Source organism: Blastocatellia bacterium, from assembly GCA_035275065.1.
GTDB lineage: Bacteria > Acidobacteriota > Blastocatellia > UBA7656 > UBA7656 > DATENM01.
This window is the reverse complement of sequence record DATENM010000102.1, coordinates 57,672-115,342: the sequence shown is the minus strand read 5'-3', so window position 1 is coordinate 115,342 and position 57,671 is coordinate 57,672. Positions and strand designations below refer to the sequence as shown.

42 protein-coding genes and 1 tRNA gene (2 of these 43 cut by a window edge) are annotated in these 57,671 nt (G+C 61.4%); 11 read left to right on the top strand and 32 right to left on the bottom strand.

Translation table 11 applies throughout. From position 1 onward, the window contains the following. The 5 genes from VJ464_22935 to VJ464_22915 all read right to left on the bottom strand — a co-directional run. Positions 1–301, bottom strand: the beginning of a protein-coding gene (locus tag VJ464_22935) for a diacylglycerol kinase family protein (protein ID HKQ08000.1). 635 nt of this gene lie to the left of the window's left edge; the window shows 301 of its 936 coding nt (coding positions 1–301); its start codon is at positions 299–301; its stop codon lies beyond the left edge, outside the window. A 75-nt stretch (positions 302–376) separates the two neighbouring features. After that, a complete protein-coding gene (locus tag VJ464_22930) occupies positions 377–1,717 on the bottom strand; it encodes a hemolysin family protein (protein HKQ07999.1) in 1,341 nt (446 codons plus the stop codon). A 70-nt stretch (positions 1,718–1,787) separates the two neighbouring features. Continuing rightward, positions 1,788–2,870, bottom strand: coding sequence for a family 20 glycosylhydrolase (locus VJ464_22925; protein HKQ07998.1), 1,083 nt, complete (start codon positions 2,868–2,870; stop codon positions 1,788–1,790). A gap of 21 nt (positions 2,871–2,891) precedes the next feature. Continuing rightward, positions 2,892–4,394 (bottom strand): glycerol kinase GlpK, encoded by a 1,503-nt coding sequence (gene glpK, locus VJ464_22920; GenBank protein HKQ07997.1) that lies wholly within the window; start codon positions 4,392–4,394, stop codon positions 2,892–2,894. A gap of 196 nt (positions 4,395–4,590) precedes the next feature. Further along, positions 4,591–7,056, bottom strand: coding sequence for an RtcB family protein (locus tag VJ464_22915; protein HKQ07996.1), 2,466 nt, complete (start codon positions 7,054–7,056; stop codon positions 4,591–4,593). Between the two features lie 201 nt (positions 7,057–7,257). On the opposite strand from VJ464_22915, the gene VJ464_22910 reads away from it, so the two are divergent. Next, positions 7,258–7,569 (top strand): PilZ domain-containing protein, encoded by a 312-nt coding sequence (locus VJ464_22910; GenBank protein HKQ07995.1) that lies wholly within the window; start codon positions 7,258–7,260, stop codon positions 7,567–7,569. Between the two features lie 57 nt (positions 7,570–7,626). Here the strand turns inward: VJ464_22910 and VJ464_22905 are convergent, their stop codons facing one another. The 12 genes from VJ464_22905 to purL form a co-directional block, all read right to left on the bottom strand. Next, positions 7,627–9,120, bottom strand: coding sequence for a gamma-glutamyltransferase (locus VJ464_22905; GenBank protein HKQ07994.1), 1,494 nt, complete (start codon positions 9,118–9,120; stop codon positions 7,627–7,629). 101 nt (positions 9,121–9,221) lie between these two features. Further along, on the bottom strand, positions 9,222–9,698 hold the full coding sequence (locus VJ464_22900) for a CheR family methyltransferase (GenBank protein ID HKQ07993.1): 477 nt from the start codon (positions 9,696–9,698) through the stop codon (positions 9,222–9,224). Continuing rightward, on the bottom strand, positions 9,695–10,258 hold the full coding sequence (locus VJ464_22895) for a chemotaxis protein CheW (protein HKQ07992.1): 564 nt from the start codon (positions 10,256–10,258) through the stop codon (positions 9,695–9,697). The genes VJ464_22900 and VJ464_22895 overlap by 4 nt, the downstream gene beginning before the upstream one ends. A 17-nt stretch (positions 10,259–10,275) precedes the next feature. After that, positions 10,276–10,761: a hypothetical protein gene (locus VJ464_22890; protein ID HKQ07991.1), complete on the bottom strand. Its 486-nt coding sequence runs from the start codon at positions 10,759–10,761 to the stop codon at positions 10,276–10,278. Next, positions 10,758–11,015, bottom strand: coding sequence for a hypothetical protein (locus VJ464_22885; GenBank protein ID HKQ07990.1), 258 nt, complete (start codon positions 11,013–11,015; stop codon positions 10,758–10,760). The genes VJ464_22890 and VJ464_22885 overlap by 4 nt, the downstream gene beginning before the upstream one ends. Positions 11,016–11,022: 7 nt before the next feature. Beyond that, positions 11,023–11,391, bottom strand: a complete 369-nt coding sequence (locus tag VJ464_22880; GenBank protein HKQ07989.1) for a response regulator — start codon at positions 11,389–11,391, stop codon at positions 11,023–11,025. A gap of 11 nt (positions 11,392–11,402) precedes the next feature. Then, entirely contained in the window at positions 11,403–12,206 is an 804-nt protein-coding gene (locus tag VJ464_22875; protein ID HKQ07988.1) for an EAL domain-containing protein, read from the bottom strand. Between the two features lie 32 nt (positions 12,207–12,238). Beyond that, complete coding sequence (locus VJ464_22870; protein HKQ07987.1) at positions 12,239–12,619, bottom strand: response regulator; 381 nt, start codon at positions 12,617–12,619, stop codon at positions 12,239–12,241. 366 nt (positions 12,620–12,985) lie between these two features. Beyond that, entirely contained in the window at positions 12,986–14,335 is a 1,350-nt protein-coding gene (locus tag VJ464_22865; GenBank protein HKQ07986.1) for a sigma-54 dependent transcriptional regulator, read from the bottom strand. A gap of 36 nt (positions 14,336–14,371) precedes the next feature. Next, positions 14,372–16,453: a PAS domain S-box protein gene (locus tag VJ464_22860; GenBank protein ID HKQ07985.1), complete on the bottom strand. Its 2,082-nt coding sequence runs from the start codon at positions 16,451–16,453 to the stop codon at positions 14,372–14,374. A gap of 215 nt (positions 16,454–16,668) precedes the next feature. Beyond that, positions 16,669–16,742, bottom strand: a tRNA-Pro gene (locus VJ464_22855). Between the two features lie 65 nt (positions 16,743–16,807). Then, positions 16,808–19,102, bottom strand: coding sequence for a phosphoribosylformylglycinamidine synthase subunit PurL (gene purL, locus VJ464_22850; protein HKQ07984.1), 2,295 nt, complete (start codon positions 19,100–19,102; stop codon positions 16,808–16,810). A 218-nt stretch (positions 19,103–19,320) separates the two neighbouring features. Here purL and VJ464_22845 point away from each other — a divergent pair, with 218 nt between their 5' ends. Next, positions 19,321–20,010 carry a hypothetical protein gene (locus tag VJ464_22845; protein ID HKQ07983.1) on the top strand — a complete coding sequence of 230 codons (690 nt, stop codon included), beginning with the start codon at positions 19,321–19,323 and terminating at the stop codon, positions 20,008–20,010. 10 nt (positions 20,011–20,020) lie between these two features. Here the strand turns inward: VJ464_22845 and purQ are convergent, their stop codons facing one another. The 8 genes from purQ to VJ464_22805 all read right to left on the bottom strand — a co-directional run bounded on the left by purQ (position 20,021) and on the right by VJ464_22805 (position 29,022). Next, positions 20,021–20,728 carry a phosphoribosylformylglycinamidine synthase subunit PurQ gene (purQ, locus tag VJ464_22840; protein ID HKQ07982.1) on the bottom strand — a complete coding sequence of 236 codons (708 nt, stop codon included), beginning with the start codon at positions 20,726–20,728 and terminating at the stop codon, positions 20,021–20,023. Positions 20,729–20,800: 72 nt separating this feature from the next. Further along, a complete protein-coding gene (gene purS, locus VJ464_22835; protein ID HKQ07981.1) occupies positions 20,801–21,058 on the bottom strand; it encodes a phosphoribosylformylglycinamidine synthase subunit PurS in 258 nt (85 codons plus the stop codon). A gap of 69 nt (positions 21,059–21,127) precedes the next feature. Continuing rightward, positions 21,128–22,456 carry an adenylosuccinate lyase gene (gene purB, locus VJ464_22830; protein ID HKQ07980.1) on the bottom strand — a complete coding sequence of 443 codons (1,329 nt, stop codon included), beginning with the start codon at positions 22,454–22,456 and terminating at the stop codon, positions 21,128–21,130. 154 nt (positions 22,457–22,610) lie between these two features. Beyond that, positions 22,611–23,405: an MBL fold metallo-hydrolase gene (locus VJ464_22825; protein HKQ07979.1), complete on the bottom strand. Its 795-nt coding sequence runs from the start codon at positions 23,403–23,405 to the stop codon at positions 22,611–22,613. A 189-nt stretch (positions 23,406–23,594) separates the two neighbouring features. Beyond that, positions 23,595–24,854: a pitrilysin family protein gene (locus tag VJ464_22820; protein HKQ07978.1), complete on the bottom strand. Its 1,260-nt coding sequence runs from the start codon at positions 24,852–24,854 to the stop codon at positions 23,595–23,597. Positions 24,855–25,021: 167 nt separating this feature from the next. Beyond that, positions 25,022–26,863: a serine/threonine-protein kinase gene (locus tag VJ464_22815; protein HKQ07977.1), complete on the bottom strand. Its 1,842-nt coding sequence runs from the start codon at positions 26,861–26,863 to the stop codon at positions 25,022–25,024. A 231-nt stretch (positions 26,864–27,094) separates the two neighbouring features. Next, entirely contained in the window at positions 27,095–28,471 is a 1,377-nt protein-coding gene (locus VJ464_22810; GenBank protein ID HKQ07976.1) for a sigma-54 dependent transcriptional regulator, read from the bottom strand. Beyond that, on the bottom strand, positions 28,468–29,022 hold the full coding sequence (locus tag VJ464_22805) for a hypothetical protein (protein HKQ07975.1): 555 nt from the start codon (positions 29,020–29,022) through the stop codon (positions 28,468–28,470). Before VJ464_22805 ends, VJ464_22810 begins: the two co-directional genes overlap by 4 nt. A 507-nt stretch (positions 29,023–29,529) precedes the next feature. Here VJ464_22805 and VJ464_22800 point away from each other — a divergent pair. Further along, positions 29,530–29,907, top strand: coding sequence for a response regulator (locus tag VJ464_22800; GenBank protein ID HKQ07974.1), 378 nt, complete (start codon positions 29,530–29,532; stop codon positions 29,905–29,907). A gap of 64 nt (positions 29,908–29,971) precedes the next feature. On the opposite strand, the gene VJ464_22795 is transcribed toward VJ464_22800, so the two are convergent. From VJ464_22795 to epsC, 3 genes are all read right to left on the bottom strand, one after another. Further along, complete coding sequence (locus VJ464_22795; GenBank protein ID HKQ07973.1) at positions 29,972–31,180, bottom strand: DHHA1 domain-containing protein; 1,209 nt, start codon at positions 31,178–31,180, stop codon at positions 29,972–29,974. Between the two features lie 7 nt (positions 31,181–31,187). Then, positions 31,188–33,143, bottom strand: coding sequence for a DNA methyltransferase (locus tag VJ464_22790; GenBank protein HKQ07972.1), 1,956 nt, complete (start codon positions 33,141–33,143; stop codon positions 31,188–31,190). A 93-nt stretch (positions 33,144–33,236) separates the two neighbouring features. Beyond that, positions 33,237–34,184, bottom strand: coding sequence for a serine O-acetyltransferase EpsC (gene epsC / locus VJ464_22785; GenBank protein ID HKQ07971.1), 948 nt, complete (start codon positions 34,182–34,184; stop codon positions 33,237–33,239). 128 nt (positions 34,185–34,312) lie between these two features. Between epsC and folP the strand changes: the two genes are divergently transcribed. Further along, the gene (gene folP / locus VJ464_22780) at positions 34,313–35,161 is read left to right on the top strand and encodes a dihydropteroate synthase (protein HKQ07970.1); all 849 of its coding nucleotides are present in this window, start codon (positions 34,313–34,315) and stop codon (positions 35,159–35,161) included. Positions 35,162–35,267: 106 nt separating this feature from the next. Here the strand turns inward: folP and VJ464_22775 are convergent, their stop codons facing one another. The 4 genes from VJ464_22775 to VJ464_22760 form a co-directional block, all read right to left on the bottom strand. Beyond that, on the bottom strand, positions 35,268–39,626 hold the full coding sequence (locus tag VJ464_22775) for a S8 family serine peptidase (GenBank protein ID HKQ07969.1): 4,359 nt from the start codon (positions 39,624–39,626) through the stop codon (positions 35,268–35,270). Positions 39,627–39,991: 365 nt separating this feature from the next. Beyond that, on the bottom strand, positions 39,992–42,802 hold the full coding sequence (locus VJ464_22770) for an HYR domain-containing protein (protein ID HKQ07968.1): 2,811 nt from the start codon (positions 42,800–42,802) through the stop codon (positions 39,992–39,994). A 353-nt stretch (positions 42,803–43,155) separates the two neighbouring features. Next, complete coding sequence (locus VJ464_22765) at positions 43,156–45,555, bottom strand: O-antigen ligase family protein (GenBank protein HKQ07967.1); 2,400 nt, start codon at positions 45,553–45,555, stop codon at positions 43,156–43,158. Positions 45,556–45,758: 203 nt separating this feature from the next. Continuing rightward, the gene (locus VJ464_22760) at positions 45,759–47,999 is read right to left on the bottom strand and encodes an HYR domain-containing protein (protein ID HKQ07966.1); all 2,241 of its coding nucleotides are present in this window, start codon (positions 47,997–47,999) and stop codon (positions 45,759–45,761) included. A gap of 308 nt (positions 48,000–48,307) precedes the next feature. Here VJ464_22760 and VJ464_22755 point away from each other — a divergent pair, with 308 nt between their 5' ends. The 7 genes from VJ464_22755 to VJ464_22725 form a co-directional block, all read left to right on the top strand. Continuing rightward, positions 48,308–50,596 (top strand): glutamine amidotransferase, encoded by a 2,289-nt coding sequence (locus tag VJ464_22755; protein ID HKQ07965.1) that lies wholly within the window; start codon positions 48,308–48,310, stop codon positions 50,594–50,596. An 18-nt stretch (positions 50,597–50,614) separates the two neighbouring features. Further along, a complete protein-coding gene (locus tag VJ464_22750) occupies positions 50,615–51,865 on the top strand; it encodes a hypothetical protein (protein ID HKQ07964.1) in 1,251 nt (416 codons plus the stop codon). A 26-nt stretch (positions 51,866–51,891) separates the two neighbouring features. Then, complete coding sequence (locus tag VJ464_22745; protein ID HKQ07963.1) at positions 51,892–54,552, top strand: tetratricopeptide repeat protein; 2,661 nt, start codon at positions 51,892–51,894, stop codon at positions 54,550–54,552. 6 nt (positions 54,553–54,558) lie between these two features. Further along, positions 54,559–55,338 (top strand): DUF4159 domain-containing protein, encoded by a 780-nt coding sequence (locus VJ464_22740; GenBank protein HKQ07962.1) that lies wholly within the window; start codon positions 54,559–54,561, stop codon positions 55,336–55,338. Between the two features lie 95 nt (positions 55,339–55,433). After that, positions 55,434–56,456 (top strand): AAA family ATPase, encoded by a 1,023-nt coding sequence (locus VJ464_22735; protein HKQ07961.1) that lies wholly within the window; start codon positions 55,434–55,436, stop codon positions 56,454–56,456. 9 nt (positions 56,457–56,465) lie between these two features. Next, complete coding sequence (locus VJ464_22730) at positions 56,466–57,377, top strand: DUF58 domain-containing protein (GenBank protein HKQ07960.1); 912 nt, start codon at positions 56,466–56,468, stop codon at positions 57,375–57,377. Positions 57,378–57,419: 42 nt separating this feature from the next. Next, positions 57,420–57,671: the 5' portion of a VWA domain-containing protein gene (locus tag VJ464_22725; protein HKQ07959.1), read on the top strand. 1,776 nt of this gene lie beyond the right edge of the window; only the first 252 of its 2,028 coding nucleotides appear in the window; its start codon is at positions 57,420–57,422; the stop codon falls past the right edge of the window.

Below are 57,671 nucleotides of genomic sequence, written 5' to 3'. Positions count from 1 at the left end.
CGGCGCCGGTGCCTCCCGGCAGGATGCCAATCGCGGCTTCGCTGTTGATCGGTCGCCCTTCGCCGTCAAGAAAGCCGTTCACCACTTCGCTCAACGTGCCGTCGCCGCCGACGGCAACGACTCGTGTGGTGCCGCTGGATAATGCGGCGCGTGTCACTTCGGCGGCTTCGCCGGCGCGCGTTGTCACTTGCTCGCGAATCGTCAAGCCTGCCGCCAGCAACGCGGGCCGCGCCTCGCGCCATGCGCGGAGCGCCGCGCCGCCGCCCGACACAGGGTTAATGATGAACAGGGTTTCCGTCAAAGGGCCAGGTGGAGAGTCAGAGCAGATTTCGATAGCACTTGCTATGTGGCGCAAGCTGTTAGCTTGCGCAATAACTCAGGTTGCCAGCGTCGGCGCCGGCACGTCTTCTTCGCGCTTTTCGATCTTCGCTTCGACGATGCGGTTGCGCTCGGTGCTTACAACCGTCAGCCGCAGGCCGTTGTATTCGATCTGATCGCCGGTCTGAAGCAAGCGACCGGCGCGCGCCATCATGAATCCGGCGACCGTGTGATAGCTGTCGGATTCAGGCAGCCCGAGCTGCATATGCCGGTTGGCATCGCGAATCGATAGCGCGCCGCTGACCTTAAATGTATCCGGGTTTTCCTGTTTGATTTGCTGCGCTACGACTTCATCATGCTCGTCGCGAATGTCGCCGACGATCTCTTCAAGCAGGTCTTCGAGTGTCACTAATCCTTCAACGCCGCCGTGCTCGTCAACCACCATCGCCATGTGCGCGCTCGAACGGCGCAGGCTGCGCAGCGCGTCGTGCAGCCGCACGGTGGTCGGCAGAAAGACCGCCGGGCGGATGATCTCGTCAAAGTTGCCGCCGTGTCGCACCAGCCGGCTCAGGTCTTTGTGCAGCACAATGCCTAAGACATGATCGAGCGAGCCGCGATACACAGGCATGCGCGAGTAGCCGATCTGCTCGAAGTAATCGAGCATCTGCGCCGGCGTCAGCTCGGCGTCGAGCGCCTCGATCTGTGTGCGCGGGTTCATCACGCTCTCGACGGTCGTCTCGGTAAAGTCAAAAACGTTGTTGATCAACTGCCGCTCGTCTTCCAGCACATGGCCGCTCTTCTGAGAGACCGCGATCAGGCCGCGCAGCTCTTCTTCACTGTAGATGCCCGAATGCTCGGCCGTGGCGCGCAGCCCGAGCCAGCGCAGCACGATGATCCCCGAATGGTTCAGCACCCAGATGGGCGCTTTGAACATTTTATAAAAGATACGTATCGGCGCGGCGACGGCGAGGGCAACCGGCTCGGCCTTCTCCAGCGAGATGGCCTTTGGCACCAGCTCACCGAGAACGACGTGCAGGTAAGTGATGGCGATGTAGGCGATGACGATTGACGCGGTGTGCGCCGCGACGGCCGAGTACGAACCGAAGGCGCGCTGAAAGAGGGGGCCGAGAATCTCAGCCATGGTCTCTTCGCCGACCCAGCCGAGCGCCAGGCTTGCGAGCGTCACCCCGAGTTGTGTGGCGGAGATGTAGGCGGTCAGCTTATCAAGGATGCGGATCACCCGCTGCGCGCGCTTGTTGCCCTGGCCGGCCAGCGATGCGATGCGTGAGCGGCGAACGCTGACGAGCGCATACTCGGCGGCGACAAAGAAACCGTTGGTCAGCACCAGCAAGAGCACCAGCGCCAGCCTGATCAGCACCGATGAGAGCGACGACTCCATACTTAGGGAGCATTATAGCAGGCCGCGCCGTCCCCCGAAAACGTCACGCGTCGCCCATCGCCACGGCGGCTCACCTGCGCGGTGCCTTGCCGATAGCGGCGGTCGCAGCAGGGCGCAGACGTTTCAAGCCTTCGATCAAGGGCGGGTAATCGGGCAATTGATCTTTCTTCACGCCCCAGGTCGTGAACAGGTGGCCCAGCATCTTCGGGCTCGTCTGCTTCTCGTCGTAATCGATCAAGGCTTGCGTCGCATCTACCTTGTTCCAACTGGCCGGCAGCACGCGAAAGCCTTTCTCAAGAAAGAAGGCGACCGACGGGTAGGCGTCGCGCAGCTCATAATGCCAGGGGCAGATGATGATGTCTTTGGGAATCAGATCAACCGCGGCGGCGGTGCCGTTCTTTGAGGCTTCCCATTCGCCGAAGTCGTACTTCTGCCCATCAATCAAACGGTCGCCCCACATCAGCATCTCGACGTGACGCCGCTTCACCAGATGCGCGTAGAGATCGTTGACCGCTCGGGCGAAGAGCTGCGCAGGGTCTTTGCCTTTCGTGGACGGCGATTGCTCGGAGCCGAGCAGAAAGACTTCGTCCATGCCGACGTGCAGGGCGTCGGCGTGAAACGCCTCGATGATCTCGTCCATCAAGGCGAAGACAATGCGATTGACTTCAGGATTCAGCGGGTCCCACTCGCGGCAATAGATGCCTTCGTTGTTCGGAAATGCGCCGGGCGTCAAGTCGAGCTTCGGGTAGACGGTCAGCAACGGCAGGGTATCGGCTTTCCACGACTGGTGGCCGAGCGATTGAAACTCAGGGATCAAGCGAATGCCCTGGCGGCGGCAGAGGTCGGCCAGCCGACGCGCCCCAGCCCTGGTGATCGGCGTCGTGCCGCGGCGCAACTCCGGGTGTGATTTGAAGTCGAAATTATAATCAACCTCAAAGACGATGACATTGACGCCCATAGCCTTCAGCTTCGGAATGTTCTGGGCAAACACCTCAAGGTCGGCGTCGCTCGCATAATCGAGCACATGAACAGCGCGCCATTTATCCGGGCGCTTCGGCTCGCGGCCCGGCTTTGTGCCTGCCGTGATTGATGCGGCCAGCGTCAAGACAAGGATGAGAAGGATGAGCAAGAATAACCATCGCGAATGTTTCATTGAAACAACACCCTCCCAAAATTATGAGTGGTTCGCCCAGTTGCTTGCCCGCTCGATGGCGCGCGCCCAATCGCCAAGCAAGCGTTGCCGCTCGTCGGCTTGCATCTGCGGCGCGAAAGAGCGCTCGCATTGCCAGCCTTCGGCGATAGCGGCGGTGTCTTCCCAGAACCCTGTAGCCAGCCCGGCCAGGTAAGCCGCCCCTGCCGCCGTCGTCTCGGTATTCGCAGGCCGCACAACCGGGATGCCCAAAACATCGGCCTGAAATTGCATCAGAAAATCGTTGCGCGCCGCGCCGCCGTCAACTCGCAGCTCGCTCAGCTCGATTCCCGAATCGCTGCGCATGGCGTTCAGCACATCGGCGGTCTGATAAGCGATAGCTTCCAGCGCCGCCCGCGCGATATGTTCGCGGGTCGTGCCGCGCGTCAATCCAACCATCGTGCCGCGCGCGTAGGCGTCCCACTGCGGCGCTCCCAGTCCGACGAACGCCGGCACGAAGTAGACGCCGCCATTGTCGTTCACCTTCAAAGCCATGTCCTGTGTGTCGCCTGCCGAGGTGATGATCTTCAGACCGTCGCGCAGCCATTGGATGGCCGCGCCGGCGATGAAGACGCTGCCTTCGAGCGCGTATTCAAGCGGCTCGTCGCCGAGCTGCCATGCGACGGTCGTGAGCAGGTTGTTCCGCGAGCGCACCAGCTCGTTGCCGGTGTTTAAGAGCATAAAACAGCCGGTGCCGTAAGTGTTCTTCGCCAGACCCGGCGCGATACAGGCTTGCCCGAACAGCGCCGCCTGCTGGTCGCCGGCGTTGCCGGCAATGGGGATCGCTCGGCCAAAGAGCGCCGGGTCCGTTTCGCCAAGCATCTCCGACGATGGCGTGACGTGCGGCAACAACGAGCGTGGCACATTCAGCGTGTCGAGCAAGGCATCGTCCCACTCGCCGCTCTCGATGTTATAGAGCAGCGTGCGGCTGGCGTTTGAAGGGTCTGTGGTGTGAATGCGCCCGCCGGTGAGCTTCCAGATCAGCCACGAATCAACCGTGCCGAATGCCAGCCGGCCTTGCTCGGCCAGCCGCCGCGCGCCCTCAACGTTATCGAGGAGCCATTGCACCTTGGTGCCGGAGAAGTACGCATCAAGCACAAGACCTGTGCGCTCTTGAAAGAGCGGCGCGAGTCCCTCTGCGCGCATGCGGTCACAGATAGGCGCCGTGCGGCGGCATTGCCAGACGATGGCATTATGGATCGGCTCGCCGGTTTCGCGATCCCAGATGATCGTGGTTTCGCGCTGGTTGGTGATGCCGATGGCGGCGATCTGTTCGGCTTTGACCTTCGATTCCAGCAGCACGCGCTCGGCGGCGTTGAGCTGCGAATGCCAGATATCATTCGGGCGATGCTCGACCCAGCCGGGCTGCGGGTAGAGCTGCTCGAACTCTTGCTGGGCGATAGCCTCGGGGCGGCCCTCGCGATTAAATAGAATGGCGCGCGAGCTGGTAGTCCCTTGATCGAGGGCGAGAACGTAATCCTGACTCATTGATGTCTCCTGGGGCGGTTTTGCCTGCGTGAGGGGCTTATCATACCATCGGCTTCGTCTGAGGCGAAGCCGGTGGTAGAGCCTGGGAGCGCCGGCGTCTCGCCCGCATGGCCTCGTAGGCGTGAGAAGGGCAGGCAAGATGCCCGCGCCCCCAGGCGACTGCCAATTGAAAGCCGCTTCTGACGCTTGCCGCTTTTCAAAAATGCTTGCTCGACGGCTTGCCTTTGCGCTTCCTGCCGCGCCGTCCCTCTTCGCCTTTGAGCGAGGCGAGCGGCCACAGACGATACTCAATCGTTGCGAGCCCCGCGCCGACGACGGCTTCGATCACTTCTTCGGCGGGCTTGTAGCAGGGCGCGGCCTCGTCAATCGGCACGTGGCCATTGGCGTTGACGATGATGCCGGCCTCGCGGTACTCGCGGTCAATCTCGCGCTGGTTCAGGCGGCGTGTGGCTTCGCCGCGCGACATTCGGCGGCCCGCGCCGTGATTGACCGAATAGCCGCTCTTGACCGCCCCCTCTTGCGGGCGCAGCACATAGCTCCAATCCTTGTTCGAGCCGGGGATCAGCACGGGATGACCGGTCGTCTCCCAGATCGTCCCGGCGAGCGCCGGGTGAGCGGCGGGGAAGGCGCGCGTCGCGCCCTTGCGATGCACCCAGACATCGCCGAATTCCGGGTGCGGCTCGCGCTGCACCAGGTTGTGGCTGATCTCGTAGATCAATTCCAGCTCGCCGCCAAAGACATCGCTGAAGGCCCGCGCGATCTGCTCAAAGATGATCAGCCGGTTGAGGATGGCATAGTTGCCGCCTGCCGCGACGGCGTTCAGATAATCGCGATAGTGCGCCGAATCGGGCGTGAAATAGCCGAGATCGATGTCGGTGATGACCCGTGGCTTTTCTTCGCGCGCCATCTCGAAGTAGTTGGTCGCCAGCCCGTGCCCCCAACCCCGCGAGCCTGTGTGCGCCTGAACGAACAGCGTACCGGTCTCTTCGGCGCGTTGCAGCTCGATGAAGTGATTGCCGCCACCCAGCGAGCCGAGTTGCTGCATGCCGCGCTCGGGTCGGCCCTTGCCGCCGAGCGGCGGCTGCCAGTCGTCATCTACCGGCAGGCGGTGGCGCTCGGCGCGGCTGCGGTCAAAGGTCGCGCCGTACTTCTCAACGTAGTACTCGGCGCCGCCGCGCACGAGGTTATTGAACTCGCGCTGGTCGAGATGCTTCAGCCTGACGCTCTTGCCGCCGGCGCCGAACTCGACGCGCTCCATCACGGCGCGATTGAAAGCCAGCCGGCGTTCCGGCGTCGCCGCGTCAACCGGCACATCCGATTTGGCGCTGACCATTCCGCAATTATGCACGAAGACGCCTGCATCAAGAGCAAAGTTGCCATAATCAGGAACGGTTAAGCAGTACACGTCGGCGACGGAATTCAAGGGCTCGACTGAAACGACCTTGTGGTTGTAACCATGTTTGCTGCGACGGTGGTTATGAATGCCAAACCCGCCTCCGCTTACTTCTTCGCCGCAGGCTTCGCAAGCATGCGTGCGATGCGCCACCTCGGATGACTTTGCTCTGCCCGCCGCACTCTTGTTGTAGGCGATAAGGTATGGTTTGCCACGCTCGCCGTTGCGGTTTTCAATCGCAGCCTGCTTTTCGGCCCCCGGATTCTGCTGACGCCACCGCGCGAGATTTGCCGAGCCGCGGGCAGCAAAATAAGCGTAGCCTTCAGCCGTTTGCGCCTTCGCCGAAATTGCCGCTTTTCTTCTCGCTTCAAATTCTGGCGACTGGAAACCAGGATTCCGTTCGGCTATCGATTTGTGGTAACTCATGTGGTCACGATCACCCATGAATTCGAGGTTTTCTAAGCGGTTATCTTCGGGGGTGAAATTCCGATGATGGATGATCGTCTTCTGTCCAGCAAAAGCCGGAATTTTTCCTAACAACCCGGCACGCGCCATAATCCAATGTACCTTCTGATTCAAGCCGGTCGCCGGGTGTCGAACCATGACGTAGCCGTCCTTGTCCGTCCGCTTGTCGAAGGGCATTAACGACATCTGCGGCCTAAGGCATTGCGCCTGAAGATAGGTTCCGTCCCGAAGCATGAAATCATGATCCGGCGTGCAGACGATTTCTCTGCCATTATCGAGCGTGACCTTCACTAGCGGCGCGTTGGTTCGCGTCTTCCTCGCCTTCGCTTTCGCCACGACGACTCGGTGATCGGATGAAAGTGCGTATATGAGAATTTCGCAGCCTGATTCGGCAAGCTCAGCAATCGGATAGCTATTGCCGTCCACAGTCGGCACCAGGGTATCCGCTGTGAAGCAGCCGATATCGTAGCCCACCGGCCCCATCGCGACCGCGCCGCTCGCGGCGTCTGTCAGCAGCACACAGCCGACCGGCACGCCGTAGCCGTAATGCGTGTCGGGCGTGATGATGACACACTTGACGCCGGGGAAACGCGTCGCGTTGACGATCTGGCGATAGATGATCTCTTCGGTCTCGCGAAGCAGTTTCGGCGTCAAAAACAGCCGCACCGGCACATCGCCGGTGTCTTCGGTGTGAAGCGTGTAATATCCTTCGCCATGCCAGCGGGCGAGGTGCTTCCAGTTGTCGGCGTTCTTCAGCCGCTTCGCTTCCTTCAAAGCATGGGCATCTTCATGTTTATTTCCCACAGTGATTTCGTGACTCCTGACGCGGCGCGCTAGAGCATGCTATCGCGCAAGGTGGGTTAGGCTTATGATATTCGTCGCACGATTCATCTTCGCTCGACTGCGGCGCTCAAGGCAAGACGGCCAGTAGAACAACCGGCGTCCAGGGTTGCGCGAAGACAAAGTCGCGTAGATCATAGTCGAAGGCAGAAATGGTGAAATGACATGGGTGAAGATAAACGACATTCGAAGCGGCGCATGATCATCGTCGAAGTGCGGTACGAAGGCGGCGGCTTGCGCGGGCAGACGCGCATCTCGGACATGAGCGAGACCGGCGTTTACGTGGATGTGATGAGCCCGCTGCCGGAAGGCGTACCTCTACAACTCGAATTCCGCCTGCCCGGCGGCCATGAGATTCGAGCCGAGGGAATCGTGGTTCGCAGCGAGCCGCGCATCGGCATGGCCATACGCTTTACACAGATCGCGCCCGAAGACCAGCAACAGATCGCCGAGATCATCACGCGCCAAGAGAGATGAAGGCGGCTGTCGGCCAATGAGCAGACCTTCTGCTGAGCAGACCTTCTGCATCGGAAGCTAGAGTCCGAGCGCAACGCCTTCGCGTCGAGGGTCAGCAACGCCGATGATCGTCCCATCGTCAATGATCTCGACCGCATGAATGCCACCAAAGAACAGGTCCTGCGAGCGCCGTTCATCTACGGGGTCGTCGAGTTCCTGCCGGGCCCGCGCCCGAACATCAGCGGCAATGTCGCCTTCGAAAAAGTAACGATTCTCCTCCCAGTGAATGCGACCCGCGGCAACCGCCGCTTCCAGGTCCAGCCCCTCAAACACCACCTTGCCGATCACCTGCGCCATGGCCGGGAATATCCGCAAGCTGCCCGGCGTCCCCAGCGCCAATCGCGGCCTGCCATTTCGGAAGACGATGGTCGGCGCCATGTTGGCCACCGAGCGCTTATTCGGCCCCACGGAGTTCGGATGACCGGCCTTGCGCTCCATGTCTGAGATGTCGTCGTTGAGCACAATGCCGAAGCCTTCGACCACGACGCCGCTGCCGAAGAAGTGGCCGATGGTCTGGCTCATCGTCACAATCGTGCCTTCGCCGTCAACGACTACGAAGTGTGTGGTGCCGCCTCCCGGCGGCGGAGCCTCTGCGCCTGCACCCGGATTCGACCGGGCGATCCCGACAAGGTCCGGGTCGCCGATCAGCGGGTGCAGCTCTCGAAACGTCGAACGGATCGTCGGCGCCAACCGCACAGGGTCACGGTCATAGCTCAGCAATGTGCGGATGATGCCGGCACCGCCCCGCGAAGGCGCCGCCGTCGTGGCGATCTGGTGTCCGGCGACTTCAGCGATCAAAGGCTGCCGCAGCTTCGCTTCATAAGCGCGCAGGTCGCCTTCTCCCCAGACAGGCCCCGTGGCGTTGACGGCGCGCTGCATCGCGCTGCCAATTTCACCGCCGTAGCACGACTCAAAACCTTGCTCGGCGACGATGCCAAGCGCCCGCGCCAGATCGCTCTGAACAAGGCGCTCGCCAGCCTTATAGCGCGCGCCGTCACGGTAAAAGATTCGCGCGCACTCAGGCGTTGACCGCACGGTGCCTTCAAACAGGGAGGAGCAATACACGAACACTTCGCCGACCGCGAAGCCGTCGCGGGCGAGGCGGATCGCCGGGCTGACCATATCGCTAAGCGGCAGGCGGCCACCAAAACGCTCAAGCGCCAGGCCGAGCATTCGCCCCAGTCCAGGCACGGCAATCGACATCGGCCCGGTCTTCGGCACCCAGGGCAGCATCACGCCTTTCGGATAGATGTATTCTTCCGTCGCCAGCGATGAGAGTTTGCCGCGGCCATCAATCACCACGGTCTCTGTGAGCTGCCCGCGCGGCGCAATCATCATAAAGCCGCCGCCGCCCAGGCTTGAGGCGAAGGGCTCGACGACGCCGAGCGCCAGCGAGACCGCGACAGCGGCCTCCACCGCGTTGCCGCCGTTGGCGAGTATATGGTGGCCAGCCTCCGCCGCAAGCGGGTGAGCCGCGACAATCATTCCTTTGTCAGATCGAGCAACTTTCATGGCGGAGCTTATACTAGCACAAGACCGCAGGGCTGGCGCTGACCATCCGACATCCGACTCGGCGATGACCTCAACGAGACGTGATTCTTGAGGCCGGCGCGCTAGCCCAGGCCCGCTTCAGAATCACAGAGGGGATTATCGGCTGGAAAGCGCGACAGCAGACTCATGGCGATTGAGTAAGGCTCCTCGCCGGTCGAGCAGCCGGCGCTCCACACCTTGATATGCTTCGGTCGCGCGCCTTGTGCCGCCTCTGCCAGCCATCGCGGGTAGACCTGCTGATCGAGAAACTCAAACTGCCGCGGCTCGCGGAAGAAGGCCGTCTCGTTGGTGCAGATCAGGTCGAGCATAATCACTTGCTCGCGCCCGTCGCCGGCTTTCATCTGGCGGTAGTACTCGCCGAAGGAGTTCAGGCCCAGCTCGCGCAGGCGGCGGGCGAGACGCCCGACCAGCAGCGCCTTCTTCATATCGGAAAGGTAGATGCCTGCTTCCTTGAGGACGAAGGCTTGAAAAAGCCCGAACTCGCCATCGCTGATCGGTCGAATGAGGCTTTCGCCGGTGTAATCAACCGAACCGCTCACGGCGCTTGCGCCTCAGCGCCGCCGGCCATGCCTTCAGGCGTATCCGGTAGGAGGTCGCCTTCAGGCGCGGTCGTCTCGATGGCTTCTTCGGCCACCAGCGACGCCGTCGTCAAGTCGGCGCTCGACAACACGCGCTCGATGTCGAGGATGAGCACAAACTTCTTCCCGGCTCGGCCCAGGCCCAGCAGATGATCCGTGCAAACCGGCGTGCCGAATGCCGGCGGCGCTTCGATATCGTTAGGCCGCAGCTCGATCACCTGGCAGACGGCGTCGGCCATCACGCCCATCACAATCGGCTCGCCCTCAAGCTCGACTTCGACGATGACGATGCACGTCCGCCTGGTGAGGCGGCTGTCGCCGAGCCTGAACTTGACCGCCAGATCGATGACCGGGACGACCTTGCCGCGCAGGTTGATGACGCCGCGAATGAACGCGGGAGCCTGCGGCACACGCGTCAGCGTGTCGAATTCGAGAATCTCCTTCACCTTGAGAATGCTGACGGCATACTCTTCTTCAGCGATCAGGAAGGTGAGAAATTGCGTCTGGTCTAATAATTCCATCGCGCCTTGCCTCCTTCCTAGAAATGCCTGAACTCCGGCTCCTCGACCGGCCGCGCCGTGCCGTGGCCGTTACGTTCCGCGCTCGCCCTTGCGAACGCTGATCGAGCGACGGCCTGCGCATGCCCATTGTGGTGGAGGGGCCTGCTCGTCTGCGGCAGCCGGAACGCCGCGTGTGTCGTCTCCTCGATGCGGAAGAAGCTCATCAGGTTGAGCAGCGACTTGGCGTTCTGCTGCTCGACCTCGATGTAGCGCCCGGAGAACTGCCGCTTCTCACTTTCAATCTGCGCCAGCTCCTGTTCCAGACGGCTCTTCTCTTCGCGGACGCGCTTCAGCTCGCCGTCGATCATTAGCAACTGCTGCTCGGCCTGGTCCTTCTCGTCTTTCATCGAGCCGAGCAACTGGCGCAACTTTTCGTTGTCGCCCAGCAGCGCTTGCACGTAGCTGGTCGTGTCGTCGAGCACGCGGTAGACGTAGTTCTTCTGGCCTTGCTTATCATCGCTCATCTCCCCCTCCTTCTTTTCAGGGCGGCCCTGGCGAATCGCCGCGCCCGGTAGTTTGCAAACCAGGCGCGGCAGTGGTGCTGCAACCCATCGGGCTGGGCGCTGTAAGAGGCGAAGGCCGCTAGCGGGTGCCAGGTCTTACAGCCCGAACACCATTTCTCGCCGGCCTCTTGATGCCTGCGGTACTCTTCAGCCGTCATCCCCAGTCGCCCGATGACATCTTTGGGGACCTGTAGTTGTCGAAATCTCACCGCCATAGCTGCCTCACTGGCCGATATAGTTCCTGACCTTGGCGAGCAGCTCGACGGTGTTGATCGGCTTGGTGACATAGTCTGTGCAGCCGTTGGCGAACGCCGTTTCGACGTTCTGCACCTCGCCGCGTGTGGTCACCATAATGATGGGGATCAAGCTGAAGCCGGGAATTTCCTTGATATGCTTGCACGCCTCAAGCCCGTCCATCTTGGGCATCATGACATCCATCAGGATCAGGTCGGGCTGCTCGGCAATCGTCGTGGTAATCGCCTCCTCGCCGTTTTTGGCGGTGACCAGGTCGTAGCTCCTGGTGAGAATCATCTTCTCCATCAGCAGAATCGTTTCCGTATCATCGACGAGCAGAATCTTCTTTCTTGTCATGCGTTTCGTCCTTAACTTTCATTCAGATTGCGGGGGTTCGTCAGGGCCAGGTGATTCGCCGCCAGGGTGAAATGCGTCGCGCCCTTGCGGACGCTTTCCATCAATGCCGTTCGTGAGAGTGGTCGAAAGAAGAGGAATCCCTGAATCAGGGTGACGCCGAGGCGCATCAGGGTTTCGAGCTCCGCCGGAGTTTCGACGCCTTCGGCAACCACCTGCGCGCCCCTTCTGCCTGCGAACAGCATGACGGACTCGATGATGGCCTGCCGGCACGGGTCCGCGTGACAGCCTTTGACGATGTAGCGATCCAGCTTCAGCTTTTCCGGCCCGCAATCGATGACCATCTGGTAATTCGATTGCCCAAAACCGAAGTCATCCAAAGCGATCTTGATCCCGGCCTTTCTTAGCTCGCAGAGCGCGTTCAAGAAGGCCGCCTGATCCCAGTAAGGCGTGTGCTCGACGATCTCGATGGTGATCCTGGGAAGCGCGATGGCGTGTTGTTCGGCAAGCTGCGCGAGGTAGGCCGGGAAGTCCGGGTCTCGCCCAAGCGTCGAGGCATGAACGTTGACGCAGAGATTCTCGGCCAGTGGCAGCATGCCGGCTTCGTACAGTATGGCCGCGACACAGGCGCGGTCTACCAGACTCTCGGCCCGCTTCCTCCGACTATACTCGAAGAGCAGGTTGGCGGCTTCAAGGTTCGTCCCCTTCGGGCCTCTCACCAGACATTCCAGCGCATGCAGCCGCCACCACCCTTCGACGTATTCGAGAATGGGCTGGAACAACACCGTCAGCGCGCCGGGCTCAAGTATCCTGTCCAACAGACAATGGTTCCCCACAAACACTTCCTCATTTATCTCGGCCTGCTCTCATCGAGGGCGAAGACAATTTGCGCCAACTGCGGCAGCGGGATGGGCTTGCGCAGGAAAGCATCAACCCCGCGCCCCATCGCTTCCTCCTCAATTTCCAGAGAACCGTAGGCCGTTAAGATGATGATTTGCGTCCGGGGGCAGCGTTCTCGAACGAAAGCGACTAACTCAATCCCTTCCGCCCCATTAATTCCGGTCAATCGCAAATCGGCAATGACTACCGAGTATTGAATGTTCGCCAATAGTGCTTCCGCCTCTTCAAACTCACTGGCACAATCAACCTCATAGCCATGCATCATGAAGTACTCTTTGATTGCAAAAAGAATTGGCTCTTCGTCGTCTACGACGAGAATTCGGTCAACCATTTAATCTCATTCCCTTGGGCCGATAGCGTGAATCAATTCCCAGGCCGCTGCGAAAGCGCCCGCGCATCGCCGCCGGCAGGCGTTCGCCGTCCTGCGCGGCGACCCCGCATAGCGGCGATGCCGATTGCTGAGCTGGCGGGCGCTTTCGCTGGGCCACACAAATCTCGACGCAAGGCAACTCGACAAAACGTACTCGTCAGCCCCTCTGGCTAGCTCCTAGCTGCCTCGCGCCTGCCCCTACCTGGCAAGCACGATGCCACGTGCGGCCCGTCAAGAAGGGTGTGGTTAAGTGGTATCTCGGACAGGAATTAAGAGGCCGGGTCGGGCAGACGCGGTGCGGCGAGGTCTGAGATTCAGAAACCGATTCTAGAATCTGGATAGGACTAAGCCATACTTTTTGATTTTCTGATAGAGCGAGCTTCTGGGGATGCCCAGTCGGCTTGCCGCCTGATCGACTCGCCCGCGCTCCTCTTCGAGAATGCTTTCGATATACCAGCGTTCCATCTCGTTCAAGGTGAGGTTTGAGCCCTGCGACCAGGCGGAAGAGGAGTGGTCGTCGAAGCGCAGGTCCTTGGCGTCGAGGACGTTCTGATCGCCGAGCAGGACGGCGCGCTCCAGCACGTTGCGCAACTCGCGAATGTTGCCGGGCCAGGAATAGCCTTGCAGCGCCCGCTCGGCCTTCGCCGTTAAATCAAGCTGGCCGCGCCCCAGGTCTGCGGCCAGGCTGCGCAGTAACAGCCTGGCCAGCTCAGGGATGTCTTCGGCGCGGTCCCGCAAGGCCGGCACGACAAGCGGCAGGGTGCTGATGCGAAAGTAGAGGTCGCTACGGAATTTATTCTCTTTCACCAGCCGCGCGACATCCTGGTGCGTCGCGGCGATCAAGCGGATGTCGACGCGGCGGTCGCGCACGTCTCCGAGGCGGCGGAAGGTTTTCTCTTCGAGTACCTTTAAGAGCTTCGGCTGCACTTGCTGATCAACGTCGCCGATCTCGTCGAGGAAGACCGTGCCGCGGTGCGCGACTTCGAGCAGCCCCTGCTTGCTGGCGACGGCGCTGGTGAAGGCGCCCTTCTCATGGCCGAATAGCTCCGTCTCTAAGAAATCACGCGACAGCCCGGCACAGTTCAGATCGACGAAGGCTTCGTCGGCGCGCGGGCTGTGGTTGTGCAGCCAACGCGCCAGCACCCCTTTGCCCGTCCCTGTCTCCCCCTGAATCAAGACCGGGCTTTCCGCCGGCAGAATTTTATTCGCCTGCTCGCCGAGCTGGCGGATGGCGGCGCTGCTGCCGAGAAACGGATCAACGGCCTCGCGGGCCTGCCGGGATTTTCTGGCAAGCTGCTTCTGCCGGTTGCGTGTATTCTCTTCGACACGCTGCAAGAGGACGAGCAGCGTTTGCAGCTCGATGGGCTTGGTGAGCAGGTGCTCGGCGCCGACTTTGATGGCCTGGATGGCCAATTCAATGGAACCGTGGGCGGTCAGAATAATGATGGGGACGGTGGGGTCCAGGGCTTTCAGACGCGGCAGCAGCTCGATGGCGTTGCCATCAGGAAACAGGTAATCAGTGAAAACGGTATCGGGCGAAGCCGCTTGAAAGGCCGCCAGAGCGCTCTGGCAGCTATCGGCTTCCTCGACTTCATAGCCTTTGATTTCCAGGAAATTGCGAATGCCAAAGCGCACTCCCGCTTCGTCGTCAACGACCAGCACTTTGGTTCTCGGCATAAGCCAATCTCCTTTCCGGGTTGCGGGGGGTAATGCCTATGAAATGATTGTCGCACTGGCGGATGATGGCTCGATGCCTTGAAACCGCAACTCCACGACTGCGCCGCCCTCGGCGCGGGTCCTTGCCGAAACCTGACCGCCGTGTTCTTCCATGATGCGGCGAACAATGGACAGGCCGATGCCCGTGCCGCCGCGCCGGCGTGTGAAAAATGGCTCGAATATTTTCGGCAGCTCTTCGGTGCGGAACCCCGGCCCGCTGTCGCTGACGCGACAGTCGATCCAGCAGGCGCCGCCCCAACTGACTTGCTCCGCCTCAACGGTGACGACGGCGTCTGCCGCCGAATGCTGGACGGCATTCTCGATGACATTCTGAAAAGCCTGTGCCAGGCGTCGGCGGTCCATCATGACCGGAGCGAGGTCAACGCCGACGCGGTTGACGATCTTGACCTGCGAGCGCCGGGCCAGCGCCTGGCAGGAGCGAACGGCCTTGGCGACGACTTCGCCGATTGGGCCTTGTGAGAGGTCCAGCTTGAAAGGCTTGCCATATTCCAGAAGGTCGCGCATCAGATCATTCAGGCGCTTGAGCTCGCCGCGCAGGATGTTGACGTATTGCCGATACTCCGGCTGCTCGCCGAAGCGCGCCTCGAAGGCATCGAGCGTCGCCGAGATGCTGAACAGAGGATTGCGCACTTCGTGAGCGACACCGGCGACGAGCGTGCCCATCGCCGACATGGTTTCGCTGCGGCGGAGCGACTCTTGCAGCTTGACCATTCCAGTGATTTCGCGGGCGGCAATGATAATGCGGTCGTCGGCGTCCTCGCCCGCCAGCATGTTGGCGGTAATGTACCAGGCGGTTCCGTGCGACTCGTCCTGGACTTGCGCCGAGACCGTGCGGCGGTGTTCGTGGATGCGACGGACGAGCGCCGCCGATTCTTGCCAGGGCTGGCCGCCGCCGAGGGAGGTGGTGGCCTTGCCGATGACCTCGTCATAGTTCAGTCCCGACAGCTCTTTCGCCGCCCGATTGAGTCTGACGATCCGGCCTTCCAGGTCGAGAATCAACAGGGAGGTGTCAACGGAATCGAAAGTCCGCCGCCACTCCTTCGCCGACCTGTGGATGGCCTCTTGAAGCTGCGCCTGTTTCTCTTCAGCCTGCTTGCGCTCGGTGACGTCGTTGACCACGCCAAGCAGGCATGGGTCGTTGTCAAGCTCGATGATCTCTGCCGACAGCATCATGACCCGCTCCTCGCCATTCTTCATTCGACAGCTCATTTCCACATCGCGTAAATATCTCTGCGTTTGAATCCTCTCGGCCAGCGCCGCCCGCCTGGTGGGAGTTTCCGACAGTCCGAGCTCGAACCCAGTCCGTCCGATGATTTCCTGGCGGCTATAGCCGGTGGCGCGCAGGAGCGCTTCATTGACCTCGATGAAGCGGCCCTCCGCCAGCGTGGCGATACACATCGGATTCGGGCTGGCCTTGAAGGCTTTCGAGAAGCGTTCTTCGGTGGAGCGTAATTGCTCTTCGACGCGCTTGCGCTCGGCCAGCTCGTCGCGCGCCCGGCGCAGCGCTTGATTCAGGCTCGACATCCACAGGCTCAACAGGACGGCGGCTAGAAAAGTCCAGACCCCCTGCTCGACCATCAGCTCGACAAGCGTGTATGAGGCAGGATGACGGGGCAGTAGGTTGCGAGATATGGCGTAGACAACCAGCGCGTTCTCTACCAGACTCAGGGCGGCGAAAAGGAATGCCATACGCCCCCCAAGCAACAGGCCCGTAATCATTACCCTGACGGTGATCGCTGCGATGTTGTCGGGCTGAAGCCATGAAACCCCACCCCACACCAACATCTGGATCATCCACATGGTGACGACGAAAAAAACGCAGGCGGCGCGGACATGGCCCTTCCGCAATAGCACCCAGGCCCCGATGATCATCGGGTAGCGCATCAAGGCGCGCAGCGGACTCTCTGCGGGTAAGAAGATCGGTTGCGCGATCAGGTAGAGGTTGATCACGATAAAGCTAGCTAGCAGGATAGTGTTAAGAAAGGCTGCCTTGCGTGTCTTCTCGTCGTCGTCCGCAAAGACAGGGGGGGCTAGAAACTTGCGGATTGAGGCAATCATTTTCGGCCGTTCCTTCAGGGATGTTCTTCCCTTTATTGCGTCGCTACCTGTGAAGAGCCACCAACTTGCTTGAGGGAATAACGAGCGACGGCAGGCAGGAGCAATATTGGGCGACGCCATTATTCCAGCATGCTCTCAGGGATTGCAAGGCGAAAGCGTGGACAAAGAAAAAGCGGAAGCCTTGTGAGCTTCCGCTTTTCTTTAAGAGTTGAGAGTCGGGGCGATAGGATTTGAACCTACGACCTCTCGGTCCCGAACCGAGCGCTCTACCAGGCTGAGCCACGCCCCGTTTTGGCAGACCAGTATATTACCTGCCCGTTTGCTGAATTGTCAAAGCGGCTTTTCTCAACCGCTTCAACTGGTCAGGCTCTCTTCCGCGGCGATCAGCGAAGGGACCTCCAGCGCCTCGGGTAAGATGTCGCGCCAGGCCGCTTCGATCTCTGCGACCGGACGATTAATGACCGTTTCGCCGTTGACCGCGAGCCGCAGGCGCTCGCCGCCCGTGCGACCGATCACCGCTGCCGCAATCTGCTGCTCGCCGGCGATCTCCAGAATCGCTTCGACATTCGTATCCGGCGCGGACAGAACGATGCGCGATGGCGTTTCGGCGAATAACAGCGCTGCCTGTGAGAGCTCGCCTTCGAGGTTTACCGCAAAGCCGACCGCAGGCTTGCGATAACTCGAAAAAGCGCACTCCGCAAGCGCCACGCTTAGCCCGCCGTCCGCGCAGTCGTGCGCCGATTCAATCAGGCCGGCTTGAATCACCTTCAGGCAAGCGCGCTGGACGCGGCGCTCCAGATCGAGGTCAAGAGTCGGGACGCGACCTTGCAACTCGCCGCGCGTCACCAGCGCGTATTCACTGGCGCCGAGATCATCAGCCGTCGCGCCCAACAGGATGATGGCCCGGTCATCGTTCCGAAACCATTGCGTCGTCACCTGTCGAGCGTCTTCGATGACCCCCACCATCCCGATCACCGGCGTCGGATGGATGCCGCGCCCGTCGGTTTCGTTATAGAAACTGACGTTGCCGCCGGTCACAGGTGTTTCAAAGGCCCGGCAGGCTTCGCTCATGCCTTCGATGACTTCGCTGAATTGCCACATCACCTCCGGGCGTTCGGGCGAGGCAAAGTTCAAACAGTTGGTCAGCGCCAGCGGGCGCGCGCCGCTCACCGTCAAGTTGCGGCAGGCTTCGGCGATCACCAGCCGCGCGCCGGCGCGCGGCTCAACCGCGCAGTAACGCGCGTTCGAATCGAGCGTCATCGCCAGCATACGGCGCTTTTCCTTAATGCGAATCACCGCCGCGTCCGAGCCCGGCGCGACTACTGTATTGGTCCTCACCATGTGATCGTACTGGCGATAGACCCACTCTTTCGAGGCGATGGTCGGCTGTGCAATCAGCCGTATGAAAGTGGCCTCCAGCTCGGCGGCCGACTGCTCGACCTGTGTGACCTCTACCGGCGCGGGCGCGTCGGGCTGCTTGATCGGCCGATGATAGACCGGCGCTTCATCCGTCAGCGCCGTGTTCGGGATGTCTGCGACCACTCGCTCGCCGTGCTTGATCCGCAGGTGGCCGTCATCCGTGACCCGGCCGATGACCACGGCGTCTAGCTCCCACTTGCGGAAGATATCAATGACTTCGCGCTCGCGTCCGCGGTCAGCGACAATCAGCATGCGCTCTTGCGATTCCGACAGCATGATTTCATAAGCCGTCATGCCGGTCTCGCGTTGCGGCACCAGCTCGATATTGATCTCAATGCCATTGCCGGCGCGCGCCCCCATCTCGCTTGACGAGCTAGTCAATCCGGCAGCGCCCATATCCTGTATGCCGACGATGGCGCCGGCCTTCATCGCTTCGAGGCAGGCTTCGAGCAAGAGCTTTTCGAGAAACGGATCGCCAACCTGCACGGTCGGGCGCTTGGATTGGGCCTCTTCGCCGAACTCTTCGCTGGCCATCGTCGCGCCGTGAATGCCGTCGCGCCCGGTCTTGGCGCCGACATACATCACCGGGTTGCCAACACCGGCGGCGCGGCCATAAAAGATCTGCTCTTTGCGCATCAGGCCGAGCGTGAAGGCATTGACCAGCGGGTTGCGCGAATAGCAATCCGCGAAGCGCACTTCGCCGCCGATGGTCGGCACGCCGAAAGCGTTGCCATAATCGCCGATGCCTTTGACGACGCCCGCCACAATCGAGCGGTTGCGCGCCGTCACGGCCTCCGCTTCATCGCCTGCCGCATCGCTAGCCGCGAGCGGCCCGAAGTGCAGCGAATTCATGGCCGCAAGCGGGCGCGCGCCCATCGTGAAGACATCGCGCAGAATGCCGCCCACGCCGGTCGCCGCGCCCTGGTAAGGCTCGATGAATGACGGGTGGTTGTGCGATTCGATCTTGAAGGCGGCGGCCAGCCCCCCGCCAATGTCAATGACCCCGGCGTTTTCGCCCGGCCCTTGCAGCACCCCTTCGCCCGTGGTCGGCAAACGCTTCAGATGAATGCGCGATGATTTGTAGGAGCAATGCTCTGACCACATCACCGAAAAGATGCCAAGCTCGGTAAACGTCGGCGCCCGTCCCAGCAATTCGATGACCCGTTTGTATTCGTCGTCGGTGAGCCCGTGACTGCGAATGATTTCAGGGGTAATGACTGGTTCCTTCATACGATATGCCCGGCTCGTCAAGCGGGGTTGGAAAAGTGACGGTCAGTCTACCCGACCGCTGCCGCTTAATCAAGCCGACCCCATGCGATGGGCTATCCTCTGTCTCAGGTGATGGCGGCAGACAAGGCGGGCGGCCCGTCCTTGCGCAAGCGAAAGGCGTTCACGTAAGCTAATCACGAGTTATGCAAGAAGCGACCTGTAACCGTTGCGGCGCGAGTGTGATTTTATCGGCAAAGTTCTGTCGTCAGTGCGGCAACCGTCTCGACGAATCCGAGATGACGACGCGGTCGCTCGACGCGCCGGGTGCCGAGCCGCCGCCCTTCGATCACCCGACGCGGCCGGCTAACGCCGGCTTCACTTCGCCGACCTATCCGCCGGCGGTCGTTCCGCCGGTGATCGGCAGCGCGCCGCCGTCGAACAACCGGACGGCGTTGATGGTGATACTCGGCATCCTGATGGCCTTGCTGATCGGCGGCGGCGTCATTGCCTTCGTGGTCTTCGACAGCTTCTCGCGTCCGCCCTTGCCTCCACCCTCGCAGCCCCCGCCCGTGGCCTCAAGTCCTGGGCCGCCACCGCCGGCGGGTGGCATCATCCCGCATCCGCCCACTCCCGCGCCGCCGCCTCCACCACCGGGCAGTGTGAAGACGACGCTCGACGCCTCGCTGATTTATCCCGGCGCCGAGGTCGCGATGGAAGTCGCCAGCCCCGACGGCGGCGTGACGCAACTACACACCGCCGACGATATAGATAAGGTTGTGGATTGGTACGTTGAAAAGATTAAACCGAAAAAGCATGTCAATATGCCGGGCGGCGTACTCCTCGACGGCGAACCGACCAAGGTATTGATCATGTCCACCGGCGATGGCACCAGCATTCAGGTGATACGCAAGGGCAAAGATAGCGACTAGGCCGCAGTCTTTAGGACGCCTTTGCTACCTCGGCCAGTGTGTCGGCGAGTGAAAAGAAGATAATCCGCCCGTCTTGACTGCCAAGCAGCATGTCGCTGGCGCGCTCCGGGTGCGGCATCAAGCCGAGCACGTTACGCTCGCGGTTGCAGATGCCGGCGATGTGGTCGAGCGAGCCGTTCGGGTTGCTCGCGCGGTTCGTCCGGCCCTGCCCGTCCGAGTAGCGAAAGATGATGCGGTTGTCGCGTTGCAGCTCGGCGAGCGTCGCGGCGTCGCAGTAATAGTTGCCATCACCGTGAGCAATCGGCACCGATAGCACCTGCCCCGTCTGGCAATGGCCGGTGAACGGCGTGTCCGTGGTTTCGACGCGCATGTTGACGTGACCGCAGATGAACTTCAGGTTGGCGTTGCGCAGCAGCGCCCCCGGCAATAGGCCGGCTTCGCAGAGAATCTGAAAGCCGTTGCAGATGCCCATCACCAGCCCGCCGCGCGAGGCGAACTCTTTGACCGCGCCCATAACGGGGCTGAAGCGAGCAATGGCGCCAGTGCGCAGATAATCGCCGTAAGAAAAGCCGCCCGGCAGGATCACCGCATCGCAGCCGTTGAGCGTGCTTTGCCGATGCCAGATGAAGTCTACAGGCTGGCCGACGACTTTGCTGAGGACGTGATAAGTGTCGTGGTCGCAATTGGAACCCGGAAACACGACGACGCCGAATTTCATCGCTCTCAATCCCTTCCGTGATGATCTGGAGGCTGTACCGTTATCTAGACTTGCCTGGTAAGCCACATTATCTCACGAAGCGGATTCCGAATCTAGCTCGACGCGATAGTCTTCGATGACCGGGTTGGCGAGCACATCATGCGCCATGCGCTCGACGGCGGTGCGGGCGTCTTCGACCGATAGCGACTGGTCAAGCATCACTTCAAAGTATTTGCCCTGACGCACGTCGGCGATGCCGCGATAGCCAATCGTTTCGACAGCGTGATGAATCGCTTTGCCCTGCGGGTCGAGCACGCTCGGTTTCAAAGTGACGTAGATTTTGGCTTTCATAATTCCAGGAGTCAGGAGTCGGGAGCCAGGGGTCAGAATAAAAGCGGCGGCGGTTGCCGCCTTCCTTGTTCATTCCGACTTCTGGTTCCTGACTCCTGACTTCTCTCCTCCAAAAACTCTTTCGAAAATCTTATCCACATTGCGGAGATGGTGGCGCAGGTCGAAGAGCGCGTCGAGGTCCGCGGGTGATATGCGTTCGGTGACCTGCGGGTTGTGCATCACCAGCTCGCGGAAGTTGGCGCCTTCGTCCCAGACGCGCATCGCCATCGGCTGGACGACTGTGTAAGCCTCCTCGCGCGTCAGACCGCTGGCCGTGAGCGCCAGCAGCAAGCGCCCGCTCGCCGTCACACCGCCCAGCGATTCGACCGTCTCGCGCATTCGTCGGGCGTTGACTATCAGCCCGTCAATCAACCAGATGGTTTTCTGCAACAGGTAGTCGGTGAGGATGCACGAGTCGGGCAGGATGACGCGCTCGACCGACGAGTGCGAGATGTCGCGTTCATGCCAGAGGGCGATGTTTTCAAACGCCGCTTGCGCATTGCCGCGCACGACACGGGCCAGTCCGCAAATCTGTTCCGAAGTGACCGGGTTGCGCTTATGCGGCATGGCCGACGAGCCTTTCTGGCCGGCGGAAAACGGCTCCTGAGCTTCGCGCACTTCGGTGCGTTGCAGGTGGCGAACTTCAAGCGCGATCTTTTCAAGCGACGCCGTGATGATGGCCAGCACGGAATGAAACTCGGCGTGGCGGTCGCGCTGAATGACCTGAGTAGAAATCGGCGCGGCCTTTAATCCAAGCTTCTGACAAACGCGCTCTTCGACTTCGGGGTCGAGGTGCGCAAAGGTGCCGACCGCGCCGCTGATCTTGCCGACGCTGACGGTGTCGCGCGCTCGCCGCAAGCGTACTTTATTGCGCTCGTTGTCGGCGTAATAAAGCGCCAGCACCAGCCCGAAGGTCGTCACTTCGGCATGGACGCCGTGCGTGCGGCCCATCATTACCGTGTCTTTGTGCTCGAAGGCGCGGCGGCGCAGGGCGTCGCCCAATCGGTCGAGGTCTTTCAACAGAAGGTCGGCGGCCTCGCGCATCAGCAGCGCGTTGGCCGTGTCAACGACGTCTGAAGATGTCAGGCCGAAGTGAACGAAGCGCGATTCGGGGCCGATGTTCTCCGCGAGCGCCGTCGTGAAGGCAATCACATCGTGGCGCGTGGTGCGCTCGATCTCGGTGATGCGCGCGACGTCGAAGCGTGCTTTCTGCTTGATGACTTCGACGGCGTCGGCAGGGATGGTGCCCATCTCTGCGTGAACCTCGCAGGCGGCGATCTCCACGTCGAGCCATTTCTGAAAGCGATTCTGCTCCGTCCAGATCGCGCCCATTTCGGGCAGTGTGTAGCGTTCAATCATAAGAGTCAGGAGTCAGGAGTCAGGAGTCAGGAGTCAGAATAAATAAGGAAGGGGAGTCTAAAAGATAGAATAAAAGCGGCGGACAAGCGTACTGGCTGCCGCCGACTTCCTCTTCCATTCTGACTCCTGACTCCTGACTCCTGACTTCTTCTTTTCATAGCTCGAACCACTGGGTTGCGCGGTCGTGTTGCGCGACCGTGATGCGGCGCTCGGCCTCCGGGTAAAACGACGGGCCGCGCGCTTCTAATGCTTGCAAGGCCGACAGCCGCGCCAGCTCCGGGTGATTGCATTGCCGCGACAGGTGCGCCAGTACAATATGCGCGGCGCGGCCGTCAAAATCTTCTTTCATCCAGCGCGCCATCTCGTCGTTCGACAGATGGCCGGTGTTGCTGGCAATGCGTTGCTTGAGCGGCCAAGGATACGGCCCGACCTTCAGCATGTCGCGGTCGTGGTTCGCTTCGATCATCACGAAGTCGCAGCCGCGCAAGCGTTCGGCAACCAGTTGCGTGATGTAGCCGAGGTCGGTGACGATGCCGACCTTGATGCCTTCGGCCTGAACCGTAAAGGCGAAGGTGTCTATGCCGTCGTGCGGGATTGTGAACGGGTGGAATTCGAGGCTGCCGATCTGGAAGTCCTGACTTGACGAGATCGCTTCGCCCCAATGAATGCCGTCGCCGGCGGCAGGGAAGTGGCACTCTTCGCGCGTCGCCTGCGAGATAAAGACCGGCGCGCTAATCGTCTTTGACATCACCCGCACGCCTTTGACGTGATCGGCATGCTCGTGGGTGACGACAATGCCTGAGAGCCGCGCCAGATCAATGCCGGCTTCGCTCATGCGCCGCGCCGTTTCCTTGGCCGACAACCCGACGTCAACGAGCACGCCTGTCTCGCCCGCTTCAATAAAAAGCGCGTTGCCGGAACTGCCGCTGCCTAAGACGATGAGTCTCATGGATTAGTAAGCAGGAAGCAGAAAGTCCTTCCCCGTCCCGTAGGGACGCAATGTTTATAGTTACAGAGATCAATAGAAACCAAGCCCCGTAGGGGCGCAATGGCGACATTCCGCTCCTGTCGGAGCTTGAGAATTAAACGAGCCGGCTGACTATAAACATTGCGCTCCTAACGGAGCTTCTGGCTGCTTCTACTGCATGATGTCTAATGATTCGATCTGGCCGATAGCTGTGACCGCCATCTCGTCGCCGAAGATCGTCTGCGCCATGCGTTGCACGTCATCCGCGGTCACGCGATCAATGCGTTCGAGAATTTCGTCGAGCGTGAACTGGCGGCCATAGAAAATCTCCTGCCGCGCCAGATTGCTCATGCGTGCCGAACTGCTTTCCAGCCCCAGCATGATCGACACTTTGAGCTGATCCTTGGCGCGCTGCAACTCGGCGTCGGAGACCGCTTCGACTTTGAGCCGGTCGAATTCCGCATTGCTCAAACGGATGACATCATCGATCTGCTCAGGCGAGGTCGCCGCGTAAACCGACAGGTAGCCGGCGTCCGTGTAGGCGTTAACGCCTGAGAAAACCGCATAGGCCAACCCGTTGTCTTCGCGAATGGTTTGAAACAGCCGCGAGCTCATGCCGCCGCCGAGGATGACATTCAGCGTATGCACGGCGTAACGATCCTTGGACATCATTGGCGGACAGGGCGTCCCCATCATCAGGTGCGCCTGCTCCAGGTCTTTGCTGATGATAACGCGCGAGGACGCATGCGTTGGCGCCGACGAGATCAGATCAACAGGCCGGTCAACCAAGCCGCCAAGGTAGCGCTCGACCATTTCGACAAAGGCCCCGTGCTCGACGTTGCCGGCGGCAGCGATGACCAGGTTGCGCGGCGTATAGACGTTTTGAAAGTAAGCGGCAACCCGCTCGTGATCGAAGGTCGCCAGCGTCTTTGCTGTCCCAAGGATTGAGCGGCCCAGCGGGTGGTCCGGCCAGAAGTTGGCGACGAAGACTTCGTGGACGAGATCGTCGGGGGTGTCTTCGACCATCTTGATCTCTTCCATCACGACGTTGCGCTCGCGGTCAAGCTCGCTGTTGTCAAACAGCGGCGCGGTCACGAGATCAGCAATCAGATCGAAGGCGCGCGACAGGTGCTCGTCGAGGACTTTGACGTAGTAAGCGGCGACCTCGCGGCTGGTGAAGGCGTCAACGTGACCGCCGATGGCGTCGCTTTCGACCGCGATTTCGCGCGAGGTGCGGTTGCGCGTGCCTTTGAAAAGCGTGTGCTCGATGAAGTGCGAAATGCCATTGAGCGGCGCGCTTTCGTGACGCGAGCCCGAGCGCACCCAGATGCCGACGGAAGCCGAGCGCACATGATTCATCTGTTCGCTGATGACGGTGAGCCCGTTTTTGAGGACGGTCTTTTCGATGGCGCTGGTTTGTTCGATCATCATTGCTCCCAGAGGCGAATCGTATCACGCGCCTTTAAGCAGGCGCAAACAACCCTCTGCGGAGAAGGGGCCAGGGATTAGGGGGCTAGGGGCTGGGGACTAGGAAATAGGGGTTAGAGGCTAGTAGAGAAAGGCGCGAAGCGCTTCCGTTTCCCCCTAGCCCCTGGCCCCTATTCATAATTCTCGTTGCTGTTCACCGGGTTTACTTTCGGTGGGGTGCGATCTTTACGGCGGTTGGCGTTCTGCGGCGCGTCGGGCGACTGCACAGGCTCGACCGCGGGCGGCTCGGCGCGACGGCGGCGATTGGCGTTAGCGTTGGGGGTCTCCTCTGGTTTCTGCGCGGCTTCCTCTTCATCCGCGTCAGCCTCGTTGTGGTTCGCCGAGGCGTGATGCCGGTTGGCATTCGCCGGGGCTTCGCCCGCTGGTCGCTCTTCAGTTGGCGGCGCCACACCTGCCGACGCACTGCTGCTGGGCGCCGGCGCGTTGATGTTCGCCGGCACTTCTCGGCCAAGCGAGGCCAGCGCGGTGCGCGTCTGTGCGGCGATGTCATCCGCCTTCTGACGATAACCCTCGGCGCGCTGCGTCACCTGCGGATCGTTGTTGTTGGCCTGTGCATAGACTTTTAACTCGCCCTGCCATTCGCGCAGGTTCGATGAGTAGGTGCGGAGCGGATGATCTTTCGGCAGCAGTTCGACCAGCGCCAGCGCCGTGGTCACCGACTGCTGCGCGTCAATGATCGCTTCGCGCGTCGTCGTCGCGCCGAACCAGCGATTGCCGAAGACGAGATAGGCCGCGATGCCCGCAGCGATCAACACACCGATAACTGCTACCCAGATGACCGTCGAGCTGCGATGGTCACGGGTCGCGACCACGTAGGGCGTGCCCGGATAACGATCCGGGCGAACGTAAACGTCTGCCGCGACGCCTGCCGGCGGTGTGTTGACGCGCCCATCAACGGGCGTGTCTATGCGGCTGAGGGCTGCCGGGCGCGGGCGCACGACAGTGGCTTCATCGTCCCCGTCGACGGCAGCGGTCGTCGCCGCCGGGGGCTCATTGCCGAGCGGGACTTGAATGCGCGAGAAGGCGCCGCCGCGGTTGCCTGTGGCACGCACCGGCTGTCCGAGTTGCGCCGCTTCTTCAAACATGCGTGCAAACTCGCCGGCGCTTTGCGGGCGGCGGTCGGGGTCTTTTTCGAGCGCCTGCATGACGACAGCTTCAACCGCCGCCGGGATGTCTGGGCGCTGCGCCCGCAATGGTTCGGGAGGCTCTGTCACATGCGCCACCAGCAGGCGCGTGGACGAATCCCACTTGAAGGGCGTCGAGCCGGCGAGCATCTCATAAAGCACGACACCCAGCGAGTAGATGTCGCTGCGCGCATCAACCGGGTGCTCTTCGCATTGCTCCGGCGACATATAGCGCGGCGTGCCGACAAGGACGTTGTCGCCGGTCAACGCGACGCGGCGATTCAAGTCCTCGCGAATCTTGGCGACGCCGAAGTCAACGACCTCGACCCAGTCAGAGTTGCCGTAATCGCCGATGATGATGTTGTCGGGCTTGATGTCGCGATGAATGACGCCCACGGCGTGCGCGGCGTCAAGCGCGCCACAGATTTGCCGGAGGATGTTGGAGGCGCGGTCGAGCGACAGCGCGCCCTGTTGCCGAATCAACTCGCCGAGCGTGATGCCGTTGACATACTCCATGACGATGAACGGCGTATTGCCTTCGCCGATGCCATAATCCATGACGTTGATGGCGTTGGGATGATGGATGCGCGAGGCGGCGCGCGCCTCCTGCTCGAAGCGCTGACTGAGCGCCGTGTCGGCGGCGAGAGGCGGCTTGAGAATTTTGACAGCGACCTGCTTGCCCATCTGCATGTGAGTGGCGCGGTACACATAACACATGCCGCCGGAGCCGAGCAGCGCTTCGAGGCGATACTTATCTTCGAGAGTTCTGCCGACGAGCGCCATGCCATCGTTGGCTGCCAAATCCACCGTTTCGTTATTCGTACTCATCTCACACCCCATTATTCATACTCATCTCACACCCCAGGGAATCTTGGATTCTCGATTTTCATGGCAGGAGATGCGCTTCGCGCGGCAATTTTGGATGTTCCGACTCTGTATACGCATAGCTACACAACTCCACCAACAGAGCAGTCGAACCTGACCGCTCACCGTTTAACTATGCAATCCAAAATCCAAAATCGCCGGCGCGTCGCGCTAAACCATGAAAACCCGAAATCTTTACATGAACTCAGTCAGGTTGTATTTGCGGATTTTGCTGTAAAGGCGCGGACGGTAAATGCCGAGCATGTTGGCCGCCGCCTGCTTGTTGCCTTTAGTCCGCTTCAAGGTTTGGAAGATCACCTCGCGCTCGATATCTTCCAACTTCATATCCGCGGGCACGTGGAAATCGTTGTTGTGCGCGGCACTCATGGTCGGCGTTTCCATCGCCGTAAACGGCAGATCGGTCGGCTCAATCGCATCGCCTTTTGACAGTAAGACAGCGCGCTCGATGGCCGATTCTAATTCACGCACGTTGCCCGGCCAGTGATAGTTGTACATCGCCGACACGGCGGGCTGCGAGAAGCTGCGCACAGGCTTCGCGTACTTATCGGCGAAGAGGTTGAGAAAATGGTCGGCGAGCAACTGTACGTCTTCGGCGCGCTCCTTGAGCGGCGGCACTTCGATGGTGATCGTCGAGATGCGGTAGTAGAGGTCTTCGCGCAAGGCGCCGCTGCGCACCGCTTCGGGCGGATTGCGGTTCGTCGAACAGACCAGCCGGAAGTCCACCTCGACGGGGCGCTCGCTGCCGAGGCGATAAAAGACGCGCTCCTGAAGGGCACGCAATAGCTTCGGCTGCAATTCGAGCGGCATCTCGGCGATTTCGTCCAACAGCAGCGAGCCGCCATTAGCGCGCGCGATCAAGCCCTCTTTGTCGCGCGCCGCGCCGGTAAACGCGCCCTTGGTGTGGCCGAATAGCTCGCTCTCGATCAACTCCTTCGGCAGCGCCGCGCAATTAACTTTGACGAACGGCCCCTTGGCGCGGTGCGAGTTATAGTGGATGGCGTTGGCGATCAACTCCTTGCCGGTCCCCGATTCGCCGACGATCAGAATGTTGGCGTCGCTCTTGGCGACCGCCTCGATCATCTCGAAGATGTTCTGCATCTGTTTCGAGCGCCCGACAATGTCGCTATAGGTGGTGCGTTGCTGCAAGGTGCGGCGCAACTGGTCGCTCTGCTCAATCAGCGTCTTGCGCTCCAGGGCGCGCTCGATCAGCACTTGCAGGGCGTCGAACTCAAAAGGCTTTTCGACGAAATGGAAGGCCCCCGCCTTGGTGGCATCAACGGCGTTGGCCACCGAGCCGTAGCCGCTGATGATAATCACTTCGATGGACTCGCGCATTTCGCGCAGCCTGCGAGTCACGTCTGTGCCGGACATATCGGGGAGTTGCAGGTCGCACAGCACCAGGTCGAATTCGCCGTTTTCAAACAGCGCGATCCCTTCCTGGCCGTTGCGCGCCGTCGTGCAGCTATAACCTGATTGCGTCAGGTTTAATCGGAGCGAATCGAGAATCGGCTCCTCGTCATCAATGACCAGAATGTTGCCTCGTGTCTTCACTGGGTTTCACCTCTGCGAATTTTGGCTAGGTAATCGTTCAGCCCGTTGATCCCGGCGAGCATCTTCTCGACCGTCTGGCGCTCGTCGCCTTCGGGCAGTTTCCGTGTCAGAAAGGTGGCATAGAGTTTCATCGCGCCGATGGCGTTCTTGATCTCGTGCCACTGCTTGCGATAAACCACCGCGTCGCCTTCTTCCAGATGCGTGCCGGCGCGCTGATTGGCCGGCGTCAGCGTCAAGGCGAAGCCGTACAACTCTTCATCGCAGGTCAGCGACTCCAAGCGCAGGTGCAACACTTCAGCGCCGTTTTCGACCTGCTGCTCGGCGAAGTAATCGCCGGCGCGTCGCCCTTGCCCGAGATGATTCGTCAGCCATCGGGTGATGGCTGAACTTTCGCCGAAGACCTCAGTAAAGTGCTTGTGGCCGACCGGCGAGCAGACGATAAGCGATTTCGGCGCGTTCGCCGAAATCGCAAGAATTCTGCCCGCGGCATCGCAGACTACAAGTGTCGGGTCGCTCAGGCGGGGGACGTCACTAAAATCGTGTGCGGTCATATCTATCAATCCAATCGGTTTCGCCAATCAACAAGCCAAAGGCGGCCATTTCAGCGCTCGTCTGGTTTGAATTGCGGCGGAAGAGTGATGAAGCAAGCTCCTTCCGGACTTTCAGCGAATCAATTCGTCTCGTGCCCGGCATGGCGATAGGCAACAAGTGTATACTGTAATTAAAGTCTTTCTTAAGAACCTCTGCCGGTTTATCATTTGATCGTCACTTTGCGATACGCACGACTATTTGACAAATTGATTGCCCGTCGTACAATAGGCAACCAGTATGCCAGCAGGCGGGCGCAAATTGCCGAGGAATCGACAGTTTCTACGCCGGCGCTGCAATATATCGAGACGCTTTTGCCGAAGGCTGTGACTGCTTTGTGTACGATTGGCGGAATGATGGGTCAAAGCCAAGATGTTGCAAAAAGATGATAAGCGAATGAATTGGCATCTCGTTTGATCGCCGATTCGTCAAACTAGGGATCGAGTGACGCTTAGAACAAGGGAAGATCAATGATGAACTCTACAAAGCGTGTCCTGTTGGTTGACGATTTCGATGACAGCCGTTTCTCTCTGTCCAAGCTGTTAGAGTTCGAAGGCTATGAAGTCATCGAAGCCACCGATGGCGCGCAGGCCATCGAGCGGGCGCTTGCCGACAAGCCCGACTTAATCCTGATGGATTTATCGTTGCCGGTCATCGACGGATTGAGCGCCACCCGGCAGATTCGCCAAAGCAATGCCATGAAGCGCGTGCCGATCATCGCCTTGACGGCCCACGACCTTATAGACATTCAAACGCAGGCCGAAGACGCCGGCTGCACAGACTACGCGCCGAAGCCCGTAGACTTCACGATGCTGATCGATATGATGGCAAAGTACCTGGCCAAGTGAGTCGCTTTCTTCCCCCCACGCTAGCGAGCCTCTGCGGCAGTTTCCCCGAATCATTCATGATCGCTCACGCCAGCAGTTTTTCAGCTGCCAGGCTTATGGCCGCTTCTAAGTTGTCGGCATTCGGCCCGCCGCCTTGCGCTAGCTCTGGCCTGCCGCCGCCGCGCCCGCCCAACAACTGACAGGCTTCCGCAAGTAACTGGCCCATGTTCTGATCGAGCGAAGCCGAGCGCGCGAAGACCAGCCGCGCCGCGCCCGCCTCTCGGGTTCCCAATAGCGCCACCGCCGCCTCGCTCTGGGTGATCTTTGATGCCAGCAGCCGCACTTCATCAAGGTCACGATCATCAAAGGCAGCACGCACCAGTTTGAAATTCCCGACCGACGTTGCCGCTGCCAGCATCTCTGAAGCTTCGACGCCGGCCGTGATTTCGAGCAACTCGCGCAGGCGCTTCTTCAGCGAGCGGGTCTCTTGCAAGGCGCGCGATACCAGCTCTGGCGTCGTGTCGCGCTCGGCGCTGAACAACTGAGCGACCGCCAGCGCCGTCTTACTGACTGCGCGGTACTCGTTGAGCGCTCGATGGCCGCAGACGAATTCCACCCGCGTCATTTTCTTGGCGCGCTCGTAGCCTTTGATGGCGATCAGGCCGACCTGGCCAGTGCGTTTGGCGTGCGTGCCGCCGCACGGCGACCAGTCGAAGTCTGTAATCTCGATGACGCGAATCGTCCCTTCGACAGCGGCCTCTTTGCGCAGCGGCAACTGCCGCGCCTCTGCTTCATTCACCAGATGAACGCGCATGGCGCGGTCTTCAAAGATGACGGCATTGGCAATCTCTTCAGCCGCGCGCATATGGTCGTCGGTCGGTGATGCCAGCTCGATGTCAATCGTCGAGGCGCGTGCGCCAAGGTGAAACGAGCGGGTTTCCGCGCCGCACGCCTGCACAAACGCTTGCGAGAGGATGTGCTGGCCGCTGTGCTGTTGCAAGTGGTCGAGCCGCCGCGCGCGATCTATGCGACCTTGCACCGTTTGACCGATGGCCATGATCCCTTGCGGCTCGACGAGGTGATGAATCATGCCGGCGTCGTCTTCAAACACATCGAGAACGCGAGCTTCATCAAGCCGCCCCGTATCGTTCGGCTGGCCGCCGCCGGTCGGATAAAAGGCCGTGCGATCCAGTATCACGTCATCGGCTTGCCCTGCCGCTTGCACGGCAATGACGGTGGCCGCGAAATCAAGTAGATCGGAATCGGTGAAATAGAGTTTTTCGGTAGGTTGCATCGTTGCCTCAACTGATCCGGTAAGTCGGTGGGTTATCTTCTTCTATGATGACGGCTCCAGTTGGCGTTGAAACGCCAACGGTGCCGCCTTCGGTCCCTTCAGCGATCTTCAACGGCTGTGCCGCGAACATTTCCAACTGCTGGGTCTCGACCAATACTTGCGCGACATCAGGCAAAGATGCCACGACGTTGCGCGCCGCCTTGAGCGCCTCGCTCCAGGTATCGAATCCCTGTTCGAACATGGCCGGCGTGAATTTCGATAGCCGCGCAATGTCGGCCAGCGTTGGCAATCGCCCGAGCATCAAGGTCAGGCGTTTAAGCTCAAGTTGTAGAGCCCGCTTTGATGCGCTGCCGCGCTCGACTGCTCGGGTGGTGCGCTGCCACGATGAGCGCTTCTCGCTCAACCGCCGGTCGGCGACGTGCAGATATTCGTCGGCCTGCTCGATGCCAATATAGCGACGATTCAAGCGCTCGGCGACCAGCGCCGACGTGCCTGTGCCGGCGAACGCGTCCAGCACAATGTCGCCCGGCGTCGTCGCCAGCCGGATGATGCGGTCGAGCAAGCGTTCGGGCGTAGCGCAGGGGTGAGCCTTTTCGCCGGCGGTCTTCTTGATCGGGCGGCGCTCGCGGTGAATGTCGTGCCAGATATCAGTCAGTTCGCCGCGCCAGAGCTGTGCCGACGCGCGCCGCTGGCGCTGGCAGAAGCGGCGCGCGCAAACGTCGGCGCGGTCAGGCGGGAATACCGCTTCATCAAACGGCTGCCAGCCCTGTTCCATCGAGCAGTAATTGAACCGCGCCGGGCGCTCGCCTTTCGTGAAATAAAGCAGCGCATAATGCGCCGGCATCAACACCCCTTTCGGCTCTGGCAGGGCATTCCAGACAATCCAGTTTTGCAAATACAGGCTGGCGCTGCGCGACAGAAAGTCCGCCAACCCAACCGCCCACTTCGGCAGATTCAGGACAAAGAGCGCGCCCCCCGGTTTCAACACCCGCTCGTATTCAACCAGCCAGCGCTTGCACCAGCCGAGATAGTCGCGCGCCGCCAGATCGTCCGTGTAGCCTTCATAACCTTTCGTCAAATTGAAGGGGGGATCGGCAAACGCCAGATCAACGGTTGCCGAAGGGATGCGGCGCAGCACGTCCAGACACGGCGCTCGGTGCAAACGATCAAGCAAATCATCCGGCACGGCGCGCCGCCTGGTAGCGCCAGGGGGCGCTTGATGGGCCAGGGGGTCGAAGGTACGAATCAGCGGCGACGAATCTCTAGCCGTTGTCGCCTGAGCCGGCAGTTCTTCGGGAAAGAGCAGAAGTAGCGATTGGCGTTGCGGGCTTGCGGCGAGGTCGAGAATACGCTCGAAGACCTCGGCAGGCATCAGGTCGCTTGCATCAACGATCAGGTCCATCCAGACATCCGACAGCCTGACGCCTTCGGGGTGCATCAGGTGTGCCTTGCCGCCCCAGTCCTTGAGCGTCTGGTCGCAGTGGCGGCAACGCGGGTGAGGGATGCGCAAAGCGTTAAGCGCCGCGCCCGGCTTTGCCAAAACGAGCAAACCTGTATGCTCGGGCCGCAGGCCGTCGGCCTTTGTCGCCGTCATGGTTCGCACGGCGATCCAGTAGCGAAACGTCAACGTCTCTGCGAGCGCCACCGCCGCCCGCGCCAGCTCGCGCGGCAGGCCATAGATGAACATCAGACCAGAGTCGTCAAGTCGGCAGGCGGCCTCTTTGAGCTGCATGGTCAGGCGTTCCTGGGCGCGACGGTCTCTGCGTTTTGCGTTGAACGGATCAAAGCGTTCCTGCGCGCCGGAGGGGAGCGATGCCACACAGACGGAATAGGTTTCTGGCAGCAGGCCCTCGAACGGCAGCGCCAGTTGAGCAGTGAATCTTACGTCTGGAAAAGTGTGGCAAGCTTGCGCGCGAAGCCCGGCGCGCTCGGCCATTGCGATCAGCGATTCAAAGTAGGTCATCAGTCATTGAGAAGGTGACGAGTGACAAGTGACAAGTGACAAGAAGGATTCGCTGTTCTCTTGTCACTTGTCACTCGTCACTTGTCACTGTAGTTAGACTTCTTGAAACTGTTCGTGGGGCGCGAGCAGGCGCGGCTTCAGCTCGGCCTGTACAACACGCGAGCCGGGCGGCACCGACTCGGTCAGCCAGACATTGCCGCCGATAATGCTTGCTTCGCCAATCACGGTGTCGCCGCCGAGGATGGTGGCGCCGGCATAAATCACCACATTGTCTTCAATCGTCGGGTGGCGCTTCTGGCCGCGGATCAGGCGGCCGGTTTCATCTTTCGGGAACGACAGCGCGCCGAGCGTCACGCCTTGATAGAGCTTGACGCGGTTGCCGATCTCGGTCGTTTCACCGATCACCACGCCGGTGCCGTGATCGATGAAAAAGCTGTCACCGATCTGTGCGCCCGGATGGATGTCTATGCCTGTGCGCGAGTGCGCCATCTCGGTCAGCATCCGCGGCAAGATCGGCACCTCCATCTGGTGTAGCTCGTGCGCCGCGCGGTAAGCCATGATGGCGTAAGCCGCCGGGTAGCTCAGGATGATCTCATCGATGCAGTGCGCCGCCGGGTCGCCGTCATAAGCCGCCTGAATGTCGCGCGCCAGCCGTTGCCGCAGGCGCGGCAGGGATTCGAGGAATTGATAGGCGCATTCCTCGGCCCTGGCGTCGGTCGCAAACGGCAGCTCGCCATCAAGGTGCTTCATGTGATGGAAGCTGCGCGAAATCTGCTCGCGCAGGTGCTCGAAGAGCCAGCCCGTGCGCTCCTGCACGCGATAGATGATGCCGTGATGCGTGACCCCGCCGGCGCTGTAATAACCCGGAAAGATGATCTCTTCGAGCGCCTCCATGATGGCGGCGGCGTCGCTGCGCGATGGCAGCGGCATGCGGTCGAGGTGATGAATCCGCGGCGTCACTTCGTCATACGAAGCGGCGATGCGCTCCATGATCGATGCCAGCCGGTTCTGCTGCGCCGCGATGGTGTGCTTGTCGGTCATCGCTCGTCGCTCCCTTAGCCGCTTGAGGCAAGCGTTATGTTGCGCTGAAGCCCTGGCATTGTCAACCGCCGCCGCCGCGTGCGCCACGCCTTGCGCGGAGGCGCGCTGAACCGTTAGCCTTCACCCCGATGAGAAAGCCCTTTCGGATTGCGCTGCCCGACGGCAAGGGGCTGGAAGTGGGCCTGCGAACGCTGGTCGTTGGCGTCTTGAACGTCACGCCCGATTCGTTTTCTGATGGCGGCCTGTATGACCAGCCGGGCCCCGCCATCGAGCACGCCTTGCAGATGCAGGCGGACGGCGCCGACCTCATCGAGGTGGGCGGCGAAAGCACGCGGCCCGGCTCGGTGCGCGTGTCAGCCGAAGACGAGCTGGCGCGCCTCCAGCCCGTCTTGAGCGCGCTCGGCAAACGCCTGCACATCCCCATCGCCGTTGATACTTACAAGAGCGAAGTCGCGCGCGCCGCCATCGATCTCGGCGCCAGCCTGATTAACGACATCAGCGCCTTGCGTTTTGATCCGCGGATTGCCGAAGTCGCCGCCCGGTCGCGGTCGGCGCTCATCCTCATGCACATGCGCGGCGAGCCGGCGACCATGCAGCAGATGGCGCCAAGCCCGGACATCTTTGCCGAGATAGACCGCGACATGCATCTCGCCGTCCGTGAAGCCGAAGCGCGCGGTGTCAGCCGCGCACAGCTCATCATCGATCCGGGCATCGGCTTCGGCAAAACCGTCGAGCAGAACCTGGCCATCTTAAATCACCTCGGTCGTTTGGCGTCATTCGATCTGCCGTTGCTGATCGGCACCTCGCGCAAGCGCTTCATCGGCGCGCTGACGGGCCGCGATGAGACGGAGCGCGTCTTTGGCACCGCCGCCTCTGTTGCCGCCGCCATCCTGCGCGGCGCTCACTTGATTCGCGTTCACGACGTGCGCGAGATCGTGGACGCGGTTCGCGTCGCCGATGCAATCGTCGCCGCCTGAAAACTTCGCCCTTCCTCTCAGAGTCAAAAAAAGCGGGCCGGCTGCGCGAAGCAACCGGCCCGGTTGAAGGGAAGCCGAAGCCTCCCTGTTTATCGATGATTACGCCTTAGCGCAGTGTTGGCCCTGGCGGCGCAGCGCCGCCGCAGAGGCATGTGTCATTGCGGATGTCGCGATCACTGATCACGCAGATGGTCTTGCCTGCCGGCACTTGCAGCGACGCATTGCCATTGGGCGTCGAACCACCGGCGTTGAGGTTGATCTGCACGCGCCGGTCTGCGGGAACATGCGACAGGGTGTAGGTGTTGCCGGCGCGCGTCACCTTGGCGCGACCCGTGAAGATCGTACCGTGGCAGCACCAGCGGTAATCGCCCGTGATCGTGTTGAACAACACCGTGTTGTTGCAGCCCTCGGAGTCATCCTGCAACCTGCCGTCAAAGACTGAGATGGTGAAGCTGCACGTCGCGGTGTTGCCTGAAGTGTCGGTCGCCGTGCAGGTAACGGTGGTGGTCCCCAGGGCGAAGGTCGAGCCTGACGGCGGCGTGCAAGCGGTGGTCACGCCGGGGCAGTTGTCCGACGCCACCGGCGGCGGGTAGGTCACCACCGTCGTCAACACTCCCGGTACTGCGGTCACGGCACTGACGTTGGTCGGGCAGGTGATCGAAGGCGGCTGGGTGTCGTTTACGGTGACGGTAAACGTGCAGCTTGGCGGCGCGCTATCGCCGCTCGGTTGCGCCGCTGCGGCGCTGGGGCCAACAACGCAGTTGACGGTGGTGGTGCCCTTCGGGAAGAACAACCCACTAGGCGGCGTACAGGTCACCGGGCCACAGGTGCCTGTGGCCATCGGTGCCGAGTAGTTGACGGTCGCGCCGCACTGGTTCGGGTCGCTGTCCTTCGTGATGTTGGCCGGACAGGTGATCTGGCAAGGCACCACTGAACTACAGCAGACGTAGCCGTCGGTGATCGTGATGCTATCAATCCACTGACCGGATAGGCCACTGGCTGCTAACGAGGTGTCGGAACCGGCGCGCCACCTGAGCTTGATCGTCTTGCCAGAAAGGACCGCCCCGAGGTTGACTGTGCTGGTGATGAAGGCAGGCGCCGCCGTCGTGCCACCACTGAGCGACGTCCACGCCTGACGACCGCCAAGCGGATTGTTGAAGCCGGTGCTGATCGTGCCATTGTAGCCGCCCGCCGCGAAGCTGCCGCCGATGCCACCGCTAGTGATGTCGGCCCATGTGATGCCGCCATCGGTCGAGACTTCAAGAACGGAGCCATCAAATCTCGAGCCGCTTCCCTCCCAGTTAAAAGCGTTTTTGAAGGATAACACCGCGTTAGCCGACGTGATGTTAATCGAAGGCGACACCAGATAGTTATCGGTGATGCATGTCGGGTTGTTGTGGAAAGCGGCGTTTGGCGCGGACGGCGGCGAGTTGGTGGTCGCCGTCGTCCAGTTGTTGCCCTGCGCACAGCTTGCCCCATTGACAAACGACGTCGTCCAGCCAGCGGGCAGCCCAGGGGCGGTCGCGCCGTCAAAGTTCTCCGAGAAGACGGTATTGAGCGCGCCCAGGGTGAACGTGTAGGTAACATTACCGAGATCGTTGGCGCCGTCCTGGAAGTGAACGGTCGCCGTGAGCGTGCCGCCGCAACTGCCGGCGGCGGTGAAGGTGAAGTTGCGGCATACCGGCGGGCCGCCTTGCGTCACCACGCCGTAGGTTTGCGCGCCGCTCGGAGAGGTCACCCCGCCGGTCGCCTGCAACGTCCCGGTCATGGCCGCGGTGGTGTCGGCGTTGCCAACGTCCTGGATGCAGAGGCTGACGGTGACGCTTTCACCCGGATCAATCGCGCCATTAGCCGGGGTGCAGCTTTCACTGCCCAGCGTCGCGCTTGCCGCCGCGAGGATCGGCGCGGCACCCGCCGGGGTCACGTTGGTAATGACCAGGGCGTAGTCCTGATCGGGCGCGCCGCCGACGCCGGGGACGCCGTCGCCGGCGATGTTGGTCGCCTTAACGCGCACCAGCACGGGGCCGCTGACGCCCGCCGGAATGAAGACGCTCTCGACGTTGTTGGCCGTGTCGGCGCTGCCACCGGTCGCCGAGTTGGGGCCGCTGAAGACGTTGCCCTTGTAAGTATTGCCGCCGGCCGTGACTTCGAGGTCGAGGTTGTTGACGAAGGCGTTGCCGCTGGTCGGGCCGGGCGCGTCGGTCCACGCCAGAGTGACGCGCAGCGGCTTGGTGTTGTCGGCCACCGTCGCATTGATGAGGCGCTGCTGGCCGGTCGCGGTGAACAGGTCGGCGGCCTGCTGGTCGCGCAGGATGCTGTTGGTCGCGATGGTCGTGAACAGCCGGTCCATGTTCATCAGGCCCATGCCCTGCGAGTTCGACCAGAGCGCGTCATTGGCGCCGACGCCGTTCATGTAGCTCGCCGAGTTCATCAGCGCGGCCTTGGTCATGGCCGGGCTCGGCGGCGCGGCGAATTGGTTGATGAAGAACTGGCGCACCAGCGAGGCGGCGCCGGCAATCGCCGGCGTCGAGTGGCTGGTGCCGTCCGACGCCGTGTAGAACTGCTGGGCGAGCGGCCAGAAATTGCTCGCGCCGGGGCCGGCGCAAACGCCGCTAGCATTAAAACAGGCATTCTGCGCGCCCACGCCGGTGGCGACCTTCGCCGCCTGCGCGACGACGCCCGAGACGTGCGTGCCCGGCGCGACGATGTCCGGCTTCTTGCGACCGTCAGCCGTCGGCCCGCGGCTCGAAAAGCTGATGATGTCATTGGCGTTGTCAGCGCCGGTGTCGTCAATGCCGCACTGGTCGGCGACGCCGAACGCCTGCACGCCTTCGGACGCGCCGGCGGTAATGATGTTCTTGGCGGTGCCGGGCTGGCCGACGCTGTTGCCGCCCGATCTGCCGGAGTTGCCGGCGGCGAAGATGACCACATACTCCTGGTTGCCGGCGGTGCCCGACTGCGCGTCGCGCACGATGGCGTCATAAGACTGGCCGAACGCGCCATATGTGTTTGAGGTGTTGCCCCAACTATTGCTGCTGATGCGCGAGCCATCGGCATAGGCTTGCGATTCGAGGCTGGCGACGTTCGGATCGGTGTAGTCGTCGGGGTCGAAGATCACCGACGAGCCGATCTTCACGTACGGATTGACCCCCAGGCCGTAGTGGAAGCCGCTGGCATCCATGTGTGGCGCGGCGTTGAAGTTGACGCCGCCGACCGTGCCGTTCGGCACGTTGCCCATGATAATACTGCTGTTTTCCGTGCCGTGGCCGTCGCAGCCCTGGAGCGTGCTGCCGCCGTTGGGCGTGCCGACCAGCCGCGCGTAGACGATACGGCTGGTCGAAGAGATGTCGCCGCCGCGGTAGAACGCGAAATGATTCGGCGAGGCAGGGTTGGCGTTGTCCAGGCCGCTGTCAGAGATGTTGACCAGGAAGTTCGAGGTGTCGAACTGCGCCTGCGTGAATCCCTTGTTGGCCAGGTAAGTGAACCACGATAGCCCGGTGTTGGGAACACCGGCGGTGGTGTTGCCGGAGATCACCATGTTCTGGCGCTCGTCGAGCTTCTTGGGCGCGACAAACGGCTCAATGTAGACGACGTCGGGCCGCGAGGCCAGCTCTTTGACCGCGCTTTCCTGCAACGCGACAGTGATGTTGGTGTAGTTGAGAATGTCCCAGCGCACCTTTTCCGCCAGCTTGAGGCTGTCGAGGTAGGTCAGCGTGTCGGTGCGGCCTCTCTGGCTTTTGAAAACCTGGACGGTGTAATAGCCGGTCGCCCCGACCACTTTGCCTTGAAGGCGCAATTCTTCGTTGCGTTTCTCGCTGTAGTAGATGGCCGGGTCGATCTTGTAAGCGTCTTCGTATTCGCCCTGCCACTGCACCGGCTGATTGGCTTTCATCAGGCGGTCAACGCGGCGCAGCGAGCGGCTGTCGCCATAAACGAGATAGGCATTGTTTGGAATGTAAGTGACAATCTCGACGCCCGTAGCGGCCAGCTCGTCGTACCACTCAGGCTTGATGGGGCCGGCAAACTGCACCAGGTGCATGTGCCTGCCGCTCGGCTCGGCGGCGGCGCTGGCAAGGGAAAACGCCTTTGCCTTGGGCGTCGTCGTATCGATGCTGCCGGCGTTCAGCAAGATGAGGTTATATTCGTCTTTAACCTCGACGCTGTTGCGAGCTTTGTAGGATCGGGCGGTGGCAGAATCGACTTCGACCACCTGATAGCTATCATAATCGGCGATCAGCCGCCCGCCTTTGGCGGCCAATTCGTACGCCATCTGGCGGTCTTCCATGCGCAACTTGTGGCGCTCGCCGGGGCTGAGATAGCCGGCTTCAGCAGCGACGGCAGAGGGGAGTTGTCTGGCCTCGCCAGAGTCTTGCGCGGCGGCTTGTTGCGGCCTGTTCCAGATCAAGCAAGGCAACAGCAGCACGACTACGATAATCAACGGCCCAACGATTCGCTTGCTAATCATTTGAGGGTTCTACTACGGGAACCTTAGAGATTGTCCGTGATTGAAGGAGAGCTCTCATTTGAAACGTTGCTAAGTTAGCTGAAACTCTCGGGTTTATCAAGGGCAGAAGTCCTTTTGAGGTAACTATTTAGGGGAAGTATATTGCGCTACATATCCTGATGACTGCGACCCCGCTGAGCCAGGGGTTGACGGTTTGTAAAACGAATCACCATATAGCCCGTTGGAACCGACATTCGGGTGTCGGAGTAAAGATTACAGTTTTCGACCGCGCGACCTCCTGACGCAGGCACAAAAAAGAGCGGGCCGCCGAAGCCGCCCGCCCGTTTTTAGGGAAGTCGAAGCTTCCCCGGTTGATGGGTTATCACTTAGCGGGGGATCGCCGTAGGCGGCGCTGCGCCGCCGCAGAGGCATGTGTCATTGCGGATGTCGCGATCACTGATCACGCAGATGGTCTTGCCCACAGGTACTTGCAGCGACGCGTTGCCATTGGGCGTCGAAGCCCCGGCGTTGAGGTTGATCTGCACGCGGCGGTCGGCTGCCGACTGCGACAGCGAGTAGGTGTTGCCGGCGCGCGTCACCTTGGCGCGACCCGTGAAGATCGTGCCGTGACAGCACCAGCGGTATTCGCCTGTCACCGTGTTGAACAGCACCGTGTTGTTGCAGCCCTCGGAGTCATCCTGCAACCTGCCGTCGAAGACTGAAACGCTGAAGCTGCACGTCGCGGTGTTGCCCGACGTGTCAGTCGCCGTGCAGGTGACCGTGGTTGTCCCCAGGGCGAAGGTCGAGCCCGAAGGCGGCGTGCAAGCGGTGGTGACGCCGGGGCAGTTGTCCGACGCCGTTGGCGTCGGGTAGGTGACGACGCCACCTGAGCCGACCGCCGGTGAAACGCTGGTGACGTTGGCCGGGCAGGTAATCGAAGGCGGCTGGGTGTCGTTGACCGTGACGGTGAACGGGCAGCTTGGGCCAGCCGTCGTCGAGCAGGTGACGGTGGTGGTGCCCTTCGGGAAGAAAGAGCCAGAGAGTGGCGAGCAGGTGGCCGTGCCGCAGGAGCCTGAGGTCATCGGCGCGGGGTAATTCACCACCGCGCCGCATTGGTTCGGGTCGTTCGACTGGGTGATGTTGGCCGGACAGGTGATCCCTGTGCAGCCGCCGACGGTCACCGTGAAGTTGCACATCGCCATGTTCGTTGACGTATCCTTGGCGGTGCAAGTGACGGTCGTCGTGCCGACAGGGAAGCAAGTGCCTGAAGGCGGTGAACAGCTCGCGGTGGCGCCCGGGCAGTTATCTGTCGGAGTGGGTGTCGTGTAGGTGACATTCTGACAGGTGACGCCGACGACCGACATATTGGCCGGGCAGGTGATCGTCGGCGGCTGCGTGTCGTTGACCGTGACGGTGAACGTGCAGCTCACCGGGCCGGGCGAATTGTTGACCAGCGTGCAGGTGACGGTCGTCGTCCCCTTGGGGAAGAACGAGCCCGAGGCCGGCGAGCAGATCGGCATTAGATCGGTGCAGAAGCCGCCGACCAGCGGCGGCGGATAATTGACCACCGCGCCGCACTGGTTAGGATCGTTCGATTGGGTGACGTTGGCCGGGCAGGTTAGGGTGCACCCCACGCTCGGAGAACAGAGGTTGCCTTCGACCAGCACCCCGTAGCTGCCGCAACCCTTGCCCGGGGCAAGCGCAAATACGACCAGGACGACACTCTGCCCCGGCGCCAGTGTCAACGACATCGTCTGTGTCTCACTGGTGGGATCCAGCGTCAGGCTTTGGCCGTCGTCATTCAGGTAGTTCATGCACAAGTTGGTTGAATCATAACTACCCTGGTAAATGGCAAGGCCCGTATTGCCGAAGCAACTTTGAGTGATCGATGCCGTCATGCAGGCCGAGATGGTGTTGTTATTAGTCACCGTGTAGGTGTCATAAAGCATATCGCCCTTTCCCCCGACAGTTTCGGGGCAGGCCTTTCCCGTGCTGCCGCAAAGAGCCGCCAACCCATCTTGAAACAGCCTGCTGGGCTGCGTCGCATCGCCGTCGACGAGGCTGCCGCTGAAGAGCTGGTTGTTGCAGCCTGGTGTTTCGACCGGGAAGCTGATGCACCAGCCGCCGCCAATCATTCCCGTGTCTCCCGTAACCTCGTCGCGCGCATACAGGCTCCAGGTGCCGTTGGCGTTGATGCCGTTGAAGGCGTTGAAGGTATAAGCATAAGGCGCCGCGGGCGACAGGGCCGGGGCAGGAGAGTCGAGCCCCCTCTCCGCGAAGTAACTCACCGGTTTGTAGGTGCCGGAGACCAGCGGGGAATCCGCAGGCGGGTAATTGGTTGCCGACGAGCTGAAGGTGACGTCGACATTGACCGCATCGGTGCTATCCCATGCGCCGTTGTCCAGGACCAGCACTCGATTGTCCGGCGAGACCAGGATGATGTGCAGATCATCCGGATTGGTATGGCTGACGTCATTGAGCGTGACCGAAACCCCGGTGATCGAAGTTGTGGCTCCGCTTACGGTAATCTGTGATGGGTAGGGAGTGGCGTTGCCAGCCCCTCCGCCTCCCTTACCATCCTCAGGCGGAAAGACGATGGGCGTCGAGTTGCAAAATTGCGTTATGCCCGCTGGCGCATTGACGCCGCCGCCCATACGGATTGGCGATTGACCGGTCGCCACCACCGTCTCATAGGCTTCAATCGTGCTGCCGTCATTGAGTCGCCCCTTGAGTATCGCCTGGGGCGTGCCGGCGCTGATGTCTCTCATAAAGGCAATCGGGAAACGGACGACCAGGTCGTTGATCCCGTCTTTATTCACGTCGCGAATTTCAACGTCGTACCTCGGCTTTGCCGGGCGGGTCCGTTTCTCATTGCCGCTGGCCCGCCGGGCACTACCTTTCTTGGTGATCGGGGCTCCCGCAAAGCTGAGCGAGGATTGGTTGATCGAGCTTACGTCGAAATCCTTTGCGCCGAGCACGGCAACCGGCAGGTAATCGCGCGACGCCAGGTCAATGGTTTTCGAGCCGCCGGGGTTCACATCGATTTTGATTCCGTGCCCGCCGACGATTTTCTGGCCGCCGCCGGCGGCGCCGTGACGAAGTCCTACCTGTAGAAAGGCAATCACAATCAGAAAAGCAATGCCACCAATTAGCAGCCTGCCCGTTTTGCTTCTGCGCTGCTCCTTTGAATTTTCCATTTGATCTCCAACTGATTGAGGTCCTGCAGAATGGCTTTGAGTCGAATTCGGATTAAAAGCGACGCGCCCGCGCCACCACCCAAATCCGCTGCGAACAGAGTATGCGAGCAACTGCTGAAGTCCAGACGCGCCGGCTCTGAAAGGCAGGCGCAGGAGTCGGTTAATTATATCGAGCGCGCATGCCAAGTCAAGCGCTAGCCCAGCATCCTCAGGGCCTATTCATTCTCGAATAACCATTGGGGATGAACCGCCAAGACGCCAAGACCGCCAAGAAAAGCTCGGCGTTCTCTTGGCGTCCTTGGCGTCTTGGCGGTTTAAGCCCGGAGAATGAATAGACCCTGCCAGCATCCTCGTTACTGTTTTTGCGAGCCCCTGGCCTCAAGCGTCTTGATTCGCGTTTTCACCTCTTCGATGGGCGCGCCGGCGGGCGCCTCGGCGATGAAAGTCTGCCATTCATTAATCGCCTCACGGTAGCGTCCCATCTTCTCGTAGACAGTCGCCAGCTCGCGGTGACAGTCGGGACATGGCCCCGCCGCCCGGCTCAGAGCAACCGTCAGCTTGACGCGCGCCTTCTGCAATTTGCCGGCTTGCGAATAGCCGCGAGCAATCTCGATCAACGCTTCGGTAGAGCGTTTTTGCTCGTGCGGCTGATTGCGCCGCTCGGTCATGATCTTCAGCGCCGCAGCATCACTTGACATGCCTTCGCCGCGCGCCCGCGCCAGTGCCGTCGCCGCCTCAAGCGAAAAGGGGCGCAGGTCGAGCGCGGTTTCGGCTTCGGCCGCCGCTTGCTCCAGGCGTCCTTCGTTTGTATAAGCGCGGGCCAGCAAAAGGTGGGCGCGGAAATTGTGTGGGTGCAGTTTGACGGCTTCGCTGGCGCTGTCGCGGGCGAGCGTCGTATTGCCTGCCGCCTCGGCCAGCGCCGCCTGAAACAAGTACCCGACATCCGGCGCGAAGCTATGCTTGAGCGATTGCTGCGCATGTGCGAGGCCGAGTTCCTGGGCGCGCTGCGAGGCCGTAGCGCCGCCCTGTGTCTCGCTGCCTGATTGGCGCGCCGCATTCGCCGTCGCTTCAAGATTGCTCAAACAGATGCCGAAGGCGCCGGCCATCATTAAATGATTATCACCCGTCGGCTCGGGACTGCGGGCCGCCACTTCAGCCTGTTCGGCCACTTGATTGAGGTCGCCGCGGTCGGCGGCCGTAAGCGCCCGCTTAATCGCCAGGTCAGCGCGCAATACACCTGTCGCATACCAGATGGCGGTCCCAACCAGCACGCTGCCCGCAAGCCTAACGGCCCAGGCCGCAGGTCGTACCCAGGCCGGGGCGCGGCTTGGGCTATCGGGCTTTGCCTTTGCCCGCGTCTCGACACCCTGACGGTCGGTGCCGATTTCAGCAAGGTTGATAGCGACCTGCGCCAGAGCGATGAACACAAAGCAGTAGAGCCCGGTCGGGAGCTGGTCGTAAATGAAAAAGTTATGCACCGCCACGGCAACCAGCGCGGCAAGCAAGCCTGTGAAGATGATCCGCAAGTCAGACGTGGCGGCCTGGCGTCGCGCCCGCAACAAGAGCCTGAGCGCCAGCACGATGGCCGCAATGTAGAGCAGCGCGCCGGGTAGCCCGTAAGAGACGGCGGCGTCGAGGTAGGCGTTATGCGGGCTGTCATTATCGCCGCCGGTCAGGCGCGCGACCTGACGGGATTCGTAAGCGAGAAAGGCAAGGCGAAAACTATCAGGCCCGGTTCCGACCAGGGCTGATGACGGCAGCATCTTGAGCGTGTCGCGCCATAAGGGCAGGCGGCCTGCACCGGTCAACCCTTCGGCGGTCAGCGACCGCGCCCGCAGGACGATGCCGCGAGCCGCGGGGCTTAGAGCGATGACGCCCGCCGCAACCGCGACAATCACCAGCGCCAGCGCCGCCCGGCGAATCCATACCGCTCGCGGGACGCCGGCCTTGATGCTTCTGCCGCTCCTGATCTCAAGCAGCGCCACGAGGGCCGCCGCCACGATGATGCCGAGCCATGCGCCGCGGGTGCCGCTCAATAGAATAGCCATTAGAGACACACCGGCGGCAATCCAGGCAATTAGACGGATGCGGCCCCTTGCTGACAGACCAAGCGCGGCGGCGAGCGGCGTCGTGTACAACAGAAAATTGCCGAGATAGTCGGCATGTCCAATCATGCCGATGACGCGGCGCACACGGCCTGTTTGCGGGCCATAGGTGTAGAGGCCCGGTTTAACGTACGGGTCATAGCCGAAAAACTGAATGACCGCATAAACCGAAATGACCAGGCCGGTCAGGGCCATTGCCCACAACAGCTTCCGCATCCTTGATTCATCATTGCCGACCGCGATGATGACGCCGAAATAGACGGCAAAGAAGCAGAGCTTTGGCACCAGCCCCATCTGGTTATGGAAGTAGCCAAAGAGCGACGCCGCGGGGTCTATGCCGAAGAAGGTCGAGATGGCGACGCTCGCGACATAGAGAGTGACGACGACCAGGAGTGCAGGGTTGAACAGGCGTGCCAGGTCAGCGCCACGACGCAGGGCGGCAAGCGCGGCCATTGCGGCGAGCGTCGCGATTGCGCTGCTGCCGACAAGCAAGATGGCCAGCTTCGGTGTCACATAGGACCTATAGACCGCCACGGCGAACGCCAGAGGAACCAGCACAACGACCGCGACACACACCCAAAGGATGGCGTTGTCGAGCATGGCTTTGTGGTCGCGGTTTGCTGAGGCCGGTTTCCGTGCTTTCTTCATGGCTTGCGCTTCCGGTTTTCCACCGAAAGATTCGCCGAAGCGTCCGGATGACGTTTCGGTGAGTCTAATGCCGCGCCTTGCAGAACATTTTAATGCCTTCAGCGGTGCGGCCAATTAAAAGAGCGGGCTGCTGCTGGCAGCCCGCCCGGTTGAGGGGAGCGTGCGCCCCTATGCTTACTCAGGTTGCATGAGCGGGTTGGCGGCTACGCCCCGCCGCCGCTGCCACAGGCGCAGGTGTTGTTGGTCGTATTGCGGTCACTGATCGTGCAGCGGATTGTGCCCACAGGGATTTGCAGCGACGCCGTGCCGGTCTTGGCTGCGAAGTCCGCCTTGATCTGCACGCGCCGGTCTGTGGCGCTTTGATCGATCTGCACGATACAGCCTCTGATTGACACCTTGCCGCGGCCCGTGAAGGCCGTGCCATTGCAGCAGTAGCGATAATCGCCCGTCGCCAAATTGAACAAGACGACGTTGCCGGGGTTGGCGTCGTCTTGCAGGCAGCCGCTGAAGACTGTGACGGTGAAGCTGCATGTGGCGGTGTTGCCCGAAGTATCGGTCGCCGTGCAGGTGACGGTGGTGGTCCCCAGGGCGAAGGTCGAGCCCGAAGGCGGCGTGCAGGCCACAGTGACGCTGGGGCAATTGTCCGAGGCGGTTGGTGACGGGAAGGTAACGGTCGCGGCATTGGTGAAAGGACACGTCTGCGCGGTCACCGCCGTTTGATTGGCCGGGCAGGTAATCGTCGGCGGCTGGGTGTCGTTTACCGTGATGGTGAACGAGCAGCTTGGGCCAGCCGTCGTGCAGGTGACGGTGGTGGTGCCTTTCGGGAAGAACGAACCCGAAGCCGGCGAGCAGGTCACCGTGCCGCAGCCGCTGGCGGTCGGGGCCGGGTAATTGACCACCGCGCCGCACTGGTTCGGGTCGTTCGATTGAGTGATGTTCGCCGGGCAGGTGATCGTGCAAGCTGGCGCTGTGCAGCAGGTGAAGCCATCGGTGATCGAAATGGTATCCACCCGCCAGCCGTTGGCGACGACGCTATTATCGGAAGCTTCTCGCCAGCGCAGTTTGATGGTCTTACCGGCGAGGTTGGCGCCGAGGTTGGCAATCGTTGTGACATAACCTCCAGAGGTTCCCGACCAGGCCTGGCGGCCTGCAATCGGCGAGGCGAAGTTCACACTGATCGTGCGGTTATAACCATTCTGGACGAAGCTGCCGCCGATGCCTGCGCTGGTGATGTCAGCCCAGGTGGCGCCGCCGTCTGTCGAGACTTCCAGCACGCCGCCGTCAAAGCCGCCGCCGCTATCGTTCAAGTCGAAGAAATTCCTAAAGGTCAACTGCGCCGCAGCCGTCGTGATAGAGATCGATGGGCTGTCGAGGCGATTGTCGAGGACGTTATTCGGGGACGGCGAGAAGGCGTCGTTGGGTGCCGTGTCCGGCGACGTCGTGGAGGTCTGCCACGGCGGAGCGCCGGTAAGATTCGTGCCTTGCGACGCCGTCCAACCCGCGGGCAGGGCGGGCGCGCTTACGCCGTCGAAGTTCTCTGTCAAGACCACGTTCTGCACGCCCAGCGTGAACGTGTAAGTGAGCGTGCCATAATTCGTCGCGCCGTCCTGTAATTGAAGCGACGCCGTCAGGGTGCCGCCGCAGGAACCATTGGCGGTGAAGGTGAAGTTGCGGCAGACTATCGAACTTGGCGCGATGGCGCCGTAGTTCTGCGGGCCGCTCGGGCTGGTGACGCCGCCGGTCGCTTGCAGCGTGCCGGTGAGGGCGCTCGTTGTGCTGGCGCCGCCGGAGTTCCGGATGCACAAGCTGACGGTGACCGTTTCGTTAGGATCAATCGCGCCATTGGCCGGGGTGCAGCTTTCGCTCACCAGGGTCGCGCCTGCCGACACAATGGTAGTTCCCCCATTAATGACCTTCGTGTTCAACGCGACGCGCGAGTCGGCTTCTCCCTGCCGGCTGATGATACCGCCGCCGCAAGGCTCGCCCGATGCCCGGGCGCAGTCGCCGCCGACCAACGACCTGCCGCTCCTGGTTTGCGCATTGAAGGTCACCTTCGTTGGCTCCGGGCCGACCTGCAAGGCGCTGCGGGCGAGCGTCACCACCAGATCGGCGAGGCCGTCGCCGTCAACGTCCGTGAGGCGCGTTTTAAAGTTGCCGGCGGCGTCCGTCGAAACCATCGCCCCTGCGAACACAATCGAAGCGAGGTCGATTTCAGCCGCGTCAAAATCCGGCGTGCTCATGATGGCGAGCTGGACCTCATTGGCACGCTTTGCGTGCTTGCCATTCCTGGTTGCGGCGGGCAACAGATGGACGCCGACCTGCACCGTCTCTTGCGGTCGGCTGACATTGGCCGTCATGCGGCCATAAGGTGAAATCAGAAATGTTGTTGCTATCAAGGCCAGGACTGCACCGAGCAGCGTTCCAGTACGGGGATGCTTTTTCATGGTTCTCAGGATCCTCCAGATGATTGTGTGTGTTTTTTAGTGGTTGTTTGTGTGATCGCCATCCTGCCCGATCAGACTACTTGTTGGTAGCGAAGAAAAGCGCGCTCATCTTAGTTCCTGCCGGGGCGCCAAGTCAAGTAGCCCGCCAAGCGCCTTTCGCCTCGATGTGCGCCGCGGCGGCGGGACGGGTGGGGCCGCGTCCCGCCGCCGGCAAATTCGGTTTTGCGCCTTTTCGCATGAGCCAGTAGAATATGTGCCAAGCACTCACATCGCAGGGACAGGCGCGTACCGGCGAGGGGGTAGGTTGTTTGGAACAGCTTGTCAGCTTTCTGTTTAAATACCGCGAGACCATTTTCGCCAAGAGTCAATTTGCTTTCGGCGCGCGACCGTCTGTGTGGGCGGTCGTCGTGTTGCTGGCAGTGTTGGCGGCATTGCTCTATTACCTTTATGCCGGGGCGTCTTTGAAATTACCGGCGAACTGGCGCGCCGCGTTGATCGCGCTGCGGCTGGCTTTGCTCGTCGTCATTCTCTTTTGCCTGATGCGCCCGGTCATCGTCGTCCCTTCGGTGGTGCCGCAGTCGAGTTACGTCACCGTGCTGATGGATGACTCGGCGAGCATGAACCTGATTGACGAAGGTGGGCGCACACGGCTCGATGCCCTCAAACAGTTGATGACGGCGGACAGCCGCTTTCTCGGGCGGCTATCGGAACGCTTCAAGGTGCGGCCGTTCAAATTCTCTTCGTCAGCCGAGCGCGTGCAGTCCGCGGCAGAGCTGAGCGGCACCGGCGAACAGACCAACATCAGTGCGGCCATCGAGCAAGCCGAGCGCGAAGCCGCGGGCCTGCCGCTCGCCGGCATCGTCTTAATCAGCGACGGCGCGTCGAACGGTGAAGCCGACACGGCGCAGAATCTCGCCTCGACGCTCGCCGGCCTGCGGGCGCGCGGCCTGCCGGTCTTTACCGTCGGCCTCGGGCCGCTGGCGCTCGACGGCGACGTTGAATTGATGCGCGCCACCGCGCCGCGCCGCGTGCTTGCGGGCTCGCCTGTGAGCGCCGAAGTGCTGGTGCGCGGCGGCGGCCAGCGCAGCGTCAAGATAGACCTGACGGAAGACAACCACCTGCTGCGCTCGCAGGAAGTGCCTGTGCCGGGTGATGCGACCAGTGTGGCGCGCATCACCTTCACGCCCTCGTCGCCGGGGTTGCATCGTTACCTGCTCAACGCGCCGCCGTCGCCCGACGACCCTGTGAAAGAGAACAACTCGGTCGAGCTGCTCGTCGAAGTCATCGATGCGCAGCCGAAGATTCTTTATCTCGAAGGCGAGCCGCGCTGGGAGTACGGCAAGCTGCGCGAATCGATTGCCGAAGAGAAGAACATCGTGCTGACTTCGGTGCTGCGCTCGGCGGACGGTAAGTTTTATCGCCAGGGCGTCGAGAAGGGCGACGAGCTGACGAATGGCTTTCCGAAGTCCGAAGAAGAGTTGTTCGCCTATGACGCCATCATCATCGGCTCGGTCGAAGCGACCTTCTTCACTTTCGATCAACTGAAAGCCATCGAGCAGTTCGTCTCGCGGCGTGGCGGCACGCTTTTGGCGCTCGGCGGCGCGAAGTCGTTCAACGCCGGCGGCTACGGCAACACGCCGCTTGCAGACCTGCTGCCCATCTACATCAATGGCAACCAGACGCCGGGCGACAATCAGGAATTTCGCGCCGCGCCCGCGGACCGTGGCCGCGACCACCCGGCGGCGCGGCTGGCCGAGCAAGCCGACGCCAATCAGAAGGCGTGGGAGCAGATGCCGGCCATCACCTTGCCCGAAGTCATCAATGATACAAAGCCCGGCGCCACCGTCATCCTCGAAGCGCGCAGCACGAAAGACCGCAACCGGGTCGCGCCGCTACTGGTCGAAGAGCGTTACGGGCGCGGCCGCACCATGGCGTTGACCGCCGCCGACACCTGGCGCTGGCGGATGATGCTGGAGTCGAATAACAAATCGTTCGAGACCTTCTGGCGCAACGTGATGCGCTATGCGGTCGAAGGCGTGCGCCGGCCTGTCGAGGCGACGACCGAGCGCGCCGTCTACGGCACAGGCGAGGGCGTCCGCCTGCGCGCGGAGGTTGGCGATGAGAAGTACTTGCCCATCGCCGGCGCGCAGGTCACGGCGCATGTGACTTCGCCTTCGGGCCGACAGCTCAACGTCGAGTTGAAGCCCGCAAACGAGAATGGCTTTGAAGGCTACGAGGCGGCTTTTCACCCGGATGAGCAGGGCGCCTATCGCGTTGAAGTCAGCGCCGCGCTACGCGGCGCGCAGGCGAAGACGCTGCGCCCGGCGCAGACCAGTTTCATTGTCGGGCCACTCAACCGCGAAGCCCGCGACGCGGCGCAGAACCGCGAGCTGCTCAAGCGCATCGCTTCCGACACCGGCGGGCAGTATTACACCCTGTCGCGGGCCGAGGACATGATCGAAGACCTGACGCACACGGGCGGCGCCGGCTCGATCCGCGAGACCAAAGAACTCTGGGACATGCCAATTAACTTCCTGCTGGTGATCCTGCTGGCGGGCGGCGAGTGGTTCATCCGCAAACGCAAGGGGCTTGCTTAGGCGCGTTCAGGTAATCAGATGGAATCATCAAATAAAAAGCCGACGCGGCGACGCGGCGACGCGGCGACGCGGCGAGGGAAAGGCGCACAGACTGATCATCGTCATTTCTTTCCCCGTGTCGCCGCGTCGCCGCGTCACCGCGTCGGCTTTCCCTTTCCCCGTGTCGCCGCGTCGCCGTGTCGCCGCGTCGCTTTAATCTTGTGTGTCGCGCTCTGTGCATGCAGCGCCAGCGCCGGGCGCGTGACGAATCTCAACTCACAGCCGCCACAAGAGGCGAAGCCTGCCGCGCAAGAAGCCCCCGCGAACAACAAGAAGCCGCGCGCCGTGGTTGACCCGCACAAGTTCGCGCTGATCGTTGCCGGCGTCGGCGGCGAAGAGGCTTACACAAAGAAATTCACGGCAGAAGCCAACCAGCTCTACGACGCGCTGACGAACCGGCTGGGCTTCGATGAGAAGAACGTCTACCTGCTGAGTGAAAGCGCCGGCACGCCAACAGAGGGCGCGCACGACGCCAACCTGCCGCACGCGGCGCGCTCGACCGCCGAGGAAGTCCGTAAAGCGATGGCCGCCATTAAATCGTCAGCCAGCGCCGATAGCTTAGTCTTCGTTATGCTGATCGGGCACGGCTCGTTCGACGCGCAGCAAGCCAAGTTCAATCTCGTCGGGCCTGATCTGGCCGCCAAGGATTACGCGCAGCTTTTATCCGCCTTGCCGACGCGGCGCGTCATCTTCATCAACAGCGCCAGCAGCTCAGGCGAGTTCGTCAAGCCGCTGGCGGCTGAAGGCCGCGTCGTCATCACGGCGACGCGCAGCGGCAACGAGCAGAACGCCACGATGTTTGCTGAATACTTTATCGCCGGCCTTTCAGACGACGCCGCCGACGCCGACAAAAACGGGCGCATCTCGGTGCTCGAAGCCTTTGCCTACGCCACCAAGCTGACGGCGGATTACTACAAGTCGAAGAATCGGTTGGCGACCGAGCATGCGTTGATAGACGACAACGGCGACGGCACAGGCCACGAAGAAGCCACCGCCGGCGACGGCACAGTGGCCAAGACCATGTACATCGACTCGAAGCCGCTGGCGCAGGCCGCCGGTGACGCAGAGCTGGCCCGCTTGCTCGGCGAGCGCCAGCGGTTGGAAGAGGCGGTTGAAAAACTGAAAGCCCGCAAGGCCGAGCTGAAGCCGGAAGAGTATGAGCGGCAGCTCGAAGACTTGCTCGTCGAGCTGGCGAAAGTGAATCAAACGATCAAGGCGAAGCAGAAGTAACCTCAGGCATAGAAGAGGGGCAGTAAATGAAACGGCTTGGATTATTCGTACTCATTTTTCTTTTAGGCTGCACGTTCAATTCGGGCGCGGCGCAGGAAATCTCTGCCCAGCGCGCCGAAGAGCTGTTCCGTCACGGGAGCTACAAAGAAGCCGCCGCGATGTTCAACGCGCTGCTTGCCAGGAGCGCGAGTGACGAGCAGGCGCAGCGTGGCCTGGTCAACGTGCTGGTCGAAACCGGGGATTATCCGCAGGCAGAGAGTAAGGCTAAAGCGTTTCTCAATGCGCGGCCTAATGATGCCGCGCTGCGCATTGCGCTAGCGGAAGTCCGCTACCAGACGGGCCGCTACGCCGAAGCCGCCACGGATTTCGAGCGCGCCGCTCGCGATGGGAAAGGCGCGGTGATGTTGCGTGCCGTGCTTGGCCAGGGAAGGGCGCTGCTCGCTCAAGGTAAGACTGATGAAGCGCAGGCGGTCGCCCAACAAATGGTGCGCTATTTCAACGACCAGGGGCCGCGCAGCGCCGAAGAACTATCGCTCATCGCCGAGGGCCTGGTGCTGCTCGAAAAGTACAAAGAGGCCAACGAGCTTTTCCAGGACGCGCGCGCCGCCGACCCGGATTACGCCGAAGCCTTCATCGCGCAGGGCGAGTTATTAAACGAGAAGTACAGCTACCTCGAAGCCCTGTCTTTGTTTGAAGACGCGCTGAAAATCAACCCGAACTCGCCGCGCGCCCTGGTCGGCCTGACCGAGAGCAAACAGAACGGCGCCGTCAGCTCGTCGCGCGATAAATCATCCGTCCGCGTCGCCAGCGAAACGCCGCCGGCGGTCATCGCTCATGCCCTCGCGGTCAATGCGAGCCTGGCCGACGCCCATGCGATGGACGCATGGATGGCGCTCGAAAGCGAAGACTATGACGCGGCGACGAAAGCGGTTGACCGCGCGCTTGCCGCCAATCCCAACTCGGTCAAGGCCATCTCAGTGCGCGCCGCGATCTTCTACCTGACAGACAAGAAGGCCGAGCTTGAGGCCGAAACCAGACGGGCGCTGGCGATCAACCCGAAGGCCGGCGAATTCTTCGACACGCTGGCGCACTTCGCGGTCAACAACCGCCGCTACGCCGAAGCGGTCGACTTCGACCGCCGCGCCGTCGAGCTGTCGCCGCACCTGTGGGCGGCGCGCACCCAGCTTGGCATTCAATTGCTGCGTGTGGGCAAGATTACAGAAGGCCGCGCCGAGCTAGAGCGCACTTTTGCCGGCGACCCGTTCAACCTCTGGGCCAAGAACACGCTCGATTTGCTCGATTCGGTGAAGGATTTCAACGACACGGTGCGCGGGCCGTTTCTGCTGAAGACGGCGGCAAAAGAGACCGGCGCAATCGCCCAGTATGCCGCCGACCTGCTCGAAGAGGCGCACAAGAAGCTGACCGCGCGCTATCGCTTCACGCCGCGCGCGCCGATTGCGGTCGAGGTCTTCGACAACCACGAAGATTTCGCCGTGCGCAGCCTTGGCTTGCCGGGATTGGGGGCGCTCGGCGTCTGTTTCGGGCAGGTGATTGCGATGGACAGCCCGTCGGCGCGCGACATCGGCGAATTCAACTGGGGCAGCACGCTGTGGCACGAATTCACGCACGTCATCACGCTCGAAACCACCGATCACCGCATCCCGCGCTGGTTCTCGGAAGGGCTGTCGGTGTTCGAGGAGCGCCGCGCCCGACAGGGCTGGGGCGATAACTGGTCGCCCGAACGACTGCGGGCATTCGCCGATGGCCGCTTCACGCCGATCAGCGAGCTGGACGCGGCGTTTACCCGACCGCGCACGCCGGACGGCGTCACCATCGCTTACTTTCAAGCCTCGCAGGTCTGCGAGTTCGTCGAAGAGAAGTACGGATTCGACGGCATCCTGCGCATGCTGGCGCTCTACAAAGAAGGCCGGCGCACGCCCGATGTTTTGCAGCAGGCGTTGAAGCTCGCGCCCACGGATTTCGACAAGGCGTTTAACGATTACCTGCGCGGCAAGGTCGGCGGCTATATCGAAGCGCTCGGCGGCGCGATGCATGGCCCGGTGAATCAAGCGCCGTCAAAAGAGGAATTGCTGGCGACGCTCAAGCAGCGCCCGAACGATTACTTCGCGCACCTGCGGTTGGGCGCGTTGTTAAAGCGCGAAGGTGACATGGATGGCGCGATTGAGCATTCAAAGCGCGCCGCGGAAATCTACCCTTACTACGCCGGCGCCGGCAATCCTTACGCGCTGCTGGCGGAGATTTATGAAGCGCGTGACGACAAGCGCGCGGCCATCGCGGCGCTCGAACAATTGACGGCGCACAGCGAAACCAGCGTCGAGGCGATGGCGAAGTTGGCGCGTTTGCGCCTGAGCGTCGGCGACCGCGCGGGCGCGGTCGAAACCTTGAAGACAAGTTTTTACATTCAGCCATTTGATGCCAGCTTGCACAAGCTCGCGGGCGATGTTTATCTTGATTTAAGCAACCCGACGGAAGCGGCGCGCGAGTTCCGCGTCGTCGTGGCGCTGGCCCCTGCGGACAAGGCGGCGGCACATTACGATCTGGCCCGTGCCCTGGATGCGGGCGGCAATCGCGCCGAGGCCCGCCGCGAAGTTCTCAGGGCGCTTGAGATCGCCCCCGGCTTCGACAAGGCGCAGGAACTGTTGCTCAAGCTCAGAGGAGGGAATTAGGCGTTGATGCGTAAACATATCCTCATCCTCATGCTTATCCTGCTGGCCTTTTCGTCCGTGGTGTTTGCGACATCGGCTGCCGGCGATCATTCGCCGCGCTACGAAGACGAGCGCTTCGGCGAGAAGAAAGACGAATCCAACAAGTTCAAGTTTGCGCGCGTCAAGACCGGCCCGGTCGCGCCCTGGAACTGCATCGGCGATCATTGCGCGCCCTGGTCGCACGATTACCCGGAAGCCGGATTGCACTTCTCGAAAATCCTCAAAGAGCTGTCGAAGCTCGACGTGGTGCAGGAAGAGAACGAGTACATCTTTAGCTTCGACGACCCGAACCTCTTCAAGTACCCTTTCGCTTACATGTGTGAAGTCGGCTACATGGACATGAGCGATGCCGAGATTCAAGGGTTGCGTGAATACTTGCTGCGCGGCGGCTTCCTGCTCGTAGACGACTTTCGCGGCGCGCAGGATATGAGCGTCTTTCAGTACTACCTGAAGCGGGCGCTGCCCGAGGCCGAGTTCCAGATGAAGCCGCTCGACGTCTCGCACCCTATATTCAATTGCTTCTTCTCGATCAAGTCGCTTGAGCTGCGACCCATCTATCGCGGCGGCTACACGCCGCAGTTCTTCGGCATCGAAGACAAGCACGGGCGGCTGATGATGATCATCAATTATAACTACGATGTGAGCGATTTCTGGCAGTGGTCGAACGACCCCTTTCAGCCCATCGAAGACACCAACAGCGCTTACAAGTTCGGCGTCAATTACGTCTTTTACGCGCTGACGCACTAAAGAAAATTGGTTTCTGGTTTCTAGTTTCTGGTTTCTGGTTCGCCCGACCGAATCAACCAGGAACCAGGAACCAGGGACCAGGAACCAGAGGTAGAATGGCAATAGATACTCAGGAAATCATTCAGGAAGACGCGTTGCTGGAAAAGCTGCTCGCGGCGCGCGAGCAGCTTCTTCACGAAGTTCGCAAGGTTATCGTCGCGCAGGATGAAGTCGTAGACCAGGCGTTGATGTCGCTGATGGTCGGCGGCCACGCGCTGGTCACCGGCGTTCCCGGCCTGGCGAAGACTTTGCTGATTCGCACCATCGCTAACGTGCTCGACCTGACCTTCAAGCGCATCCAGTTCACGCCCGACCTGATGCCGTCCGACATCACCGGCACAGACATCATCGAAGAAGACCGCGCCACAGGCCACCGCGCCCTGCAATTTATCCGCGGGCCGCTGTTTGCCAACATCATCCTCGCAGACGAAATCAACCGCACGCCGCCCAAGACGCAGGCCGCGCTGCTCGAAGCCATGCAGGAAGGCGCGGTGACCATCCAGGGGACGACCTACGCGCTGCCCAAGCCGTTTTATGTGCTGGCGACGCAGAACCCGATTGAGATGGAAGGCACCTACCCGCTGCCGGAAGCGCAGCTCGACCGCTTCATGTTCAACATACAGATCGGCTACCTGAGCGAAGACGACGAGGTCGAGGTCGTCAACCGCACGACGACGGTGGCGGAGTTGAACTTTGAGCAGAACGTTTCGGGCGCCGACATTCTCGCCTTCCAAAAACTGGTGCGCCGCGTGCCGGCATCCGAAGCCGTCACGCGCTATGCGGTCAGGCTGGCCAGCGCCAGCCGCCCCGTGGCGGCAACCGCGCCGGATTTCGTGCGTCGCTGGGTGACCTGGGGAGCGTCGCTGCGCGCTTCGCAGTTCTTGATCCTCGGCGGCAAGGCGCGGGCGATCATGAGCGGGCGCTATAACGTCAGCGTCGAAGACGTGCGCGCCCTCGCCTACCCGATTCTGCGTCACCGCATTCTGTTGAACTTCCATGCAGAGAGCGAGCGGGTCAAGCCTGATGACGTGATTCGCCGTTTAATCGAGACCGTGCCCGAGCCGAAGTCCGGGTTGTAAAGGGTACGCATGGCGCAGAGCTTCACGCAACAAAGCGGGGCGCGATTCCTGGCTCCTGAAGTGCTGGCGCGCATCAGCTCGCTTGAGCTAATCGCTCGCTCGGTGGTCGAAGGCTTCATCTCCGGCCTGCACCGCTCGCCTTACCTCGGCTTCTCTACAGACTTCGCCGAGCATCGTCAGTACATGCCCGGAGACGACCTGCGCCACCTTGATTGGAAACTGCTGGGGCGCACCGACCGGCTCTACATCAAAAAGTATCAGAGCGACACCAACACACAGATTCATCTGCTGATCGATGCCAGCGCCTCGATGAATTATGCCAGCAAGGATGTGACCAAGCTGCAATACGCGCAATATCTGGCGGCGTCGCTGGCTTACCTCGGCGTGCGCCAGCACGATTCCGTCGGCCTGCACACCTTCGACGAAGAGACTATCGAGCATGTGCCGCCCAGCTCGCGCACAGGCCACCTGCGTACCCTGCTCGGCGTCATCGAGCGCATCACGCCGGGCGGCGGCACACGGCTGACGGAGCAGTTGCACCGGCTGGCCGAGCTGCTGACGCGGCGCGGCATCATCGTGCTGATCTCCGACCTCTACGACGAGCCGGAGCGCATGATGCAGGCGCTAGAGCATCTGCGCTTCAAGGGCAACGAGGTGATTGTCTTCCATGTGCTTGACCGGCAAGAAGTCGAGTTTGATTTTAACGAGCCGCTCGTCCTGGAAGACGCCGAGAGCGAAGAACAGTTGCACGTTCTTCCCGACGTGTTGCGCGACGAGTATCGCCGGGCGATGCGCCTGCACATTGACGCTTTGCAAGAGAGCGCGTCGCGCAACCGCATCGATTATGAGTTGCTGAAGACTTCAGAGCCGCTCGATAGCGCGCTCTTTTCATATCTGGCGCGGCGCTCGCAACTCGGTTAGCGGTGATTGAGCGGTGATGTTGAAGCAGACCCTATGGCGTTTTTGAATCCAATATTTCTGTTTGGGGCGCTGGCGGCGACGCTGCCGGTGCTGGTCCATCTGGTGCGGCGAACGCGCGCTGTCCGCTTGCAGTTCCCGTCCTTGATGTTCCTGCGCCGCATCGAGCAGAAGACGATTCGCAAACGCCGCTTGCGCAACCTGCTGTTGCTCTTGCTGCGCTCGGCGGCGCTCTTGCTGCTGGCGCTCGCCTTCGCGCGGCCTTACTTCACCGGCACCAGCAGCGCCTCGGCGGCG

Bases quoted from the DNA above. Each gene is read 5' to 3' on its own strand.
- VJ464_22870 (HKQ07987.1), bottom strand. From the start codon at position 12,619: ATGGTTGACCGAATTCTCGTCGTAGACGACGAAGAGCCAATTCTTTTT.
- VJ464_22820 (HKQ07978.1), bottom strand. From the start codon at position 24,854: ATGATGATCGAACAAACCAGCGCCATCGAAAAGACCGTCCTCAAAAAC.
- glpK (HKQ07997.1), bottom strand. From the start codon at position 4,394: ATGAGTCAGGATTACGTTCTCGCCCTCGATCAAGGGACTACCAGCTCG.
- epsC (HKQ07971.1), bottom strand. From the start codon at position 34,184: ATGACCGACAAGCACACCATCGCGGCGCAGCAGAACCGGCTGGCATCG.
- purL (HKQ07984.1), bottom strand. From the start codon at position 19,102: ATGAAGGAACCAGTCATTACCCCTGAAATCATTCGCAGTCACGGGCTC.
- VJ464_22860 (HKQ07985.1), bottom strand. From the start codon at position 16,453: ATGATTGCCTCAATCCGCAAGTTTCTAGCCCCCCCTGTCTTTGCGGAC.
- VJ464_22735 (HKQ07961.1), top strand. From the start codon at position 55,434: ATGGCAATAGATACTCAGGAAATCATTCAGGAAGACGCGTTGCTGGAA.
- purS (HKQ07981.1), bottom strand. From the start codon at position 21,058: ATGAAAGCCAAAATCTACGTCACTTTGAAACCGAGCGTGCTCGACCCG.
- VJ464_22925 (HKQ07998.1), bottom strand. From the start codon at position 2,870: ATGAAACATTCGCGATGGTTATTCTTGCTCATCCTTCTCATCCTTGTC.
- VJ464_22905 (HKQ07994.1), bottom strand. From the start codon at position 9,120: ATGAAAGTTGCTCGATCTGACAAAGGAATGATTGTCGCGGCTCACCCG.
- VJ464_22795 (HKQ07973.1), bottom strand. From the start codon at position 31,180: ATGCAACCTACCGAAAAACTCTATTTCACCGATTCCGATCTACTTGAT.
- VJ464_22770 (HKQ07968.1), bottom strand. From the start codon at position 42,802: ATGGAAAATTCAAAGGAGCAGCGCAGAAGCAAAACGGGCAGGCTGCTA.
- purQ (HKQ07982.1), bottom strand. From the start codon at position 20,728: ATGAAATTCGGCGTCGTCGTGTTTCCGGGTTCCAATTGCGACCACGAC.
- VJ464_22800 (HKQ07974.1), top strand. From the start codon at position 29,530: ATGATGAACTCTACAAAGCGTGTCCTGTTGGTTGACGATTTCGATGAC.
- VJ464_22745 (HKQ07963.1), top strand. From the start codon at position 51,892: ATGAAACGGCTTGGATTATTCGTACTCATTTTTCTTTTAGGCTGCACG.
- VJ464_22865 (HKQ07986.1), bottom strand. From the start codon at position 14,335: ATGCCGAGAACCAAAGTGCTGGTCGTTGACGACGAAGCGGGAGTGCGC.
- VJ464_22750 (HKQ07964.1), top strand. From the start codon at position 50,615: ATGGAATCATCAAATAAAAAGCCGACGCGGCGACGCGGCGACGCGGCG.
- VJ464_22890 (HKQ07991.1), bottom strand. From the start codon at position 10,761: ATGAGCGATGATAAGCAAGGCCAGAAGAACTACGTCTACCGCGTGCTC.
- VJ464_22730 (HKQ07960.1), top strand. From the start codon at position 56,466: ATGGCGCAGAGCTTCACGCAACAAAGCGGGGCGCGATTCCTGGCTCCT.
- VJ464_22775 (HKQ07969.1), bottom strand. From the start codon at position 39,626: ATGATTAGCAAGCGAATCGTTGGGCCGTTGATTATCGTAGTCGTGCTG.
- VJ464_22760 (HKQ07966.1), bottom strand. From the start codon at position 47,999: ATGAAAAAGCATCCCCGTACTGGAACGCTGCTCGGTGCAGTCCTGGCC.
- VJ464_22910 (HKQ07995.1), top strand. From the start codon at position 7,258: ATGGGTGAAGATAAACGACATTCGAAGCGGCGCATGATCATCGTCGAA.
- purB (HKQ07980.1), bottom strand. From the start codon at position 22,456: ATGATTGAACGCTACACACTGCCCGAAATGGGCGCGATCTGGACGGAG.
- VJ464_22885 (HKQ07990.1), bottom strand. From the start codon at position 11,015: ATGGCGGTGAGATTTCGACAACTACAGGTCCCCAAAGATGTCATCGGG.
- VJ464_22765 (HKQ07967.1), bottom strand. From the start codon at position 45,555: ATGAAGAAAGCACGGAAACCGGCCTCAGCAAACCGCGACCACAAAGCC.
- folP (HKQ07970.1), top strand. From the start codon at position 34,313: ATGAGAAAGCCCTTTCGGATTGCGCTGCCCGACGGCAAGGGGCTGGAA.
- VJ464_22805 (HKQ07975.1), bottom strand. From the start codon at position 29,022: ATGACCGCACACGATTTTAGTGACGTCCCCCGCCTGAGCGACCCGACA.
- VJ464_22790 (HKQ07972.1), bottom strand. From the start codon at position 33,143: ATGACCTACTTTGAATCGCTGATCGCAATGGCCGAGCGCGCCGGGCTT.
- VJ464_22825 (HKQ07979.1), bottom strand. From the start codon at position 23,405: ATGAGACTCATCGTCTTAGGCAGCGGCAGTTCCGGCAACGCGCTTTTT.
- VJ464_22880 (HKQ07989.1), bottom strand. From the start codon at position 11,391: ATGACAAGAAAGAAGATTCTGCTCGTCGATGATACGGAAACGATTCTG.
- VJ464_22930 (HKQ07999.1), bottom strand. From the start codon at position 1,717: ATGGAGTCGTCGCTCTCATCGGTGCTGATCAGGCTGGCGCTGGTGCTC.
- VJ464_22895 (HKQ07992.1), bottom strand. From the start codon at position 10,258: ATGGAATTATTAGACCAGACGCAATTTCTCACCTTCCTGATCGCTGAA.
- VJ464_22740 (HKQ07962.1), top strand. From the start codon at position 54,559: ATGCGTAAACATATCCTCATCCTCATGCTTATCCTGCTGGCCTTTTCG.
- VJ464_22815 (HKQ07977.1), bottom strand. From the start codon at position 26,863: ATGAGTACGAATAACGAAACGGTGGATTTGGCAGCCAACGATGGCATG.